This is a genomic window from Rahnella sp. NRRL B-41462, from assembly GCF_003263525.1.
GTDB lineage: Bacteria > Pseudomonadota > Gammaproteobacteria > Enterobacterales > Enterobacteriaceae > Rahnella > Rahnella aceris.
Genome location: NZ_JYDF01000010.1, coordinates 57672 through 115342 on the forward strand (window position 1 = coordinate 57672; position 57671 = coordinate 115342).

The window sequence follows — 57671 nt, forward strand, 5'->3', positions numbered from 1 at the left end:
TTATGACGATATCACCCGTCAGACTGCCCGCTTAGGGATGCGTTACCGCTACGACTGGGATACCGCAAATGCTGGTAAATGGGCGATTACGGCGAATACATTGTTCATTACAGATCTCAGAGACGATGCGTCAGTGGACATCGGAGTCACCTACAGCGACGTCAGCAACAGCTTCCACAGCGGTGCTGCAGGCAGTTCCGGGATGCTAGACCTGGGGATTATCAGCAATCCGATGCCGAATGTGTCACTGAATACCGGTGTACAGTATCAGCACAGGCTGGAAGATGAAGGGGTAGATTATTGGCAGGCTGTGGCAGGGGTGACGTTTAAGTTCTGACACCTGACACAAGGCTGTGTCCCACAAAGCAAAAGGCGCTCTGAAAGAGCGCCTTTTTAATGATGACGTTATTTAAAGCCTTTTTCACGTTTGATCAGGTCATACGCCGCCTGAATCGCCTGTGCTTTTTCCTTCGCCATTTCCATCATTTCAGGCGGTAAACCTTTCGCCACCAGTTTGTCAGGATGATGCTCGCCCATCAGTTTGCGGTAGGCACGTTTAATGGTCGTTGCGTCGTCGGTGGCATTCACGCCCAGCACTTTGCAGGCATCTGCCAGCGTCGGGCCTTGCTGCGTCTGGTGATAACCGCCGCCATACGAGCGTCCCCCCTGCTGGTGACCGCCAAACTGCTGGCCGCCTTCCATCATGCGCAGGAACTGATCGAACTGCATCCGTGAAATCCCAAGCTCTTCAGCAATCACGTACAACACTTCGCGTTCATTGGGATGCAATGAACCGTCGGCGTACGCGGCCTGGATCTGGATTTCCAGAAAAGTCCGTATCAGGTCAAAACGACCAAAACACGCAGTGCGCAGTTCGCGCATTTTCTCACGCAAGGGATAGTCAGCTTCTTTCCCGTCGCGAAAAGCACGTTGTGCGGCTTCGCGCTGCTCGCCGTGCAACTGCATACGTTCCATGTAAAGACTGGCGATCTGAATATCCGCCTCGGTAACTCTGCCTTTTGATTTAGTCAGATTTCCCATCACCTCAAACGTGGTGCGGAAAAAGATGGTTTGACGTGTCTGCTGATCGGCAAAATACCCTCTGCGTTTCGCTGAACGCGCGGTATCAAACATATGCCCTATCAGCAGCCCTGCTACAATTCCCCAGAAGCCTAAACCGGACCATAAGCCCAGGATAAGTCCGAGCAGTTTTCCCCAATACTGCATATACTCCTCAATTCGCCATGCCGTCGCTTAAAAATTGCTTTATCATAACCGGCATTTATCGTTGTGCCTAACGGCAGCAACGTAACAGGTGGGATTTAACACTAGCGCAACCATGATGAGTGAGATAGTCTCTGACCGTTTGCCGGCATGATGCCTCTGATGACGGAACACCATTTTACGTATGAAAAACAGACGTCTGAAAACACGCTTACCGACAATGCTGGCCGCCACAATCTGGTCAGTATTGTACAGTCACGGCGCAATGGCCGATCTCGCAGCACAATGTATGCTCGGCGTTCCGACCTATGACAAACCTTTGGTGCAGGGTGATCCTAATTCACTGCCTGTGACCATCAACGCCGATAAGGCGACCGGCAATTATCCTGACAGTGCGCTGTTTAGCGGCAACGTTAACGTTGTTCAGGGCAACAGCACACTGGATGCTGATCAGGTTCAGCTTAATCAAATCGCCAATCCCAATCAGCCGACCCCGACCCGAACCGCTACTGCGACCGGCAACGTGCGTTATAACGATAACCAAATCAAGCTGAATGGCCCGAAAGGCTTTGCGAACCTGACCACCAAAGATACTGATGTTCAGGATGGCGACTACCAGATGGTCGGCCGTCAGGGACGTGGTCAGGCTGACAAAATGAAGCAGCGTGACAACAACCGTTACACCATCATGGATAACGGTACATTTACCACCTGTCTGCCTGGCGATAACAGCTGGAGCGTCGTCGGTTCCGAAGTGATTCAGGATCGTCAGGAAGAAGTGGCTGAAATCTGGAATGCCCGCTTCCATATCGGTCCGGTGCCGGTGTTCTACAGCCCGTACATGCAGTTGCCGATTGGCAATAAGCGTCGTTCCGGTTTCCTTATCCCTAATGCTAACTACAGCAGCAATAATGGCGTTGGTGTCACCGTTCCTTACTACTGGAACATTGCGCCAAACTACGATGCCACGATTACGCCCAATTACATGAGCAACCGTGGTCTGCAACTGCAAAATGAATTCCGCTACCTGACCGTTGCCGGTGCGGGTCTGATGGAATTCGATTATCTGGGTAACGATAAGAAAATCGATCAGCAGTATGTCGAAGATGAAAACCGTACCAGCGATAAAACCAAGCGCTGGATGTATTACTGGCGTCATGCCGGTGTATACGATCAGGTTTGGCGCTTCAACGTCGACTATACCAAGGTCAGTGACCCTTATTACTTCACCGATTTCGATTCGAAATACGGTTCCAGTACTGACGGCTATTCCACGCAGAAATTCAGCGTAGGTTACGCGAACCAAAACTGGGATGTCACACTGGCCAGTAAGCAGTTCCAGGTGTTCTCAGATTTCGGGAACGCCAACGCTTACCGTGCACAGCCACAGCTGGATATTAACTATTACAAAAATGATGTGGGCCCGTTTGACCTGCATCTGTACGGTCAGGCGGTGAAATTCACCAGCGTGAACCCTGACAACCCGGAAGCCGTGCGTACACACTTCGAACCGACTATCAGCCTGCCACTCAGTAATGGCTGGGGAAGTCTGGATAACGAAGTGAAGCTGATGACAACCCACTATCAGCAGGATATTCCGGACGCGTATTACGATAGCAATCCGAACACCAAACTGCGTTCATCCGTGAACCGTACGATGCCTGAGTTTAAAAGCGACGGCAAAATGGTGTTCGACCGCACGATGGACTGGAACAGTGACTACACCCAGACCCTCGAACCGCGCGTGCAGTACCTGTATATCCCTTACCGCAATCAGAGCTCGATCAATACCTATGACTCGACGCTGTTACAGTCCGACTACACCGGCCTGTTCCGCGATAAAAGCTACAGTGGTCTGGACCGTATTGCCTCTGCAAACCAGGTGGCGAGCGGTTTAACGACCCGTATCTATGACGAAAATCTGGAAGAGCGCTTTAATGCCTCTGCCGGTCAGATTTATTACTTCCAGCCGCCACGTACCGGTGACGTTGATAGCGTCCTGGATAAAAATGATGATACGGGCAGCCTGGTGTGGGCCGGTGACAGCTACTACAAAATCAACAATTTCTGGGGTATCCGTGGCGGCGTGCAGTATGACACCCGTCTGGATGCGCTGGCTTTAGGCGATGCCGTGCTTGAGTACCGCGCAGACTCAGAAAGAATGATTCAGCTGAGTTACCGTTACGCCAGCCCGGAATATATTCAGGCAACGTTACCTAACGTTACCAACCCGGGTTATCAGGACGGTATTTCGCAGGTTGGCGGCATCGCCAGTTGGCCGATTGCTGACCGTTGGGCGATTGTGGGGGCGTACTATTACGACACCAAAGCACAGCAGCCAGCCGATCAGCTTATTGGTTTGCAATACAACACATGCTGCTGGGCTATCAATGTTGGTTATGAACGTAAGATCACCAGCTACGATACGGTTAAGTCAGAAAGTAAATATGACAATAAGATTGGTTTCAATATTGAACTTAGAGGCCTGGGTAACAATCAAACCCTCGGAACGAAAGAAATGTTGGCCAGCGGCATACTGCCTTATCAACGCGCTTTCTAAGCCCGAAACACGATTCATTTCGTGAAGACACGACGAATTCAGTGAACTTGAAACCCGCGCTTGCGGATTAGACAAATGGAAAAAGTATGAAGAACTGGAGAACACTTCTCCTCGGCGTGACGCTTTGTGCCAGCACTGCGTTTGCTGCCCCTCAGGAAGTTGATAAAGTTGCCGCCGTCGTTAACAACGGCGTGGTATTGCAAAGTGACGTTGATAGCTTGTTTAATTCTGTAAAACAGCAGGCACAGCAGGCTAAACAGCAGTTGCCGGATGATGCGACTCTGCGTCACCAGATCCTCGACCGTTTGATCATGGATCAGATCCAGTTACAAATGGCGACCCGAATGGGCATCACGCCAACCGATCAGGACGTGGATAAAGCCATTGCAGGTATTGCACAGCAAAACAACATTTCTGTTGATCAACTGCGCAGCCGTCTGGCTTATGACGGAATGAACTACAGCACTTACCGTACGCAGATTCGCAAGGAAATGATCATCAGCGAAGTACGTAACAGTGAAGTGCGTCGCCGTGTCACCATACTGCCTCAGGAAGTGGATCAGCTTGCCAAACAGGTTGCGGCGCAAAACGGCAGCGGTGCTGAATTCAACCTCAGCCATATTCTGTTGCCACTGCCAGAAAACCCAACTCAGGATCAGGTTGATTCTGCAGAACAGCTGGCGAAGAAAATTGTTGCTGATCTGAACAATGGTGCGGACTTTGGCAAACTGGCTATCACCTACTCGGCTGATTCCCAGGCACTGAAAGGCGGCAACATGGGCTGGGGCAAATTGCAGGAACTGCCTTCCCTGTTTGCTCAGGCGTTAAGCACCGCTCAGAAAGGCCAGGTCATTGGCCCGATTCGTTCTGGTGTTGGTTTCCACATTCTGAAAGTGAACGATATCCGTGGCGACAATAAAACGGTTTCTGTCACCGAGGTTCACGCCCGTCACATCCTGCTGAAACCTTCTGTCGTAATGACGGATGCGCAGGCGCGGGCGAAACTGGAACAGGTTGCGGCTGATATTAAGAGCGGTAAAGCCACATTCGCTGATGAAGCCAAACAGCTTTCTCAGGATCCTGGCTCTGCTAATCAGGGCGGCGATTTAGGTTGGGCGTCACCAGATATGTACGATCCTGCATTCCGTGATGCGTTGATGAACCTGAAAAAAGGCGAAATCAGTGCACCGGTTCACTCTTCGTTTGGCTGGCACTTGATCCAACTTATCGACACCCGTCAGGTCGATAAAACAGATGCGGCACAGAAAGAACGTGCTTACCGCATGCTGTTCAACCGCAAATTTGCGGAAGAAGCCCAGACATGGATGCAGGAACAACGTGCTGAAGCGTATGTGAAAATTATGGATGGGAATGGAAAATAATACTTCCGTGACAAAATCTGTGGTCATTACCCCCGGCGAACCGGCCGGGGTTGGGCCGGATCTGGTACTGGCGCTGGCTCAGCAGGCATGGCCTGTTGAGTTAGTGGTCTGTGCCGATCCGGCCTTACTGCTTGAACGTGCTGAGAAACTCGGCCTGAATATCCGCTTACGCGATTATCAGAGAGCGCGTCCGCCAGAGCCTCAGGCTGCGGGCACATTGACCGTTTTGCCTGTTAAACTCGCCGTCCCGGTGACCGCAGGTAAACTTGATGTGGCTAATGCGCCCTACGTGGTGGAAACGCTGGCACGTGCCTGCGACGGTGCTATCAGCGGTGAATTCGCTGCACTGATCACCGGCCCGGTTCAAAAAAGCATTATCAACGATGCCGGAATTCCCTTCATCGGCCATACCGAATTCTTTGCTGACCGCAGCCATTGCGACCGTGTTGTGATGATGCTGGCAACCGAAGAGTTGCGCGTTGCGCTGGCGACCACGCATTTGCCTTTGCTGGCAGTGCCTGGTGCAATTACCCGCGAATGCCTGCATGAAGTCATCACCATTTTGCATCATGATCTGAAAACCAAATTTGGTATTACCGAGCCGCAAATTTATGTGTGTGGCCTGAATCCACATGCCGGCGAAGGTGGCCACATGGGGCACGAAGAGATCGACATTATCATTCCTGCACTGGACGAACTGCGCCAGCAAGGGATGAATCTCATCGGCCCGCTGCCCGCTGATACGTTATTCCAGCCTAAATATCTGCAACATGCCGATGCTGTTTTATCGATGTATCACGATCAGGGCCTTCCGGTGCTAAAATATCAGGGATTTGGTCGCGCAGTGAATATCACACTCGGCCTGCCTTTTATCCGGACTTCCGTTGATCACGGTACCGCCCTTGAACTCGCCGCCACCGGCACCGCCGATGCGGGCAGTTTCAAGACAGCAATAAATCTCGCCATTCACATGGCAAATAACAGCAACGATAAATAACAACAATGAATAGTAGAGTCCACCAAGGTCACTTTGCCCGTAAACGTTTTGGGCAAAACTTCTTAACCGATCAGTTTGTTATCGATAGCATCGTGTCGGCCATTCACCCTATGCCGGGCGAGGCTGTCGTTGAAATCGGTCCCGGTCTGGCGGCGTTAACTGAGCCTGTTGCTTCGCGCCTGGACAGCATGACGGTCATCGAACTCGACCGCGATCTGGCAACGCGTCTGGAAAATAACCCTAAGTTTCAGGGCAAACTGCGGGTCATCCAGTCTGATGCGATGAAAATCAATTTCGGCGAACTGTCTGAAGAGCTCGGTCAGCCGCTGCGTGTCTTTGGTAACCTGCCGTACAACATTTCTACGCCGCTGATGTTCCATTTGTTCACTTATACCAACGCCATCAAAGACATGCATTTTATGTTGCAGAAGGAAGTGGTAAACCGTCTGGTTGCAGGCCCGAACAGCAAAGCGTATGGTCGTTTAACGGTGATGGCGCAATATTACTGCAATGTGATCCCGGTTCTGGAAGTTCCACCAGAATCCTTCACACCGGCGCCTAAAGTGGAATCCGCTGTGGTACGTTTAGTGCCGCATGAAGTGATCCCGTATCCGGTGCCTGATATTCGCATTCTGAGCCGTCTGACCACGGATGCTTTCAACCAGCGTCGTAAAACAGTGCGTAACAGCCTCGGCCACCTGTTCACTTCTGAACAAATGACCGAACTGGGTTTAGATCTCAGCATGCGTGCTGAAAATATTTCTGTAGAGCAATTCTGTAAACTGGCTAACTGGTTGTCCACACGACCTAAAACCCCGGAACTTCAGGAGTAGCGTTATGCTTAATTCGCCCCGCGTTTGTGTTCAGGTGCAAAGTATCTACGTTGAGTCACAGTCGATACCCGAAGAAGAACGTTTTGTCTTCGCTTACACCATCACCATCCGCAATCTGGGGCGTTTTAATGTGCAACTGCTTCGCCGTTACTGGCTGATAACCAACAGTAACGGTCGCCAGACTGAAGTCCAGGGTGAAGGGGTCATCGGTGAACAACCGCTGATCCTGCCAGGCAATGAATTTTACTATACCAGCGGCGCCATTTTAGAAACGCCACTGGGCACGATGGAAGGCCATTATGAAATGGTCGCACAAGACGGTGAAACCTTCCGTGTGCCTGTTCCGGTCTTCCGCCTCGCCATCCCTACGCTGATAAATTAATCCTCATGTCGACATATCTTATTGGTGATGTTCACGGCTGCATCGATGAACTCAAGGCGCTATTGGCGCAGGTGGATTTTAATCCGCAAAACGATGTCCTGTGGCTGACGGGTGATTTAGTCGCCCGCGGTCCGTCCTCGCTCGAAGTGCTGCGTTTTGTCAGCGGTTTGGGGGATTGTGTCCGGATGGTGCTCGGTAACCACGATCTGCATCTGCTGGCGGTTTACGCGGGGATCAGTTTCAACAAACCGAAAGACCGCATCACGCCCTTGCTTGAAGCCGAAGACGCTGACGAACTGATCAACTGGTTGCGCCGCCAGCCGGTACTGCAGGTTGATGAAGATCTGAAGCTGGTCATGGCCCACGCAGGGATCACGCCGCAATGGGATCTCGACACCGCTCAAATGTGCGCCCGTGAAGTGGAAGCCGTCCTGAGCAGCGATACTTATCCGCTGTTTCTGGATGCGATGTATGGCGATATGCCGAATAACTGGCATCCTGAACTGACGGGTCTGGCGCGTTTGCGTTTCAGCACCAATGCTTTCACCCGCATGCGTTATTGCTTCCCGAACGGACAACTGGATATGATCTGCAAAGATATCCCGGAAAACGCGCCGAAGCCGCTGAAACCCTGGTTTGATATTCCGGGGCCTTTACAGGAAGCAGGCTACAGTATTGCGTTCGGACACTGGGCATCACTGGAAGGGAAAGGCACGCCGGAAGGCATTTATGCGCTGGATACCGGCTGCTGCTGGGGCGGTGACCTGACCATGCTGCGCTGGGAAGACAAAACCTACTTCGCCCAGCCTTCAAACCGCCAGAGCGAAAAACAGCACTCTGAGATCCCGAAAGCCGTTTGATCAAACAGCGGACATTCAGACAGCAAAAAGGCACCTGCAAAAGGTGCCTTTTTATTGTCACACGGCTCGCGCAGCCGTAGGATCAGGCGCGGCGATCAAGGATTTCGAAGCAATAACCATGAGAGTTCTGCTCATCCGCATCGTGGAATTCGCTGAATGTGCTTTCCCAGTCATCCGGCTCATAATCAGGGAAATGTGTATCCCCTTCGACTTCGGCATCAATGTGAGTCAGATATAAACGATTGGCCTTCGGCAGCAGTTGCTCATACACGCGGCCGCCCCCCATCACCATCACTTCTTCCACATCGCCGGCAGCCGCCAGCGCAGCGTCAACAGACGTTACCCAGGTCACACCTTCATGCTCGCCCGGTTTAGAGCTGATGACAATATTCAGCCGGCCAGGCAACGGGCGTCCGATTGACTCAAACGTCTTTCGCCCCATGATGACGGGTTTGTTGAGCGTATTACGCTTAAACCAGGCCAGATCACCAGGTAAATGCCAAGGCATAGCGTTTTCCATGCCAATAACGCGATCGGTCGCCAGTGCGGCGATCAGGCTAATAATCATTGTGAAGCCCTGTGTAGAAAAAGGATTTGTGCGTGACCCCAAAAAAGAGCTGCCACTATACGGAAAGCCCCATCAGCCGTCGATAGGGAGACCCACGCTTTACAAAGATATAAGAGAGCTCTTACCCTGCCGGGATATTCCCCGCCAAAAGTAGCGGTTCCGGCGGTAAAGGACGCTCAAAAGCAGGAAGGTACCGCCGTAATCCAGTCGAAAATGCTGAAGCGCTCACCTGCTTTTTTGCATGGTAGCTCCACGTTGTACAACAACGCTTACACACCGGGGCGTTTACGGTACAGCCACAATCCCGGTAACGATAATCCGATAGATAATGCCCCGACGATAAAACTGGCTTTCAGAAAATTGGTGAGTGCCGTCGATAGCAATGCTTCGCTGTAGCCCAGATGCGAAATCTCCACGACTGAGATCATCGCCGTGTAGGCAGAAATGCCGGGGAACATCGGTATAACAGCGGCAACGGTGAAAACTTTAGGATGCGCCAGTAACCAGCGTGACCATCGAATGCCCATAATGCCAATCAGTATAGCTGCCAGCAGGGAGGCCCATTCGATGTTTATCCCGCCGTGGATCAGCAACATCCGCGTGCCATGGCCAACTGCGCCGAGCAGTGCGCAATAACGTAATGCCCGCGGCGGCACATTAAACACCATCGCAAAGCCCAGTGCGGGCACGGCAGCGAAAAGCATATCCTGAATCAGTGCCCATAAAAGGCTCATGACCACCCCCGTAAACCCCACAATGCCATTGCCATGACCACACCAATGCAGGTCGCCAGTGTCAGCAGGCTGGCCATAGTCCAGCGCGCCAGTCCGGTATTCACATGCCCTTTGAACATATCCGCCACGGCATTAATCAGCGGAAACCCCGGCACCAGCAATAACACGCTGGCAGCCATTGCGACGTTTGATGACTGCTGAAAAATGCCCAGCCGCAACAGCAACCCTGAAATGGAAGTCGCCACGAATGCCGTGCAGCAAAAGTTGATGAGCGGATTCATATGCCGTGCAGTAAGGCTCTGGCGTACGGCCATGGCGACGCCGCTGGCAAAAAAAGTGACAATGAATGCATCCCAGCCGCCACCATTAAGTTTGCTGAAACACCCGCAGGAGAGCGCCACCATCAGGATCATCAGCCAGCGCGGATACCGCAGCGGTTTGATTTTTTGCAGGCGTTTTGCCACCAGTTGACTGTCGAGCAGTTTATGCTCGGCCAGGATCACCGTATGTTGGACTTGTGTCACAACCTGCATGTTGATCCCGCGGTCAACATTTTTACGCGTCGAGGTCAGACAATAACCGCCGCTTAAGGTGCTGAGCACAATGGCATTGGCGGAGATCGAGCTTTCCACCCGGTCCATTCCCAGCGCGACGCCAAGCCTCGCCGACAGCTGTTCGACCAGCATACTTTCGGCACCATGCTGCAACAGCATCAGGGCACATTCGATGCACAAACGGGTAATTTCACGTTGATGATGCGCCTCGGGGCTTTCACGCACCGGGTATTCTATGACCGGATCCTGCATACCATTCACCGCCCGCAAAAAAGCAATAAGAGTGATTTAACTTACTGAGGATTGGCGTATCATGCCGCCTTCTTTTGTTCCGAACATTGACGACGGTTATTTTCATGCTTGAAACCACCCTTTTTGTTGCCAGTATCGCCTTCCTCGGCATGCTTTCTCCCGGTCCCGATTTCTTTCTGGTCATCAAAAATGCGGCCCGCTATCCGCGCATCGCGGCACTCATGACGTCACTGGGTGTTATTTGTGGTGTGATTACGCATATGTCTTACTGCGTGGCCGGTCTGGCAGTGGTGATCACCACCACGCCGTGGTTATTTGATTTACTGAAATACGTCGGTGCGGCTTATCTGATCTGGGTCGGTATTCAGGCGTTGTTTTCCCGCAGCAACAGCAAAATGAACCTCGACGGACTGGAGCCACAGCAGGTAAAACTGCGCACCGCGTTCGTGCAGGGTTATCTGTGTAACCTGCTCAATCCAAAGGCGACACTTTTCTTCCTGGCGATGTTTACGCAAGTCTTGCAGATTAACTCCACCTTCGGTGAAAAGCTGTGGTACGCCTCTATAATCGTCGGTTTGTCGGCCATTTGGTGGCCTTCGCTGGCGTTACTTATCCAGAGCCCGCCGGTGCGTCGTGGTCTGGCGAAAGCGCAGAAACTTATCGATAAACTGCTGGGCGGTGTACTGATCGGTTTGGGCATTAAAGTCGCACTGAGCTGAGTTCAGAAAGAAAAAACCGGTGCATCAGGCACCGGTTTTCTGTTTTAACGGCGGCTTAGCCCTTCGCTTCAATCACCTCTTTCTCAGGCGCTTTTCCGTCAATACTGCCACGCCAGCCCTGTTGCTGACCAGAAGCCAGACGCTCCTGATCCTGCTCGATAGCGGCTGTCAGCATATCTTTCGCACGCTGCATGCTGGCGATACGGAACTCAGTATCTTCGTAATTCTCGATAGTAGCCTCCAGCATTTTCAGGTTATAGCGGCGGAACAGATCTGCCTTCTCGCGGGCTTCGTACGCATCCAGCCCCAGCGCCTCCAGCACATCGCGGCCGACGCGCAAGGAGCCTTCAAACAGTTCACGTTCCGGCGCTTCGACACCCAACTGACGCAACTGATACCAGTGATCGACATCACGGGCGCGGGCAATCACTTTCAGATTCGGGAAATGCTCTTTCGCCAGCGCCGTCAGCTGAAGGTTGGCTTCCACATCGTCGATGGCATTAATCAGAACCTTCGCCTGCGCGGCACCGGCGGACTCCAGCAAATCAACGCGTGTGGCGTCGCCGTAAAACACTTTGGTGCCAAATTTACGCAGCGTTTCGATGTGATCAGGATCGTGATCCAGGACCACCGTGTGGACGTTATTTGCCAGCAGTAAACGACCGGCAATCTGACCAAAGCGCCCGAAACCGGCAATAATTACCTGCGCGTTCTCATCATCAATGGTGTCATGCGGACGGTCATCCTTCGGCGCATTGCGCTCAAGGCGCGCGGACAGTACCAGCAGCAATGGCGTCACCGCCATGGAAAGCGCCACAGCCAGCGTCAGGGCCTTCGACCATTCTACCGGCAACACACCTGCCATTTGAGCGGTGCTGAAAATCACAAACGCGAACTCACTGCCCTGCCCGATTAAGATGGCAAACAGGCCGCGCTGCTTTTTCGGCACACCCAGCCATGGCGCAACCAGCCACAACAAGGCGGCTTTCAGCGCCATAAAACCGACCAGCAATGTGGCAATAAGCAGCGGCTGATGGACCAGCGTGCCGAAGTCGATAGACATGCCGACGCCGATAAAGAACAGCCCGAGAAGCAGCCCCTTGAACGGCTGAATATCACTTTCCAGCGCGTGACGGTATTCAGAACTTGCCAGCAAGACACCCGCCAGAAACGCGCCCATCGCCATTGACATACCGGCCATTTCCAGCAGAATACCGAAGCCGAATACCAGAAACAGCGCAACGGCACTGAACACTTCACGCATGCCGGAGCGCGCCACGAAGTGCAGCAAGGGCCGCGTGACATAGCGCCCGAGCAACACCACCAGCACCAGCGCACCGGCCACTTTTGCCGCTGACAAACCAAAACTCATCAGCGTTGTGGCTTCGCCGGTGCTCGCCAGTAAGGGGATCATCGCCACCAGCGGGATGGCGGCGATATCCTGGAACAGCAACACCGCAAAAGCGCTGCGGCCAATGGGGGAAGCCGTCAGGCTGCGCTCACTCATCGCCTGCATGGCAATGGCCGTTGAAGAAAGCGCCAGCGTCAGGCCGATCAACAGGGCGATTTTCCAGTCCAGTCCGAGGAAATAACAGAATGCGCTGAGCACTGCGCCGCAGCCCACCATCTGAATGCTGCCGCCGCCGAAAACCGAGGCACGCATCGTCCACAACCGTTTGGGATCCAGCTCAAGTCCGATGACAAACAGCATCAGCACCACGCCGATCTCCGCAAAGGTCAGAATTGATTCGGCATCAGAGACCAGTTTCAGCCCCCACGGGCCGATAATGCAGCCCGCAATCAGGTAACCGAGCACAGAACCCAGACCCAGACGTACCGCAATCGGCACAAACAGCGCCGCCGAGCCGAGATAAATCAGGCCTTCAATCATCAGGTTATGGTTATCCAAGGCTCACCTCCGGCGGGCAGCCTTCTTTCAGACTCAGGCAGGCGGTTAAACGACGGCGGTATTCTTCTCCCGCCGCTTTCAGCGCCACTTCATCGCAAATGAAGGTGTTGTGCACGGCGAAATACGGCAGCCAGTGCATGCCGCAATAAATGGCTGTCGCCTGTAACGGCTGCGCCAGCACGTCAAAATCGGGGTGATCACCCAGCTCGAAATGGTGCTCGTTACCGCCGGTCGTTACCGCCCACAAGCAATGTTTGCCATTTAAGGCATTGCCTTCATGGCCGTACGCCCAGCCGTGCTCGAGCACTTTGTCGATCCACAGTTTCATCAGTGGCGGCAAGCTGTACCACTGGAGCGGATGCTGGAAGACCACCAGATCTGCACGTTCAACGGCTTTCTGTTCAGCGGCAATGTCGATATTGAAATCGGGATAGAGGTCGTAGAGCGAACGCACTTCGACGTTGGGCAAATCACTGACTGCCGACAGCAGCCCCTGATTGGCTCTTGAATGGCGCGGATAGGGATGGGCGTAAATTATTAAAATCATCTGTGAACTCATATCGACAAAATATGCATTCATCATAAAGTATTTTTAACATTTATTAACTGCCGTAAATACGATGAAAAACAGGGCCCTCAGGCCCTGTCGATTTACATGAAAGGATTCACGGACAACTGACTGCCCCGAGATCCAGCCAGTTGTCACCTGCAACCGGCGTGACACCCCGAGTCCAGACCTTCGCTTTCCAGTTATGGCCGCCGTAAGTGGCCATTTCCCCCTGAACATAGGTGGCCGCATTGTCGTAAGGCAATGTGATATTGCTGACGAGTTGCCACTGATCGCTGCTGCGCGATGGCGGGTTGTTTTGTGTCCAGTATTTCGCCTTCCATATCAGCTGGGTGTAGCTGACGGCATCGCCGGTATTGTAGATTTTGCTGCTGTCCCAGGCAGGCACTTGCGCCGCCGCAGGATCCGTTGTCACACCACACCCGCCCGTGCTCGCCGGGTTAACCGTCAGTTGTAAGCTGGCAGACGTGGATGATTTTCCATCGCTGACCATCACACTGACCGGATACACTGTGCTGCTGGTGACCGCCGGAGCGGTAACGTTGATGGAGCTGGTGGTCAGCGAGCTGGCGCTCAGACCGGCGGGCAACGTCCACTGATACGTGAGCGGATCGTTATTGGCATCCGTCGCCTGTGCCACCAGCGCGAAGGTATTACCTGCCGTTACAGCCATGGTCGCCGGCAACGTCACCACCGGCGGCTGGTTCGCCTGAACCGCCGAGTTTGTCACCTGAACCTGCGCCGTGGCGCTCAGCCCTTGCGGATCGGTCACTTTCAGCTGGAATACCCACACCTGATCTTGCGCGGTAGTAAGGACGTTAAACTGCGCTTTGGCTTTGTCTGCATTGGTCAGCGTCACCGCAGGCCCGGAGACTTTAGTCCACAAATACGTCAGGGCTGCATTTTCCGGATCACGGGAAGCAGAACCATCGAGCGTCACGGTCAACGGACCGGTCACGTTCTGATTTGTCCCGGCACTGGCCAGCGGCGCAAGGTTCGTCGTGCCGCCGCCGGTGCCATTCCCTAAGCCTTCATGCATGGCATTTAAAATATCGCCATTATCCGCATCAATTTCCCATGCAAACAGGCCACCCAGCTGATTAGCCAAAACATATTTACCTTTCGCGACCACTGAACGGTTGTCGTCGTAAGTGATCAAATCGCCGGTGGAAGGCTTCCACAAATACGGTGCTTCAGCTGCGGCATCATACTTGTACTGCCAGTCACTGTTGGCTTTAAGTTTCGCCACCTGACGGTAATCAAGAATGCCATTTTCCCAGGTACCGGCGGTCGGGCCGGTCGCGGTCCCGGTGAAAGGATCGTTATTCTGGAAATTCTTCACCCCCGTCCAGCCGCGCCCATACATGGCCGCACCCACTACAATTTTGCCTGGCGTCACACCCTGTGAAAGCAACGCCTGCACGCCATGATCGGTGGTGTAATCGGTATCGGGTTTCGAGGCGGAGCCGTACAACGCAGTTTGGTGTCCCAGCGTCGTCAGTGAGAAAGCACCATAGAAGTCATAGCTCATCAGGAAAATATGATCCATATACTGCTGCGCGGCGCTGTAATCCACGTTATCAATTTTGTCCCGGCCTGCACTGATCGCCGAACTCAGTTCATAGGTTTTTCCTGTTTGGGCGGATAATTCATTGAGCATAGTCCGCAGCTCTTTCATCAGCTGCACATAGGTATCTCCATCCGCCGTGCTGCCCAGTGCAGGATTTTCACCGCCACCGCCCGGAAATTCCCAGTCGATATCCACACCGTCGAAGAATTTCCAGGTTTGCAGAAACTCCTTCACCGAGGCCACAAAAACATCCCGCTTCGCTTTGTCTTTCATGAAATAGAACGGGTCGGATAGCGTCCAGCCACCGATGGAAGGGACAATTTTCAGATTCGGGTAGGCTTTCTTCAGCGCCATCAGCTGGCCGAAATTGCCTTTGTAAGGCGCAGAATATTCACTGACACCTTGCTGAGGCATTTGCACTGCAGCCCAGGGATCATGGATCGCGACTTTAAAATCCTGACGCCCTGCACAGGCGCGTTGCAAGGCCTGAAAACTGCCCTCAATGCTTTTTAAGCTGTCGTTAATCCCATCCCCGCCGCAAATCGGCGTAAAGCCGTACAGGATATGAGTCAGGTTCTGCGCAGGGATTTTATCCACCGGGAACCCGCGACCGTACACGCCCCACTCGACAAAATAAGCGCCTACGACCTTGCCGGATTTATTGTTATAAGGCTGGTTGTTTTCCTTCAGCGTGCTGGTCAATGGTAGCAAATGGCTGCCATCGGTATCCGCCACTACAATTTGTTTGGCGTCACTGGTGGTACAGCCTTCGCTGTTACATAACGCAACCTGCAACTGATAGCGCCCGCCTTTATTGACAGCAAACGTGGCGCTGCCCGTTGCGCCGGAAGGGCCGCTCCAGACCTGCGCACCGTTCAGTAACACTTTGGCCGTCTGCCCTGCATCGCCGGTCCACAAATTCCAGGTGACGGTGACATCCGCCGCATTCTTTACAGTGACCAGTTGATTGTAGGCCGAGGCGGACTGATTGATATCAATGATGGCAAAGGTGGTTTCATCCGCACCGAGTGTCGGCTTTCCGGGAAGTGCCGCCTGTGAGACCGGCGCAAGAACCGCGCCGATGAGTAAAGCCAGAAGGGTGACAGGTGTTTTGTACATGTGAAATTCCTCATTTTGACTGAAAGCGCTGCAAGAAGGGTTAATTCTCGATGTGAACTAACCCAAGCTCCGAGTATAAAATCAGGAACAAAAACATAACAATAATTAAACATTAAAACATCATGACACCCATCACATTAACACAAAATATCGATCTAAAATAATAACTTATGATAAATTCACTTTCATATGAAGACTTTCATACATAAAAAATATAACTTTAATGATAAACATACTTAATGATTATATTTAACATTTTAGCCAAACACATATAAAAAAAAAGCCCGCCCCTTGCGGGAGCGGGCGTCTTAACGACCGGATGGAAACAGAAGATACTTATTTGCTGATTTTGGCGTGCATTTCCTGCACTGAAATCACCTGTTCAGTCGGGTCAGAAGATAATGCCATTGCCGTCGCGAAACCACCGTTCAGCGTAGTGTCGTAATGCACTTTGTATTGCAGCGCACTGCGACGGATAAGCTTGGAGTCTTCAATCGCCTGACGACCCGCCGTGGTGTTCACGATATACACATATTCGCCGTTCTTGATACGGTCCTGAATATGCGGACGGCCTTCATGCACCTTGTTGACCAGACGCGGGTTAATCCCGGCTTCGCCCAGCACTACCGCAGTACCGTGAGTCGCATCCAGCTCGAAACCGCGTTTCAGCAGTTTCGCGGCCAGATCCACCACACGGCCTTTGTCGCCTTCACGAACCGACAACAGTGCGCGTCCGGCTTTCTTCATGCCGGAGTTGCTTCCCAGTTGCGCTTTGGCAAAGGCTTCTGCGAAGGTACGGCCAACGCCCATCACTTCACCGGTAGAACGCATTTCCGGCCCAAGAATCGGGTCAACGCCAGGGAATTTGTTGAACGGCAACACCACTTCTTTCACGGAGTAGTAAGGCGGGATGACTTCTTCGGTAATGCCCTGCTCTGCCAGAGTCTGACCTGCCATCACGCGCGCGGCGACTTTTGCCAGCGCCACACCGGTCGCTTTGGACACGAACGGAACGGTACGTGCAGCACGCGGGTTGACTTCAATCAGGTAGACTTCGTTGTTCTTCACGGCGAACTGGACGTTCATCAGGCCGCGAACGCTCAGCTCGAAGGCCAGTTTCTCGACCTGCTGACGCATCACATCCTGAATCTCTTTGCTCAGCGTGTAGCACGGCAGCGAACATGCAGAGTCACCGGAGTGAACGCCCGCCTGTTCGATGTGCTCCATGATACCGCCAATCAGCACGCGCTCACCGTCGCAGATAGCATCAACGTCAACTTCTACGGCGTCGTCAAGGAAACGGTCCAGCAGAACCGGTGCGTCGTTCGACACGCTGACGGCGTTCTGGAAGTAACGGCGCAGGTCGATTTCGTCGTATACGATTTCCATCGCGCGGCCACCCAGAACATAAGACGGACGTACCACCAGCGGATAACCGATACCCGCAGCTTTCTCAACAGCCTGTTCGATAGTCGCGACTGTGGCGTTTGCCGGTTGTTTCAGGCCCAGACGGTTAACCGCCTGCTGGAAACGTTCACGGTCTTCGGCGCGGTCGATGGCATCCGGGCTGGTGCCGATAATTGGCACGCCAGCGGCTTCCAGTTCACGCGCCAGTTTCAGCGGAGTCTGGCCGCCGTACTGAACAATCACGCCTTTCGGCTGTTCGATACGCACGATTTCCAGCACGTCTTCCAGAGTGACGGATTCGAAGTACAGGCGGTCAGAGGTATCATAATCGGTAGACACAGTTTCCGGGTTACAGTTAACCATGATGGTTTCGTAACCGTCCTCACGCAGCGCCAGCGAGGCGTGTACGCAGCAATAATCGAACTCGATACCCTGACCGATACGGTTTGGACCACCGCCCAGCACCATGATTTTTGGCTTATCATTGGTCGGGTTAGATTCACACTCTTCTTCATACGTGGAGTACATGTAGGCGGTATCGGTAGAGAATTCCGCCGCACAGGTATCAACACGTTTGTAGACCGGGTGCAGGTTGTATTTGTGACGCAGTTTGCGCACTTCGCTTTCTGACACGCCGACCAGTTTAGCCAGACGCAGATCCGCAAAGCCTTTACGCTTGAGCATGCGCAGGTAGTCGTGGGTCAGAATGTTGAAGCCGCCCTCGGCCACTTCATTTTCCAGTTTCACCAGCTCTTCAATCTGCACCAGGAACCAGCGGTCCACGTTGGTCAGGTTGAAGATGCCGTCAACAGACATCCCGGCACGGAAGGCATCAGCGATATACCAGATACGCTCGGCACCGGCTTCTTTCAGTTCACGACGAATTTTGGTCAGCGCTTCCGGATCATCCAGACTCACTTTCGGGTCGAAACCGCTCGCGCCGACTTCCAGGCCGCGCAAGGCTTTTTGCAGAGATTCCTGCTGTGTACGACCAATCGCCATCACTTCGCCGACAGATTTCATCTGCGTGGTCAGACGGTCGTTGGCACCGGCAAATTTCTCGAAGTTGAAGCGAGGAATTTTAGTCACAACGTAGTCGATAGACGGTTCAAACGACGCTGGCGTTTTGCCGCCGGTGATATCGTTCATCAACTCATCGAGGGTGTAACCCACCGCCAGTTTCGCCGCCACTTTAGCAATCGGGAAACCGGTCGCTTTGGAGGCCAGGGCTGAGGAACGGGAGACACGCGGGTTCATTTCGATAACAATCAGACGACCATTTTTCGGGTTCACCGAGAACTGAACGTTGGAGCCACCGGTTTCTACGCCGATTTCACGCAGCACCGCCATCGAGGCGTTACGCATGATTTGGTATTCTTTGTCGGTCAGGGTCTGCGCTGGCGCCACGGTAATGGAGTCACCGGTGTGGATGCCCATCGCATCGAAGTTTTCAATGGAGCAGACGATGATGCAGTTGTCGTTTTTATCACGCACCACTTCCATCTCGTACTCTTTCCAGCCAATCAGCGACTCATCAATCAGCAGCTCTTTGGTCGGGGAAAGATCCAGCCCGCGTTCGCAAATCTCTTCGAACTCTTCACGGTTGTACGCAATACCGCCACCGGTGCCGCCCATAGTGAATGACGGACGGATGATGCACGGAAAGCCAACGTCAGCGGCAACCGCCAGCGCTTCTTCCATCGTGTGTGCAATACCGGAACGTGCGGTGTCGAGGCCGATTTTTTTCATCGCCACGTCGAAACGGCGACGATCTTCAGCTTTATCAATGGCGTCTGCGGTCGCGCCAATCATGGTCACACCGAATTCTTCCAGCACGCCCTGACGTTCCAGTTCCAGTGCACAATTCAGTGCGGTCTGGCCGCCCATCGTTGGCAGCACGGCATCGGGACGTTCTTTTTCGATAATTTTGCGCACAACTTCCCAGTGGATCGGCTCGATGTAAGTCGCATCCGCCATTTCAGGGTCAGTCATGATCGTTGCCGGGTTGGAGTTCACCAGAATGACGCGGTAACCCTCTTCACGCAGCGCTTTACACGCCTGTGCGCCGGAGTAGTCAAATTCACAAGCCTGGCCGATAACAATCGGGCCGGCGCCCAGAATCAGGATGCTTTTTATGTCTGTACGTTTTGGCATTTTTTATTCGCTCCTGTTATCTGGCGTTGTTTGTGCGAAAAGCTTCAATCAGTTCGATAAAGTGGTCAAACAGCGGTGCCGCATCGTGCGGGCCCGGGCTCGCTTCAGGGTGGCCCTGGAAGCTGAACGCCGCTTTATCGGTACGGTGGATACCCTGCACCGTATGGTCAAACAATGATTTGTGCGTCACGCGCAGATTGGCTGGCAGGCCGGATTCATCAACCGCAAAGCCGTGGTTCTGTGCGGTGATCATCACGATATTTTTATCGAGATCTTTTACCGGATGGTTACCGCCGTGGTGGCCGAGTTTCATTTTCACGGTCTTCGCGCCGCTGGCGAGTGCCAGTAACTGATGGCCGAGGCAGATACCGAAGACCGGTATGTCGGTTTCCAGGAAGGTTTTGATGGCGGCGATGGCGTAATCACAAGGCTCCGGATCGCCCGGGCCGTTGGACAGGAAGATGCCGTCCGGATTCATTTTCAGGACGTCTTCTGCCGGAGTCTGTGCAGGAACGACCGTCAGGCGGCATCCGCGATCCACCAGCATGCGCAGGATATTGCGTTTCGCGCCGTAGTCATAAGCCACCACGTGGAATGGCAAGTCTTCGGCTTTTTTTGCTTCAGGCAGTTCGCCTTCCAGAGTCCAGCTACCTTGTTGCCAGCGGTAAGATTCCGTCGTGGTCACTTCTTTCGCCAGATCCATGCCTTTCAGGCCCGGGAATGCTTTGGCTTTTTGCAGCGCCAGTTCAGCATCCGGTGAATCGCCCGCGATAATACAGCCGTTCTGTGCGCCTTTTTCGCGTAACAGACGGGTCAGTTTGCGGGTATCAATATCGGCGATGGCAACGATATTGTTGCGCTTGAGGTAATCAGAAAGATTTTCTTCACTGCGGTAGTTGCTGGCTATCAGGGGTAAATCACGGATGACCAAGCCTTGAGCATGTACTGCGGAGGATTCTTCATCAGCGGCATTGGTGCCGACATTACCGATATGGGGATAAGTGAGAGTGACAATCTGGCGGGAATAGGAAGGATCAGTGAGGATTTCTTGATAACCGGTCATCGACGTATTGAAGACCACTTCCCCCACTGCCGACCCTTCTGCCCCGATGGCCCGACCGTGGAATTGGGTTCCGTCTTCCAGAACCAATAGCGCTGACTTTATCAAAGCATCCTCCAAGAATAATAAATCACAATATCTGCATATTAATTCAGATAACCCGATCTAAATCAATGCAAAAATCGCTCCCGAAGCCAATTTTTGGCAAATTGCGCGCATTCTAATGATGGCAGTTCGGTTTGTCTACCAAAAGCGCCAATATTTCTCTGTTTTTCGCACAACTCAGTGAAAACGGACTCTCACTGCCATAAAAACACAGCCTAAGTCAGTATAGTAACCGTTTGCGGAAGAGGATGTCTGAAAAATGACGAAGAAAGGAGTTTTGTTACAGCTCAGGGAAACAAGGAAGTACAAAAAACAAACAATACAGCAAGAGAAATCGGGGTAAAGTCAGTAAAACACAGGATTCAAAATTAAAACAAACCCAAATAGCCATTTTAAATAAAAAAGAGAAGGGCAATCAAGGAACTGCCCTTTTATCAAAAGATTATGACCAAAACAACCACATCACATCTAAAACGTTGACTACAAATCTTCTAAACCAAGGACATCCCGCATGTCATAAAGACCACTTTTATGCGAGAAAAGCCATTTTCCTGCACGAACTGCGCCATTTGCGAAGGTCATACGGCTGGAAGCCTTATGGGTAATCTCAACACGCTCCCCGATATCGGCAAACATCGCGGTATGTTCACCGACGATATCGCCGGCACGAATGGTGGCAAAACCAATACTTTTTGGATCACGTTCACCGGTATGACCTTCACGGGCATACACCGCACAATCTTTCAGATCACGCCCTAACGCATCAGCAATCGCTTCACCCATTGCCAGTGCTGTGCCTGATGGTGCATCAACTTTATGACGGTGGTGCGCTTCCACGATTTCAATATCCGTGTAATCGCCCATGACTTTGGCCGCTTTTTCCAGCAGCTTGAGGACAACATTCACGCCCACGCTGAAGTTGGCCGCAAAAACCACCGGAATGACCTCAGAAGCCTGCTTAATTGCAGCCTTACCGGCATCGTCAAAGCCCGTAGTGCCGATAATCATACCTTTATGGTGTTTCTGGCAAAATTCCAGATGAGCCAGGGTGCCTTCCGGACGGGTGAAGTCGATCAAAATATCGAAGTCATTCTTCACGGCATCCAGATTGTCATGCACTTTAATGCCAGCAGTACCCACGCCAGCCAGTTCACCCGCATCGGTGCCCACTAAGGAAGAACCGGTACGTTCCAGCGCTGCGCCCAACACCACGCCTTCGGCGTCAGAGATGGCCTGAATCAGCTGCCGGCCCATACGGCCACCCGCGCCAACAACAGCCATGCGAATATCAGCGTTACTCATAATTACTCTCTTCTTTTTGTGGTTCTGCCGTGAAACAGAATCAGGTTATCGACCCCGCGATCTGGGAGCCAGCAAAATTGCCTCATAATTAGAAAATTATGATACAGCCCCGTTAATATCAGTAAAAGCCATCTGGTTTCAGGTTACGCAATCTGTGATTTTGTGTTAAACGACTGGCAAAACTGGAACTAACGGACAAAAAAACACCAAAAAGCCCGCCTTAATGCGGCTCGCATAACCATGCAATGTAGTGCATAAGTTTCAGCTTTCGTCCGCCCTTCTCCCTGCATCTTTCGCGACACTGATTTTATCACTCTCCCCCAGGGCACCGTCTGACAATATGTATTAAAGGAGAAAGAAGAATATGACGGTGATTTCTGAAAACGCGTATTCACATCCTTGCGTGAGACAGATAAGCAGCAAACAAAACATTTCTTAGATCTGAAACATTAAATTTTTATTATATATGGCGAAATAATATTGATAAAATCAATGATTATGATAATAAATAGCAACCTAATTTTAACTGCCGAAATTTGATTTAAACGGCAGTCAAAATAAGTAGCCTGGCTTCATAAGGCGCGTCTTCACCCTTACCAGACAGTCATCAGTAAGGGGAATATAAAAAATACACACTGCCAATTTTGTTGCTGATTTTTCAGATCAGTATATTGGCACAGGGACTTAACATGAAATTCAAACTGAACAAAGTCACACAAGTGGCGACTGCAGGTCTTTTATTTGGTTTAGCTTCTTTTGCTGCACACGCAGAAATCACCCTGATTAAACAAGACCCGCAGCCGAACGATCCGCTGAGCCGCCTGAACTTCCAGGTTGGCGGCAGTATTCGTCCGCAGTTCCAGTTCCAGAACGGGGTGAAAAACTACAAGACCAATGGTTTTGATGGCGGTACACGTTTCCGTTTTTCTGCTGATTATTATCTGTTTGATGACATCAGCTGGATTAACTACTACGAGCTGGGTGTGAATATTCCTGCCCTGACTGGCTGGGATAATCACCACGCAGATGGCGCGCATAACACCAGCCGTCGCATGCTCTACACCGGTCTGAAAAGCAAAACTTACGGCCAGTTGACCTTCGGTCAGCAAAACAGCGTTTATTACGATGTGGTCGGTGCGAAAACCGATATCTGGGATTACGACATGCTCGCCCAGGCACCGGGTAATGGTGTGAACGGCGATTACGATGGTTCTTACCGTTCCCGTAAGATGCTGAAATACAAAAACACCTTCGGCGATGCAGATGTGTATGCCTCTTACCTGTTCGAAGACAATGAGTTGCTCACCGGCAAAAACGGGCTGCGTTACAAACGTAACGGCGGCGGTTCTGTCGGTGTGGATTACCACATCACCAAAGATCTGACCTGGGGTACGGCGTACAACTACACCGACGCAGAAATGAGAAACCCGGGCGACAACACCTCTAAAGATTACAACCAGAGCATTGTTGGTACTGCGCTGAGCTGGAAACCCGGCAACTGGACAGCGTCCTTCGGTGGCGGTTACTACCATGACTTCCTGACGACTGGTGTGAAAACTGAAGATCGCTTCTTCGCGGGCGATGCTTATGGTCTGGAATACTTCCTGGGGTATGCTTTCCCAATCAATCAGCTGGCGGTCAAAACCATTCAGCCGTACTTCATGGGTGACCGTCTGACCTATGTAACCGGCCGTAATTACCAGCGTATTGATAACGGGTTGGGTGTGTCCTTCCAGCTCGATTACGGCTTCCGTGTTGATTACGAGCACGTGTTCACGTCCTCTACCGATAATCTCGGTGATATGAATCTGATCCGTCTGCGTTACGATTTCTAAATCTTAACGACTGAACTTTTGGGGCCAGCTTTACGTCTTATTGACGGGCTGGCCCTTTCTTTTTACACCATTTCATCTATCCCACGTACGCAAAGCCAGACTAAACTCATAGAGACAGCTGTCGCTATATCCACTATGTAACCTGCAGGAGAGCTTTGCGATGTCAGCATTTTTCCGGTCCGACGTGACTGCCATTGGCGACTACCGAGCCGAATTGGGTGAAACTCCCGTCTGGTGCCAGCGTACACAATCTTTGCTTTGGGTCGATATTCTGGCTCAGTGTGTTTTGCGCTACTGGCCCGACAACGGGCAAACTGAAATTCATGAACTCCCCTCGCTGACCAGCGCCGTGTTGCTGACCGAAAAAAGAAATCAATTTTTGCTGGTTTCCGTCGACGGGATCCATCTTTACGAGTACGAACAGAAAACCCGCCAGAAGCTTTGTGATTATCCCGGCGCGGAAGGCACCCGTCCGAATGAAGCAGCCATCGCGCCCGATGGTTCTCTGTGGTTTGGTACGCTGGATATAAAGGAAGAAAAAGATAACGGCGAATGGTTCCGCTATGAAGCGGGCGCAGAAAAGCCGGAAATGATGCTCGATGGCGTCGGTTGTACCAACACACTGGTCTGGTATGAAGGCAAAGTCTGGTTTGCAGACAGTAAGAAAAAACGCTTTTTCTCCGCCAACGCCCGCCGCATCAATCCACTGAAAATATCCTGTTTTTCTTCGGGCGATAAGATCCCCGATGGCTCTGCGCTGGCACAGAATGGCTGGCTGATCACTGCCTGCTGGGGTTCAAAATGCCTGCTGCGCCAGCAGATCAATCAGGGCGAATTACTGACACTGGATACCCAGCCAGTGCCGGTCACACAACCGAGTTGTTGCACGTTTGGCGGGCCGGATATGACTGAGCTGTTTATCACCTCGGCGCGAAAAAACCTCGATGCGCCACATGCGCTGGAGGGTGCGTTGCTGCACGTTGAAACCACCACCGTGGGTGCACCGCAGAATTTGTTTAAACTCCCGCCTCATTGATGCCGCAGGAGTGCAGACATAAAAAAACCGGCCACTTTGAGCCGGTTTTCATTTAGGGTCTGAGATCAGTCGATCTGACGCACATCAACACGCAGCTCTTTTGGCACTTCGAACACGATATTTTCCTCGCGCCCTTCGATGTTGATCACATCAAGCCCGCCAAAGGTTTTCAGCTTGCTGATCACGTCCTGCACCAGAATATCCGGTGCGGATGCGCCTGCCGTAACGCCAATGCTTTTCGCATCTTTCAGCCAGTTTTCCTGAATATCTGCCGCAGAGTCGATCAGATAAGAAGGTACACCGACACGTTGCGCCAGTTCGGCCAGACGGTTGGAGTTCGACGAGTTCTTTGAACCCACCACCAGCACAACATCTGCTCCGTCAGCCAGCGTACGCACGGCTTCCTGACGGTTCGTTGTGGCATAGCAAATATCATCTTTACGCGGCCCGATGATTTTCGGGAAGCGATCGCGAAGCGCATCAATCACCGCAGAAGTGTCGTCAACCGACAGCGTGGTTTGCGTCATAAAGCACAGGTTGTTTTCGTCTTTCACCTGCAATTTATAAACATCTTCCGGCGCCTCGACCAGATACATTCCCCCGTTCGGATTGCTGTACTGCCCCATGGTGCCTTCCACTTCCGGATGCCCGGCGTGACCAATCAAAATGGCTTCAGTGCCTTTACGGCTGGCGCGCGCAACTTCCATATGAACTTTGGTCACCAGCGGACAAGTCGCGTCAAACAGCATCGTCAGATCACGCGCTTTCGCTTCTGCACGTACCGCCTGAGAAACACCGTGGGCAGAGAAAATCAGAATAGACCCATCAGGTACTTCGCTGATTTGCTCGATAAAAACAGCACCGCGCTGACGCAGGCTGTCGACCACGTAGCGGTTATGCACCACTTCATGGCGGACATAGATAGGTGCGCCATAAATTTCCAGCGCACGTTCTACAATACTGATTGCGCGGTCAACACCCGCACAAAATCCTCGCGGATTAGCCAGCAATATCTGCATGTTTCCCCTCAAGCTCCGGGTCAATTTCCAGCACTTCAATATCGAAATCGATATGTTGCCCTGCCAGCGGATGGTTGAAATCTACAGTGATTGAATCTTCTGTCACTTCACGGACAACGCCCGGCATTTCGCTGCCATCACGACCACTGAACAACATGATGGTGCCGACATCCGGCACCCCAGTTTCCTGAAAGTCACGGCGGGAGAAGAACTGAACCAGATCCGGACTTTTGCTACCGAATGCCGATTCAGGGGCTAACGTGAACGCCCGTTTATCCCCTACGTTCAACCCTAACAGCTGATTTTCCAGCGCGTCAGACAAGCTGCTGTCGCCAAGGCGAAACAGTGCAGGTTTGCCATTGGCGCGGGTTGATTCCGCCGTAGAGCCATCTTCCAGCTTCAACGTAAAATGCACCAGTACAGCGCTGTCATGTTTCACCTGTTGAGACATAGACCTTATCCTTTACTCTTTGTAGCTTCTGATGGCTTTGCCAGAAAACCTTCCAGCACCACCATGGCTGCGCCGACACAGATAAAGCTGTCAGCCAGATTGAACGTAGCAAAATGCCAGTTACCGACGTAAAAATCGATAAAATCGACCACAAAGCCGTGATAGAGGCGATCAAACAAGTTGCCCAGCGCCCCGCCGATAATCATCGCAAAAGCGATATTGTTCAGCTTTTGCTTCGCGGTGCCGCGGTACATCAGCACGACCAGCGCCACAACAATCACCAGCGCGATTAACGCAAAGAACCAGCGCTGCCAGCCGCCTTTATCAGCCAGGAAGCTGAACGCAGCGCCATGATTTTGCGCGTAGAACAGATTTAAATACGGGATCAACGGCATGGATTCACCGAGCTGGAAGTTTCCCATAATGAGAAACTTACTGCCCAGATCCACGATGATGACCACGACCGCCAGCCAGAGCCAGCGGAGTCCGGTGGAACAAATCGATTTACTCATTATGCAAACTTACGCTCTTCGCCGTCACCGGCGATGTTAGTGACACAACGGCCACAGATGTCGCTGTGTTCCGCGTTCTGACCAACGTCAGTTGTGTAATGCCAGCAACGCGGACATTTGTCACCTTCCGCTTTCGCCAGACCGATTTTCAGGCCTTTGAGCAATTCACTCGGCACAGCGGCATCGTCAGCTTCAGACAAAGCGGCGACTTTCGCGCCTGACGTCAGCAGGACAAAGCGCAATTCGTTGCCCAGAGAACGCAGGTCCGTTGCCAGCGCATCATCAGCAAACAGCGTGACCGCCGCTTCCAGAGAACCGCCCAGACGTTTATCAGCACGCGCCTGTTCGATCACTTTGTTCACTTCGCCACGGACTTTCAGCAGTTCATCCCAGAACGCATCGTTCATGGATTCGTTGCCCGCCAGACCGAACAAACCGTCATACCATTCTTCTGTAAAGACGAATTTCTCACGACTTCCCGGCAGTTCTGCCCAAATTTCATCGGCAGTGAACGACATGATCGGTGCCATCCAGCGAACCAGTGCTTCGCTGATGTGATACAGCGCGGTCTGACAGCTGCGACGTGCAACGCTATCGCTTTTCGCGGTGTACTGGCGATCTTTGATAATATCCAGGTAGAAGGATCCCATTTCGATCGAGCAGAACTGCATCAGGCGTTGAACGACGCCATGGAAATCATAGGCTTCGTACGCGGCAATGATTTCGTCCTGTGCGGCTTTCGCACGGCCAACAGCCCAGCGATCCAGAACAACCATGTCTTCCGGTGCCACGCTGTGCAGCGCCGGATCGAAACCGTTAAGGTTCGCCAGCAGGAAGCGCGCGGTGTTACGGATACGGCGGTAAGAATCCGCAGCACGTTTAAGGATTTCGTCGGACACGGCGATTTCGCCGGTGTAATCCGTAGATGCCACCCACAGACGCAGAATGTCGCCACCCAGCTTGTTCATCACGTCTTGCGGCGCGATAGTGTTGCCGATGGATTTAGACATTTTGCGGCCCTGACCATCCACAGTGAAACCGTGCGTCAGCACTTGCTTGTAAGGCGCTTTGCCTTTCATGGCCGTCGAAATCATCAGGGAAGACATAAACCAGCCGCGATGCTGGTCAGACCCTTCCAGATACAGATCCGGTGAATGACCGTTAAACTCAGGACGCACATCCACCACGGAAGAATGGGTTGAACCGGAGTCAAACCACACGTCCAGCGTATCCGGCACTTTGACGTAATCGGCAGCGTCCGCACCCAGAATGTCTTCCGGATTCAGATCCCACCACGCCTGAATGCCATCCACTTCAACACGTTTCGCCACTTCTTCCATCAGCTCAAGGCTGCGCGGATGCAGTTGCTCAGTGTCTTTGTGAACGAACAGAGACATCGGCACGCCCCAGGTACGCTGACGGGAGATACACCAGTCAGGACGGTTAGCGACCATGTTTTCGATGCGCGCCTGGCCCCAGTCCGGGATCCACTGCACGCCTTTGATCTCTTCCAGAGACTGCTGACGCAGACCTTTCTGATCCATGCTGATGAACCATTGTGGCGTCGCGCGGAAGATGATTGGCGTTTTATGACGCCAGCAGCACGGATAGCTGTGCGTTATTTTCTCAACGTGCAGCAATGCGCCTTTTTCGCGCAGCAACTCAACGATCAGATCGTTGGCTTTAAAGACGAATTTACCGTCCAGCGTCGGGTAAGTGCCTGGCAGATAGCAGCCGTTCGGCCCTACCGGGTTCGCCACTTCCAGACCGTATTTCTGGCCGATAACAAAGTCGTCCGGGCCATGACCCGGTGCGGTATGCACGGCACCAGTACCGGCATCGAGCGTTACGTGGTCGCCCATGATCGCCGGAACGTCGAAACCAAGGAACGGGTGTTTGAAGCGCAGCAGTTCGAGGTCCGCGCCTTTACATTCGCCCAGTACAGTCCATTCTGCGATACCGGCGCGTTTCATGACGCTTTCAACCAGATCGGTTGCCAGGATCAGACACTGACCTTCTGCCTGAATCAGCTGATAAGAAAACTCAGGGTTCAGTGAAATAGCGCGGTTTGCTGGCATGGTCCACGGCGTGGTGGTCCAGATCACCAGAGAAATCGGGCCGTTAAAGGAAGACACGCCAAATTTCGCGGCAACGGCGGCAGCGTCAGTCGCGTTGAACGCCACATCAATAGAAGGAGACGCTTTGTCGTAATACTCAACTTCGGCTTCTGCCAGGGATGAACCGCAATCTGTACACCAGTGAACCGGCTTAGCCCCTTTGTGCAGATGGCCGTTACCGATGATTTTACCCAGCGCACGAATGATGTTGGCTTCAGTTTTGAAGTCCATGGTCAGGTACGGATGATCCCAGTCGCCCAACACGCCCAGACGGATGAAGTCTTTCTTCTGGCCTTCAACCTGCTCTGCTGCGTATTTACGGCAGGCTTCACGGAATTCTGCTGCCGTGACTTTCTCGCCCGGCTTGCCGATCAGTTGTTCGACTTTAAGCTCGATTGGCAGACCATGACAGTCCCAGCCCGGCACATACGGCGCATCAAAGCCCGCCAGTCCTTTGGACTTAACGATCATGTCTTTAAGAATTTTGTTTACTGAGTGACCAATATGAATGCTGCCGTTCGCATACGGAGGGCCGTCATGCAAAATAAAGGTTTTCTTGCCTTTCTTGGCAGCACGAATAATCCCGTACAGATCCTGTTCATACCAATTTTTCAGCATGTCAGGTTCACGCTTGGCCAGATCGCCACGCATCGGGAACCCTGTTTCCGGCAAATTCAGGGTGTTCTTGTAGTCACTCATAGATTCTCGGTTCCGTTTTCGGCTGGATTCCAGGCTTTGTTACACGCCTGTCAGTACATGTTTAGCGCAGTGTCTTTAACCCAAAGAATTCACGGGCCGTCACTTCATCGTTCGCAATTTGTTGCTTTAAAGCATCAAGCGAGGAGAAACGCTGTTCGTTGCGCAATTTCGCGCGGAGCACCACATCAATGTGGCGCCCGTATAAATCTAATGTGGTGTCGAGAAGGTGCACTTCCAACTGCTTGCGCACGCCTCCGACTGTAGGACGTATTCCAATGTTCGCCACACCCGGCAGAGGTTCAGGCCCGAGGCCTAAGACTTCAACCGCATACACGCCGCGCACCGGAGACACGACCCGCTTCAACGGCACGTTTGCCGTCGGGAAGCCAATGGTGCGTCCCAGTTTATCGCCGTGTACGACCCGGCCCGAGATACTGAACGGATGGCCCAGTAAATTCTCGGCCAGCGCCAAGTCATCGTCGCGCAACGCATTACGGATCGCCGTGCTGCTGATGCGGTTCTCGCCTTCACGGAACGTTTGCGTGCTGATCACTTCAAAACCGTATTCTTCACCGGCTTTCTGCAATAGCTCAAAATCCCCCAGACGGCTGGCACCAAAGCGGAAATCATCCCCGACAGTCAGGAATTTAACACCCAGCTTCTCTACCAGCAGTTGTGAGATAAAGGCCTGCGCCATATGCGCTGCAAACCGGGGTTCGAAACGCACACATAAAAGGTAATCAACCCCGCACTCCGCCAGATACTTGGCTTTGTCACGCAAACTGGTCAGGCGTGCAGGTGCTTTATCACCGGCAAACAATTCCAGAGGCTGTGGCTCGAAAATCATTACCATCACCGGCAGCCCCAGACGTTGACCTTCCAGCTTAAGCTGTTCAATCAGGGCCTGATGACCACGATGTACACCATCAAAATTGCCAATAGTCAGCACACATCCATGATGACGTGCTCGAATATTGTGTATTCCGCGAATTAGCTCCATAGCTGGCTCAAATCCAATGCTGACTCATAACGATGGAAATCGGCGGATTATACCTTGTACAGCCTCCAAGGTTAACCAGCGATTAGCAGGATCACACCATTCTCTCTTGCATACGGCAGATATTGCGGTTCAAATGGCGGCGTGGCGATGAAAATCTTTCGTTGCATACAGGGAATGCGTGACTTTTCGCATAAACAAAGCGTTAATGGCCGTAGTGGGCAGTTTGTACACTCTCCTGTCGATTTTTCTCGCGAAAGACTGTATTCCGATGCCGGAAGCTGTTAAAATCCTGCGCCATCACAACGTAACAAGCGACGAGTAAAGTTCACTCTTTAAAACGCCGCTTATTTGCACAAATCCGTTGACAAAAGAAGACCGAAAAGGCATATTCCTCGGCCTTTGAATTGTTCATCAATAGAAAAATATTTGGGAGTTGGCCTTGGCTAATATCAAATCAGCTAAGAAACGCGCCGTACAGTCAGAAAAACGCCGTAAGCACAACGCGAGCCGTCGTTCTATGATGCGTACCTTTATCAAGAAGGTATACGCGGCTATTGCAGCAGGCGACAAAGCTGCTGCACAAAACGCATTTAACGAAATGCAACCAATCGTGGACCGTCAGTCTTGCAAAGGCCTGATCCACAAAAACAAAGCAGCGCGTCATAAGTCAAACCTGACTGCGCAAATCAACGCAATGCAATAATCGCATTACGCTGAAATGCTTGATAAAAAAACCGGCTCACGCCGGTTTTTTTATATCTGAAATTTGAGTTCAACACTAAAAGCTATTCAAACAACGCTGAAAAGTCCGTATGGCAAATCCGCTGTACCGAAGGATGCTGAATCATTCTTTCGGCAAATATTACGTAGTACTCTTCCATAATCCCTTCCACCCGTCCGACTTCCTCTATTTTTTCATCCTGAAATTCAGTTGATGAATAAATAGCCGGGGCGACAAATATCGCGTCGTTGTTCATTCCAAACGCTTTCATCAGCGCGGCATCATCAAACTCACCGAGAATATTGACCTTCAGCCCTTGCGTATTAAACCAGTTCAGCAGTTTGCGCCCCAGCATTGAACGCCTGCCGGGGATGAGTAATGAACGACGCTCCAGACAAGCCGGGAAATTCATGTCTGCCGGTGGATTACAACAGAAGAAGCTGATCGGGCTTTCACCCAGTTTGACCGAGAACAGCCCTGCCTGCTGCGTGGAATCCACCGGGCAATCAGACAAAATCATGTCCAGTTTATGCTGGCTCAGTTGTTCGAGCAGCATTTCGTGAGTCGATTCAAAACAGCGCAGGTGAATTTGCGCGTTGTCCGGCACGGCAGCTTCCAATACGCGGCTGACCAGTCGTTTGGATAACGCATCCGCCACACCCACATCAAACAACAGGCTCGCCTCTTTGCGGTAATTCACGATATCCAGCATTTCCTGACTAAGGGTGAACATTTTATCCGCATAGCGGTAAACCAGTTGCCCTAACTCAGAAGGCACCAGCCCACGCCCCTGCCGTTTGAAGAGTTTCCCATCCAATCTTTCTTCCAGGGATTTAATCTGCCCGGTGATCGTTTGCGGAGTAAGGTGCAACACTTCCGCAGCTCCCACAACAGAACCTGATTTACACACGTGCCAAAAATAATACAAGTGGTTGTAATTGATATGAGGCATGGTTTCACCCTTTCCGGAAGTATGAAGTCAGCATCATTATTAGTTTGCACGTTTCTTAGGCAAGGCCCGGCTCAGGAGCAGGTATCCCAGAACCGCTGATGCGACTGATCCCATCAGGATGCCCATTTTGGCGTACGTCAGCAACGCAGGCTCCAGCGTCGCAAAGGCCAGAGAACCAATGAAAATCGACATCGTAAAACCGATACCGCACAGCACGGAGACTGCCGAAATTTGGCTAAAAGTTATGCCGGATGACAGCCGTGTAATCCCTGATTTCAAGGCGATCCCGCCGAACAGAATGATACCCAGCGGCTTACCGAGAAGAAGCCCGGCAGCAATACCCATGGGTAATGTCGAGAATGAACCCGCAACTGTCACGCCCTGCAAAGAGATACCCGCATTGGCGAACGCAAACAGCGGCAAAATAAACCAGGAAACATAGGGGTGGATCCCATGCTCCAGGCGGCGAGCAGGTGACCTTTTATTCTCTTTGGTTCTCAGCGGAATTAAGAAGCCAAGAATGACACCCGCCAGCGTCGCGTGGATACCTGATTTCAGCACACACACCCAGAACACAGCACCAATCAGCAGGTACGGCGTCAGCTTCGTTACCCCCCGCCAGTTCAGTAGAGCCAGTACAGCGATGCACACCGCCGATAACCCCAGTGCCATCATCGACACATCGTGACTATAAAACAGTGCGATGATCACGATGGCACCCAAGTCATCAATAATGGCCAGTGCCAGCAGGAACACTTTTAACCCGGTCGGCACTCGTGACCCCAGCAGTGCCATCACCCCCAGCGCAAACGCAATGTCCGTTGCCGCCGGAATAGCCCAACCCTGACGGGCTATTTCATCGCTGCCGTTAAACAGTAAATAGATTAATGCCGGAACAACCATACCCCCGAGCGCGGCAATAGCAGGAAACATCGCCTGCTCGCGGTTGGCCAGCGCGCCTTCGCACATCTCACGCTTGACTTCCAGACCAATCATCAGGAAAAACACTGCCATCAGGCCATCGTTAATCCACAGCAAAAGTGGCTTGTCGATCAACAGCTCGGAAAAACGCAGGGTGACGGGAATATCCAGAAATGCCTGATAAATCCCCTGCAACGGACTATTCGCCATGATTAATGCCACAATGGCTGCGATGATTAATATCACACCACCGGCGGCTTCCATCCGTAAAAACTGACGAATGATATTTGACATTCTGACTCTCCTGTAGAAAAACGTGGCAAGAAAAAGCTCACCACAAGGGTATGTCTGAATTGTACGCAAACTATCACTTCGTAAAAAGTCGATTATTTCTGGATTATACTTCGCTTTTTACGAATCATTGGTTTTCACATTGTTGAATAAAAATCCATAAAAAATCCCCGGCGCGTCAACCGCTGCCGGGGATGTTATCTGGCTTTCCGTCGCTCGATTTAGCGAAAGCTTAGCGGGTCAGATCATCAAAGAACTTTTTCACGCCGTCCAGGAAGCTTTTAGAGCGCGGGCTGTTTTTCTCACCCGAAACGCCACCAAAGCTTTCTTCCAGATCACGCAGCAACTGCTTCTGCTTCTCGTTCAGGCTGACCGGAGTTTCCACTACCACCCGGCACATCAGGTCGCCCTGAACGCCACCACGGACAGATTTCACACCGCGCCCGCGCATACGGAACATTTTGCCCGTTTGCGTTTCAGCAGGAATTTTCAGGCTCACGCGGCCATCAAGCGTTGGCACTTCAATTTCGCCACCCAGTGCTGCCATGGCAAAATTGATTGGCACTTCGCAGTACAGGTTATTACCTTCGCGCTCAAAGATTTTATGCGCTTTAACCTGAACCTGAACGTACAGATCACCTGACGGAGCACCATGCTCACCGGCTTCGCCTTCACCCTCCAGACGAATACGGTCTCCGGTATCCACACCCGCAGGAATCTTCACTGACAGCGTTTTTGAACGTTCTACGCGACCATGACCATGACATTTGGTGCACGGATCTTTAATCACTTTACCGCGACCCTGACAGGTCGGACACGCCTGCTGGACTGTGAAGAAGCCCTGACGCATCTGAACCTGACCTGCACCATGACAGGTCGGACAGGTGGTCGGAGAGCTACCCGCTTTCGCGCCGCTGCCGTGGCAAACGTCACATTCATCCAGTGTCGGGATGCGGATTTCTTTGGTGACACCACGAACGGCCTCTTCCAGAGTCAGATCCATGTTGTAACGCAGGTCTGAGCCCCGGCTGGCACGCTGACGGCGACCGCCGCCAAAGATGTCGCCAAAGACGTCACCAAAGATGTCGCTGAAATCTGCACCGCCGCCGCCGTAGCCACCACCACCGCCCATGCCACCTTGTTCAAAGGCTGCATGACCATACTGGTCGTAGGCCGCACGCTTTTGCGCATCGGTCAGAATTTCATAAGCTTCTTTAATTTCTTTGAATTTGCTTTCAGATTCTTTATCGCCCTGATTTCGGTCAGGGTGATGTTTCATCGCCAGACGCTTATAAGCCTTTTTGATTTCACGCTCATCCGCTGTTTTGGATACGCCTAAAATCTCATAATAATCTTGCTTCGCCATGCTTTAACCTACCCTCAACATGCGTGCACGGGCGTAGAGTTTCCTCGACGCCCGTGCTGGTTATCAGTAAAGCTTCTTACTGTGCCCGCTTAAGGGCGATTATTTTTTGTCTTTAACTTCTTCGAATTCAGCGTCAACAACGTCGTCATCTTTCTGCGCGCTGGTATCGCCGCCTTCAGCCTGACCTTGTTGCTGAGCCATTTCCATCAGTTTGCCGGAAACCTGTACCAGCGCCTGGATTTTCGCTTCGATATCAGCCTTATCTTCACCTTTAGCAGACACTTCCAGTGCTTTCAGGGCTTCTTCTACTGCGGTTTTGTCTTCAGCTGGCAGTTTGTCGCCGGCTTCTTCCAGTTGCTTACGGGTACCGTGGATCAGATGGTCCGCCTGATTGCGGGTCTGAACCAGTTCTTCAAACTTACGGTCAGATTCAGCATTGGCTTCAGCATCGTTAACCATTTTCTGGATTTCTTCTTCGCTCAGACCAGAAGATGCCTTGATGGTGATCTTCTGCTCACGGCCGGTATTTTTGTCTTTCGCAGACACGTGCAGGATACCATCGGCATCAAGGTCGAAGGTGACTTCGATCTGAGCCTGACCGCGTGGTGCTGCCTGAATACCGTCCAGGTTGAACTGACCCAGAGATTTGTTATCACTTGAACGCTTACGTTCACCCTGCAACACATGGATGGTGACTGCAGACTGGTTGTCTTCCGCAGTAGAGAACACCTGACTGTGTTTGGTCGGGATGGTGGTGTTTTTAGTGATAAGCGGAGTCATCACGCTGCCCATGGTTTCGATACCCAGAGACAACGGAGTCACATCCAGCAGCAGAACGTCTTTCACGTCACCTGCCAGGACACCACCCTGAACTGCTGCACCGATTGCCACAGCTTCATCCGGGTTCACGTCTTTACGTGGTTCTTTACCGAAGAAATCAGCAACTTTCTTCTGAACCATTGGCATACGGGTCTGACCACCCACCAGGATAACGTCCTGAATGTCAGAAACTGACAGGCCTGCGTCTTTCAGCGCCACTTTCAGTGGTTCGATAGAACGGTTAACCAGGTCTTCAACCAAAGATTCCAGTTTTGCACGGGTCACTTTGATGTTCATGTGTTTTGGACCTGACGCATCAGCAGTGATGTACGGCAGGTTCACGTCAGTTTGCTGAGCAGAAGACAATTCGATCTTCGCTTTTTCAGCGGCTTCTTTCAGACGTTGCATCGCCAGTGGATCGTTACGCAGATCCATGCCTTGCTCTTTCTTAAATTCTTCAACCAGATAGTTGATCATACGGCTGTCGAAGTCTTCACCACCAAGGTGAGTGTCACCGTTGGTCGCCAGTACTTCAAAGGTTTTTTCGCCGTCAACTTCATCAATTTCGATAATAGAGATATCGAAAGTACCACCACCGAGGTCGTATACCGCGATAGTACGGTTGCCGATTTCACGATCCAGACCATAAGCCAGTGCCGCAGCAGTCGGTTCGTTGATGATACGTTTGACTTCCAGACCTGCGATACGGCCAGCGTCTTTCGTTGCCTGACGCTGAGCATCGTTGAAGTAAGCAGGTACGGTGATAACAGCTTCAGTTACAGGTTCACCCAGATAATCTTCAGCGGTTTTCTTCATTTTCTTCAACACTTCTGCAGAGATCTGCGGAGGTGCGATTTTCTGACCTTTAACGTCGATCCAAGCGTCGCCATTGTCAGCGCTTACGATCTGGTAAGGCATGATGCCTTTATCACGTTGTACTTCTTCATCCTGGAAGCGACGGCCAATCAGGCGCTTGATCGCGAACAGGGTGTTCTGCGGGTTAGTCACAGCCTGACGTTTAGCCGGAGAACCTACCAGAGTCTCGCCATCTGCCGCATAAGCGATGATGGAAGGAGTGGTGCGGTCGCCTTCAGCATTCTCCAGTACACGAGCAGTCGTGCCATCCATGATAGCTACACAAGAGTTGGTGGTGCCCAGGTCGATCCCAATAATTTTACCCATCTAAAACGTCTCCACTTAAATTCATATTCGTTCAGGTTGCTACTGTATATGTGGCCGATCTTTTCGATTTCAACAGCCCCATTTAACGGATTTCCCGACGGTAACAACTGCGGTTGGGAATAAGATGGGGCCATGCAGCTCAGCATCAAGGGGCAAAGTGAAAAAAAATCTTCAATTGCTGTTACGCCAGATCAATGTTTGCTGACGCAACCCTCCTTATGATGCCGCGCGCTTCTAAAGATATGTGGGTTTTTTACTCATTTCCCAAGCGTTTCTTCCCCCGATTATCAATTAATAATAATTCCGATACAGAGGATCTATGCACAGCAAAACGTTGGCAAATCCAGGCCCGCTCGGGTTGATGGGATTTGGTATGACCACTATCTTATTGAATTTACACAATGCAGGCTTTTTTCCCCTGACAGCAGTGATTGTCAGTATGGGGATTTTTTATGGTGGTTTGATTCAGATTCTTGCCGGGATGATGGAATTTAAAAAAGGGAATACGTTCGGCACGACCGCATTCACTTCTTATGGCGCATTCTGGTTAAGCCTGGTTGGCATCCTGATGCTGCCGCGCATGGGCATGGCTGAAGCCAGCAGCGAAAGCTTCCTTGGCGCTTACCTCGGCATCTGGGGCGTGTTCACCTTATTCATGTTCTTTGGCACCCTGAAAGCAAACCGTGGTTTACAGATCGTTTTCGGCAGTCTGGTTATTCTGTTCGCGCTGTTGTGCTTCGGTAATATGACCGGAAACACGGCGGTACTGCATTTTGCCGGTTTCGAAGGGATCTTCTGTGGCGCCAGCGCGATTTATCTGGCGATGGCCGAAGTGCTGAACGAGCAATATGGCCGTACCGTTTTGCCGGTCGGTGAGCCGAAAAACCACGCTCCCCAGGTTGACGCGGTTGTGGCATAAGCCCCCTCAGCCAGACGCAAAAAGCCCTGCGATGCAGGGTTTTTTTATGCATAAAAGAAATCACTGGCCGGAAGTTGCGCCTTCGGCAAATTTCTCTGTACGGATCGTTTCGCTGTTCAAATCGCGGCTAAGGTAAATACCGGTCAGCAAGCCAATCACCGACAAGGCCAGCACATAATAAGCCGGAGCCATCGGCGTCAGACGCATAATCAGCGTGACGAAGACCGGAGTCAGGCCGCCGAAAATCGCGTAGGCCATGTTGTATGAGAAAGAGATGCCGGTAAAACGCACTTCCGCCGGGAAGGCCCGCACCATCACATAAGGTACTGCGCCGACCACACCTACGCTCAACCCCGCCAGCGCATACATGCCCATCAGCACCGAGGCATCAGCCGCGACCATATGATAGAAAGACCAGCTGCAAATCCCGAGGAAGAGGCTGCCGAAAATAAAGGTTTTGCTGGCACCGAGGCGATCAACAATGCTTCCCGAGATAATGCAGCCAAACATCAGCGCTACTGTAGCCAGACAGTTGGCTTGTAATGCGGCTGCCGCCGGAATGCCGAATTGCTTCTGCAACCAGGTTGGCGTCATCAGGATCACCACCACGATACCGGCGGATAACAGCCAGGTCATCAGCATCGATACCACGATTTCTTTTCTATGATTGGCCACCACGGCTTTCAGCGGTAACTCTTCCGCCAGCGCTTTGTGCGCTTTCATCTCCATAAAGACAGGCGTTTCCTGTAACCAGCGGCGCAGATACATCGCGATCAGACCAAAAATGCCGCCGATGAAAAACGGAATACGCCAGCCGTACTGACTGATGGTCGCTGGCGTCAAGCTGGTGTTCAGTAAAGTTGCCACCAGAGAACCCAGCAGAATCCCCAACGTTAAACCGGCGGTGAGGGTGCCGCAGGCGAAACCAATGCGGTTACGTGGCACATGTTCAGCGACAAACACCCACGCGCCCGGCACTTCGCCGCCGATCGCCGCGCCCTGTAACAGACGCATCAGCAGCAGCAACAGCGGTGCTGCCATGCCAATCGAGGCGTAGGTTGGCAACAGCCCCATTGCCAGTGTCGGTAAAGCCATTAATAAAATACTCAGGCTGAACATGCGCTTACGGCCAACCAAATCACCGAAGTGCGCCATGATGATACCGCCCAACGGGCGCGCCAGATAACCGGCAGCGAAAATACCAAAAGTCTGAACCTGACGCAGCCAGTCGGGCATATTGGCCGGGAAGAAGAGATCGCCAATTACCGCAGCGAAAAAGACGAAAATGATGAAATCGTAGAATTCGAGGGCGCCACCCAGTGCCGCCAGGGAAAGCGTTTTGAAGTCCTGCCGGTTCAACCGGCGCGATTGTGTGTGTTGCATAGGATACCGTCAGACACCAGAGTAAAAAATGGAAAAAGGTTTTGCCACCTTATGTAAAGTAATCCTTACTATAGCGGCAAATATTTTTCACACCAGTGGTGTCTGACGCTTAACGTCGCTAAATTTCAAAAAGGAACTGTATTCAGTTTTTTATCTCGCGGCGGGCACTTTTCGGACGGAAAGCTGCTACCACCTCATCATGCGTTTCAACGTAAGGTCCGTCGAGCAACTGGATGCAATAGGGCACACTGGCAAAAATGCCGGAAACAATCACTTTACCGTCGGCATCTTTCAGTCCTTCCAGCGTTTCCTGAATAGATTTCGGCTGACCAGGTAAATTCAGGATTAAAGCCTGTTTGCGGATCACCCCAACCTGACGCGACAAAATTGCCGTCGGTACAAAGTGCAGGCTGATCTGACGCATCTGTTCGCCGAAACCGGGCATTTCACGATCGGCAACAGCCAGCGTGGCATCCGGTGTGACATCCCGGCGCGCAGGCCCGGTACCCCCGGTGGTTAACACCAGATGGCAGCCGCTTTCATCAACCAGTTCACTGATAGCCTGTTCAATCAAAGGCTGCTCGTCCGGGATCAGCTTTTTCTCCAGCTTAAAAGGCGTAATAAGCGCTCTTTCCAGCCATTCTTCCAGTGCCGGAATACCTTTGTCCTGATAAACACCGCTTGAGGCGCGGTCCGACACTGATACCAGACCAATCCGTAATGTATCCATGCTATTTCTCCACAGCATTTTTCTTCGTAGTCACAGCACTCAGTATATCGGTAACCGGCCGGTGGTTTTATCGCAGGCACAAAAAAAGCGGCTGATTAGCCGCTTTATGCTGGAACTGAATGCTGATTACAGCAGGTCAGAAATCATTTTTTCCAGTTTACCCTGGTCGATTGCAAACTTACGGATGCCATCAGCCAGTTTATCGATCGCCATTGGATCCTGGTTGTGCTCCCAGTAGAACTGAGATTCAGTCAGTGGCGCAGGACGTGGCTTGGTTTCGCCGGAGAAGGACAGTTTACGTTCCAGCGGGCCTTCGCTTTCTGCCAGTTCTTTCAGCAGTGCAGGGGCGATGGTCAGACGGTCACAGCCAGCCAGTTCGATGATTTCACCGATGTTACGGAAGCTTGCGCCCATCACGACAGTTTCGTAGCCGTGTTGTTTGTAGTATTCGTAGATTTCGGTTACGGACACAACGCCCGGATCTTCATGCGGTGCGAACTCTTTTTTGTCACCATTGGCTTTGTACCAGTCAAGGATACGACCAACGAACGGAGAAATCAGGAACACGCCCGCTTCAGCACAAGCACGCGCCTGAGCGAAGGAGAACAGAAGGGTCAGGTTACAGTTGATGCCTTCTTTTTCCAGTTTCTCTGCAGCGCGGATGCCCTGCCAGGTAGAAGCCAGTTTGATCAGGATACGGTCGTTGGTGATGCCCGCATCGTTATACAGTTTGATCAGGCGTTTGGCTTTGGCCACGCTCGCGTCAGTGTCGTAAGACAGACGGGCATCAACTTCTGTTGAAATGCGGCCCGGAACCAGTTTCAGAATTTCCAGACCGATGTTTACTGCCAGTTTGTCAGCGGCATCAGTAATCTGCTGGTCGTGATCGCTGCTCTGGTCACGTGCCCAGGCGATTGCTTCGTCGATCAGTTTACGGTATTCAGGAATTTGCGCAGCGCTGAGGATCAGTGACGGGTTCGTGGTCGCATCCTGCGGCTGGTACAACTTCATTGCCGCGATATCTCCGGTGTCAGCAACAACCTGAGTCATTTGGCGTAGGGAAGTCAGTTTATCGGTCATTTTGGCATATCTCATCGTTTGGACGTTTTCGTATAGGCATTTTCATGCCTTGCCTTTGGCTGATGATAACATGCAAAAAGCCAGGCGCAAGGCGCATATCACGGCATGCTCGGCTACGAACATCTATGGATTTCTCACCTTCCAAAACACACAAAATTAGCCAAAATGCACATGTTACCCGTTCGATAAAACAGGTATGTTAGCCACCCAAAGTGGTCATTGCCCGCAAGCAAACAAATAAAAATGATGAAGGGCAAATCAACCAAGGACAATTTATGAACGACCTGCTGGATTTTTTCGATACTATTCTCTGGAGTTCAATCCTGATTTACCTGCTATGCGGCACCGGCATTTACCTTACGTTCCGTCTTGGTTTCATTCAGTTTCGTCACTTTGGCCACCTTTTCTCCCCCACTCTTTATAAGCGAAAACACATCACACGAGGTATTTCCCCGTGGCGGACGCTGTGTCTCAGCCTTGCATCGCGTATTGGTACCGGTAATCTCACCGGTGTCGCCATCGCCATTACGCTCGGCGGCCCTGGCGCTATTTTCTGGATGTGGATTATTGCAGTTTTCAACATGGCGACGGCAATGATAGAAAACACGCTGGCGCAGATTTACAAAGGCAATGTAGCCCATGAAAAATTTCGCGGCGGGCCGGCTGATTACATGGAAAAAGGGCTTGGAATGCGCTGGATGGGTATCTTGTTTTCCTTGCTGATGGTGATTTCCTGCGGCTTTATTTTCAGCGCCTTACAGGCCAATTCCATTGCTCAGGCTTCTTTCCATCTTCTGCATGTACCGGCGCTGTCCACCGCCTGCATTTTATCCGTGCTGGTCGCGATACTGATTTTTGGCGGTATACGCGCAATCACCTGGCTTTCGAAATGGCTTGTACCGCTGATGGCCTTCGCCTACTTGTTGCTGGCCATCTGGGTTATTGGTCATCACATTGAAAAGTTGCCACAGGTGCTGGCGCTGGTATTCAAAAGCGCCTTCGGCTTACAGCAGGCCGCTTCCGGCGCACTGGCGTATGGCGTGACACAGGCCATTACGCAGGGCATGCAACGCGGCGCCTTTGCCAGCGAAGCCGGTGTCGGCTCTTCACCCAATGCAGCGGCGATGGCGGGCGTAAGCCACCCGGCCATGGTGGGGTTCAGTCAGATGTTTGCCGTCTTCATCGATACCATGGTGATTTGTACCGCAACCGCGCTGATCATCCTGACGTCAGGAGCCCTTGATCAACCTGACGCCCCGGTTGGCATCCGGCTGATACAGCAATCGATTATGCCGGTAACCGCAGGCTGGAGCCATGTGGTTCTGGCCATTCTGGTCTTCTCTTTTGCGTTCACGTCGATTGCCGGAAACTATGCCTATGCCGAAAACAATCTGAATTTCTTTCACGGTTCTTCGCCCGTTAAATTACTGATTTTCCGGTTGATGGTCATCAGCATGGTGTTCTGCGGATGCCTGATGGAATTACAAGTCCTGTGGAAACTGGCCGATATCGTCATGGCGCTGATGGCAATACTCAATCTCACCGCACTGTTGCTGCTTTCGGGCATCGCGGTCAGCGTGGTGAAAGATTATGAACGCCAGCGACGGATGGGGAAAACGCCGGTGTTTAATCCTGATCACTACCCTGAATTACGCGGTCAGCTCCAGCCCGGCGTCTGGGATAAAAAAATGCCTCCGCGCTGATTTCCTGCGCTTTTACCTATCGATATCATGCCTCCATCGCAGTGACTTTTTTGCTACAGTAAGGCAACAAAAATCCTGAATGTGAACCGTCACTGACCAACGGACGAGACTATGCTGACCATTATTTCACCTGCTAAAACGCTCGATTACGAAAGCCCGCTTGCGACAACGCGCTATACCCAACCGGAGCTGCTGGATAAATCCAGCCAGCTGATCACCGTGGCGCGTAAAATGTCTCCTGCGCAGATTTCTTCACTGATGGGGATCAGCGACAAACTGGCCCATCTGAACGCCGAACGTTTTAATGACTGGCAGCCAGATTTCACGCCGGATAACGCCCGTCAGGCCTTGCTGGCCTTTAAAGGCGATGTGTATACCGGTCTGCAGGCAGAAGATTTCAGTGAGAAGGATTTTGATTTTGCACAGAAACATCTGCGGATGTTGTCAGGTTTATACGGCCTGCTGCGTCCGCTGGATCTGATGATGCCTTACCGTCTGGAAATGGGTATCCGTCTGGAAAATCCCCAGGGCGCGAATCTGTATGCCTTCTGGGGAGATTTGCTGACCGAAAAACTCAACCAACTGCTCAGTGAACAAAAAAGCAAAGTGCTGGTGAATCTGGCGTCTGATGAATACTTCAAAGCGGTGAAACCCAAACTGCTGGATGGCGAAATCATCAAGCCGGTATTCCTCGACGAGAAGAACGGCAAATACAAAGTCATCAGCTTCTACGCCAAAAAAGCGCGTGGCCTGATGAGCCGCTTTATTATTAAAGAGCGTCTGGATAAGCCGAAACAGCTTCAGGATTTCAATCTGGAAGGTTATGAATTTGATGAATCACGTTCGCAGGGCAATGAACTGGTGTTTACCCGTCCTGAGCGCTGATTGACCTGATCTGCGGATACAAAAAAGCCCTCACGAAGAGGGCTTTTGCCTGTCTGAAACACAATCTTTATTCAGGCAGCGCCATCAGGAATGCACGCATCTCGCTGAAATCAGCCGGAAGATTATGCGACAACAATGGCAGGTCAGCGCGATCCGCCAGTTCTTTCGGTAAACCGATGTCCTGATCCAGAATCGCTTCCACGCTTTCCTTGAATTTTGCCGGATGTGCAGTACCGATGAACAGGCCGAACTCGCCCGGTTGCAGCTGGTCACGCAGTACACGGTAAGCAATTGCCGCGTGAGGTTCAGAGATATAACCGATATTGGCCAGCTCGCGCATCGCGTCTTCGGTGGTGTCATCGCTGACCGCACCGAAGCCCAGATCTTTCAGCTGCCAGGTTTTACGACGATACAACTCTTCCACACGCGGCCAGTTGTTTGGCTGGCTGACATCCATAGCGTTCGACAGAGTGGCAACGGTTTTCTTCGGTTCCCACTCGCCGTTAGACAGGAAACGCGGCACCGTATCATTGGCGTTGGTCGCCGCAATAAAGCGTTTCACCGGCAGGCCGAGGGATTTCGCCAGCAGACCGGCTGTCAGATCACCGAAGTTACCGCTTGGTACGGAAACCACCAGCTGATTGCGCGCTTCCTGAGGCAGTTGGGCAACCGCTTCAAAGTAGTAGCAAATCTGCGCCAGCAGTCGGCTGATATTGATGGAGTTAGCTGAGTTCAGTTTCAGCGCGTGTTTCAGTTCTTCATCATCAAACGCCTGTTTCACCAGCGCCTGACAGGCATCAAAGTCGCCGTCGATAGCGACGGTATGAATATTTCCGCCAAGCGTACAGAACAGTTTTTCCTGCAACGGGCTGATTTTGCCGCGCGGATACAGAATCACCACACGAACATTTTTCAGACCGTGGAACGCATGTGCCACTGCCGCACCGGTATCACCGGAGGTCGCGGTCAGAATAGTCACCGGCTGATCGCCAGATACCTGAGTCAGGATCTGCGCCATGAAGCGGCCACCGAAATCTTTAAAGGCCAGGGTCGGGCCGTGGAACAGTTCCAGACAGGCAATGTCTTCTTCCACTTTGGCAACGGGTGCCGGGAAGGCAAACGCATTTTTTACACGCTGATATAATTCATCTTCCGGGATTTCATCGCCGATGAAAGCAGAAAGAATTCGGCTGCTGCGGGTGACGAAATCCAGTTCCAGCAAGCGATCAATTTCGGTCAGTTCAAACTCAGGCAATTCCAGCGGGAAGAATAATCCCTGCTGTTTTCCAAGACCTTGTTTGACGGCCTGAGCAAAGCTGACCTGCTCGTTGTGATCCTTCAGGTTGTACAGTTTCATTAGTTATCCCAATAAATTATCGAGTTATCCCAATACCCGCGCGCCCGCGGTATCAAGACGACAAATATGAACAAAGCCTTCGTCATTTTGCAGATAATGCGTCTGCAACCAGTCAGCCATACGTTTCGCTGTCGCACTGTCGTTGCACACCGCGAACAACGTCGGGCCGGAACCGGAAATCCCGCAAGCCAGCGCACCAATTTCTTCTGCGGCGCTGCGGGCTTCGGCAAAGCCCGGCAGCAGACGGGTGCGGTAAGGTTCAGCAATCACATCTTTCATCAGTTTTGCGGCCAGCGCAGGTTGCTGAGTGTGGCAGGCATGAATAAAGCCCGCCAGATAACGTCCGTGGCTGATGCAATCCTGACGGCGATACTGCGCAGGTAAAATGGCACGCGCCTCGGCCGTCGAGACTTTAATCCCCGGATACGCCATCACCCACAGCCAGTCGTCAAAGCCTGGCACGTCCTGGCTGATGATATCGAGTTCTTCCAGCATCAGCTGAATGCCGCCTAAATAGCATGGCGCCACATTATCGAAATGTACGCTACCGGAAATCCGCCCTTCCAGCTCGCCCATCAGCAACAGCATCTGGTTTTCATTCAGCGGCTTACCGCAAAACTCATTCATCGCCATCAGACCGGCGACCACCGAACAGGCGCTGGAGCCCAGACCTGAGCCGATCGGCATGTTTTTTTCCAGCGTCATCGCCACCGGCACTTCTTTGCCGATTTCCTGACAGAAACGCTGCCAGCACTGATAAACGATATTGTCTTCCATGCGATCCGGCAGTTTAGACACAAACTTGCCTTCGTTTTTCAGACTGAACACTGTGGCCGCCTCAACGGAAACACAGTCGCCCAGCAGCGTGCCATCCACCGGAGACACGGCCGCGCCCAGAACATCGAAGCCTACGCTGACGTTCCCGATTGAAGCCGGGGCATACACCTTAACCATATTAAACTCCTAACTTCCATGACAGCGTTCTCAAAAGATCGGCAAACACACCTGCCGCCGTCACATCATTACCGGCACCGTAGCCACGCAGAACCAACGGCAACGGCTGATAATAGCGGCTGTAAAACGCCAGCGCATTCTCCCCATTTTTTACTTTATAAAGCGGGTCATTACCATCGACGGCATCGATTTTTACTTTGCATTGTCCGTCTTCGATAGCACCGACATAACGCAATACTTTACCTGCGGCGGTGGCATCCGCAACACGCCTGGCAAATTCGGCATCCAGTTCCGGCAGACGCGCCACAAATTCATTCACAGTGCCTTCGCTATTGAAGGACGGCGGCAGAACGGATTCCACGTCAATATCCGTCAGCTCCAGTTTGTAACCGGCTTCACGCGCCAGGATCAGCAATTTACGGGCAACGTCCATACCGGACAGATCATCACGCGGATCCGGTTCGGTATAGCCCATCTCTTTCGCCTGCAATGTTGCAGCAGATAACGACATACCTTCATCCAGCTTACCGAAGATGAAGGACAGCGAGCCGGAGAGGATGCCGGAGAAACGCATCAGCTCATCACCGGCATTCAGCAGGTTTTGCAGGTTCTCGATGACCGGTAAACCCGCACCGACGTTGGTGTCGTAGAGGAATTTACGGCGTGAACCATCCGCCGCTTTACGCAACTGATGGTAGTAATTCATGGAAGAAGTATTGGCCTTTTTGTTCGGCGTTACGACGTGGAAACCGTCAGCAAGGAAATCGGCGTATTGATCAGCCACTTCCTGACTGGAAGTACAGTCAACAATCACCGGATTCAGCAGGTGGTATTCTTTCACCAGACGGATCAGACGTCCCAGATTCAGCGGCTCTTTCGCGGCACCCAGTTCATCACGCCAGGTTTCCAGCGCAATGCCGTGAACGTTAGTCAGCAATGCGCGGGAGTTGGCGATGCCGCAAACGCGCAGATCAATATGTTTGGTTTTCAGCCACGCTTGTTGACGGCGGATCTGTTCAATCAACGCCCCGCCCACGCCGCCTACGCCGATCAGGAAGACTTCGATAACCTGATCAGTGTTGAACAGCATCTGGTGGCTTACGCGCACACCGGTGGTCGCATCGTCGTTATTGACGACCACGAGATAGAACGTTCAGACGACCCCTGCGCAATCGCCACGATATTGATATTGGCGCGCGCCAGTGCCGAGAAGAATTTCGCCGAGATACCGCGCAGGGTACGCATGCCGTCGCCGACGACAGAAATAACCGCCAGCTTCTCCATCACATCCAGCGGCTCAAGCAGACCGTCTTTCAGCTCCAGATAGAACTCGTCTTCCAGCGCTTTACGGGCGCGTTCCAGTTCGCTTTGCGGCACACAGAAACTGATGCTGTATTCAGAAGAAGACTGGGTGATCAGCACCACCGAAATGCCTGAACGGGACATCACCGCAAACACGCGCGCGGCCATGCCGATCATCCCTTTCATTCCCGGACCGGAAACGTTGATCATCGCCATGTTGTTCAGATTAGTGATGCCTTTCACCGGCGTATTATCGCCGAGGCTTTCGCTGCCTATCAGCGTGCCCGGTGCCTGTGGATTGGTGGTGTTTTTTATCAGGCAAGGGATCTGGAACTGGGCAATCGGCAGGATGGTACGCGGATGAAGCACTTTCGCACCAAAGTACGACAGCTCCATCGCTTCCTGATATGACATGGATTTCAGTAAGCGGGCGTCCGGCACGATGCGCGGATCGCAAGTATACACACCGTCGACGTCAGTCCAGATTTCACAACAGTCGGCACGTAAACAGGCAGCCAGCACGGCGGCTGAATAATCGGAACCATTACGTCCGAGCACCACCAGTTCGCCCTGCTCGTTACCGGCAGTGAAACCGGCCATCAGCACGATGTGATCGGCTGGAATAGCGCTGGCGGCGATACGCCGGGTGGATTCGTTGATGTCCACAGTCGATTCAAGGTAATGCCCCTGCGCGAGCAGTTTTTCGACCGGGTTAATGACGGTGACGCCAAAACCTTTGGCCAGGAACACCGCTTCCATAATAGCGATAGACAGCTTTTCACCACGACAGATGATGGAGGCATTTACACTGTCCGGGCATTGTCCCAGCAGGGCAATACCGTGCATCAGTTGTTTAAGCTGAGCGAATTCGTGATCGACAAACGCTTTCACTTTCGGCAAATCAAAACCCGGTTGCGCGGCCGCCAGGCCGGTTATCAGCTGACCAAAAATGTTTTCCGCATCACTCATGATGGTCTGAATGTCCTGCCCTGCGACAGTTCGTTCAATCATAGCAACCAGATAGTTGGTGATTTTGGCAGGCGCGGATAATACCGTCGCGACCTGTCCCTGACGTGCATTGCTTTCCATAATGTCCGCAACCCGCAAGAAGCGTTCTGCGTTTGCTACCGAGGTCCCGCCAAATTTCAACACTCGCATTTCTGGTTCTCTCCTGAAGCTCTCGTTTAAATGTAAAAAAAAAGCCCGCACTGGTTAGGTGCGGGCTTTTTTTCTTTTTCCTGTACGCGTCAGCCCGCCCCGTTACCTGTGGTATCGGTGGTGGTAATAATTGTTGTGTTCAGGCTGATGATTCGCATTTTTATTTTCTGTCTGTCTTTAGGTTTGTACTCTGTCTGCCTCTATTAGCTAAAGCATAAGGCACAATAAGTCAATTTTTTTCTATTTTCGGCAGGTTAATCACGGACAGAATGAAATGGATAATTATCTGCCTTTAAAAGCATTTCCAGTACGATCGATAACTCTGCTATCACCGCACCGGATATCGAACTGTAGCGGTAAGGATTCCCCTCACATCATTGGGTCAGTTTTTTTTCGATGTCATGTAGCAAAGTATGCAGCATTGCCGCATCGCGCTGCTGCAAAAGACCGAGACGCTGATGCAGCCAGTCGGACAATTTCTGGTCATCTTCTGCCCCGACATTTTCCAGTAATCGCCCGACCCGTGCACGCAATGCCGACAACTGTCCCGCTTCGGCATTTTCAGGTTTCACTGAGGTCACCTGATTGAGAGACGATAACTGATAACAGAATACCATCACGGCCTGCCCCAGATTCAGCGACGGGTAATCCGCCACCATCGGAACGCCGGTCAGCACATCAGCCAGTTCCAGCTCTTCATTGGTCAGCCCGGAATCCTCACGGCCAAATACCAGCGCAGCGTGATTCACCCACTGGCTTTTCTCTTCAAGCTGCACCTGCAACTCCTGAGGCGTGCAGTAATAGTGAAATTTAGCCCGGCTGCGGGCCGTCGTCGCGACAGTAAAATCAATATCAGCCAGGGCTTCTGCCAGTGTGCTGAAATGCAGAGCATTTTGCAGGATGTCCTGCGAACCATGTGCCACCCAACCGGCTTCCGGCTTGAGATGTGCCTCGCTGTCCACAATACGCAAGGAAGCAAAGCCCATGGTTTTCATTGCGCGGGCTGCCGCACCGACATTTTCCGGGCGAGCCGGTGACACTAAAATAATATGAAGTTGCATATGACGCCTTTGCAGGAAGGAAAAAGAATTTGCCGCCTGTATTTCAGCGATGAAATTTTATCCTGTTTCAGACCTATTCATCGTTTATATTCTTCACAAGAACTTAACAGTCGACTTGATATATTCCTTTATTTTATCGGAAAAGCTTAACCGGGAGGTAAAAAAGCTGCTGGCAGGGTTAAGCACATTCCCTTAAAAAATTAGTCATTATTTTTCATATGGATATATAATAATGATACATACAGATTTTGCATTTATCTTGGGTTTCCTGAGGATTAGCTGAATCGTGTACAATAAAGGCCGAAATGTGACTCAAACGTGCATTCTTGTAAGTGTTTTTCACTGTTCTGTTACCGTGCTACAATTGAACTTGATATATGTCAACAAACCGTAATTTTGTTGGGTGGTAATTTCGACACTCGCTGTTATATTGCTGTTAATAGGGTTAGGATATGCGCCGCTTTAGGACCCCGTGGAACTGCAGAAAGTGGAATCCCTGACCGAGCTTGCGATGTTGTTGCCGTTGATGGAAATTGCATCGAGAACGCATTTACGTACTTTAGTCATGTAACGAGTGAGATGGCCAATAAGGCATCGAAATTCATTGGGATATCAAGGACTTCTGTACTCCTATTTTCTATTTGTTGGCAATCTTAGGTAGCAATCATGCAGACCCCTCACATTCTGATCGTCGAAGACGAGTTAGTGACACGTAATACGTTAAAGAGCATTTTTGAAGCAGAAGGCTACATGGTGCATGAAGCCAATGATGGCGCTGAAATGCACCACATTCTGTCCGAAAATGATATCAATCTGGTTATCATGGACATCAACCTGCCAGGCAAAAATGGCCTGCTGCTGGCACGCGAACTGCGTGAACAAGCCAGCGTTGCTTTGATGTTCCTGACCGGCCGCGACAACGAAGTTGATAAAATTTTGGGTCTGGAAATCGGCGCTGATGACTATATCACCAAGCCATTCAACCCGCGCGAACTGACCATCCGCGCACGCAATCTGCTGTCCCGCACGATGAACCTGGGTACTACCGGTGAAGAACGTCGTCTGGTTGAAAGCTACAAATTCAATGGCTGGGAACTCGATATCAACAGCCGTTCGCTGATAAGCCCGCAGGGCGAACAGTACAAGTTACCGCGCAGTGAATTCCGCGCCATGCTGCATTTTTGTGAAAACCCGGGCAAAATCCAAACCCGTGGCGATTTGCTGAAGAAAATGACCGGCCGTGAGCTGAAACCTCATGACCGTACTGTTGACGTGACTATCCGTCGCATCCGTAAGCATTTCGAAGCGACTCCGGATACGCCGGAAATCATCGCCACTATCCATGGTGAAGGTTACCGTTTCTGCGGTGATCTGGAAGACTGATACAGAAGGTTGCCAACCGCTCTGCAGTCGATGTGATAAAACGTAAAGGCCAGCGAAAGCTGGCCTTTTGATTTGGATCCCTTGGTGAAACTCAAGGCTCAGCATGTCCCCATGGAATGATCGGCACCGCGCTGAGGGCATTTTTAGGTGAACCGTCCACGACTTTATCGGAATAACTCAGGTAGATAAACGCATTACGTTTTTCATCATAAAAACGCACCACCTGCAGCTTTTTAAACACCAGAGAAGTACGTTTCTGGAAAACTACAGTGCCTTTATCTTTCCCCTGCTTAATCTTATCGCTGAGCTCGATAGGCCCTACCTGCTGACAGGAAATCGCCGCATCCGATGTATCTTCGGCCAGACCTAATCCGCCCTTGATGCCGCCGGTTTTTGCACGACTGATATAACAAGTTACATTTTTAATATCAGGATCATCAAAGGCCTCGACCACAATTTTATGGTCCGGACCGAATAATTTGAAGACGGTATCCACTGATCCCACTTGCTCTGCACGCGCTGCTCCAGAACAAAAAATAAACATCCCAAATACAAAAATCCAACATTTATTCATTAAGTTACTCCACGTCATCAGCATGACGTTGTTTTCTAAAGAAACCACAATCAGAAAGCGTGCATTCACACTTTCGGAATGAAATACTCTGTAACACCTGTAAATAGCACAGATAGCCAAAAAAATCTTAAGCAGTCTTATCGGGAAAAAGTTGCTATTATGCCGCCCATCATTCTGTGCATTTATCTTAGTTCAACGAGGACGATCTATGGATCAAGCAGGAATCATTCGTGACCTTCTTAGCTGGTTAGAAACCCATTTAGACCAGCCCTTGTCACTCGACAATGTCGCAGCCAAGGCCGGCTATTCCAAGTGGCACCTGCAGCGCATGTTTAAAGACGTCACGAATAATGCCATTGGTGCTTATATTCGTGCCCGCCGCCTGTCGAAAGCGGCTGTCGCTTTGCGTCTCACCAGTCGCCCGATATTAGATATCGCCCTTCAGTACCGTTTTGACTCCCAACAAACGTTTACCCGGGCTTTCAAAAAACAATTCGCACAAACGCCGGCATTGTATCGTCGTGCTGAAGACTGGCATTCGTTTGGTATTTGCCCGCCTATCCGACTGGGTGCATTCATTCTGCCGCAACCCGAGTATGTCTCATTACCAGAACAGCATCTGATCGGCATGACGCAAAGCTACTCATGTACGCTGGAGCAAATCACCACGTACCGCAACGAGATGCGTCGTCACTTCTGGCGTCAATATATTGGGGAAGCGAAAACGCTGCCGCCCATTCTTTATGGCCTGCACCATTCACGTCCAAGCCAGGAGAAAGATGACGAGCAGGAAGTATTGTACACGACAGCGCTGGAAGCTCAGCACCTGCCGGAAAACGTTGAAGGTCAGCCTATTGTGTTGCAGCACGGTGAATATGCCATGTTCCACTACAATGGCACGCCGGAACGTTTGCAGGAATTTATTCTGACGTTGTACAGCACCTGTCTGCCAACATTGAAACTGACCCGCAGAAAGGGACAGGATATCGAACGCTTTTACACGAATGGCCATGCCCCCGGCACTGCGCCAACCGAAATACAGTGTGATTACCTGATCCCAATCCGCCGCTAACGCCTTCTGGCGTTAGCGTTGCAACTCGTCTAACGCGGGCAGATCAAGATGTGAGACATCGCCCGCCGTTTCCACAATCCATCCATTTGCCAGCCAGGCGCTTTGCTGGTGATCAACACGCGACAGCGAACAGTTACGCAGACGCAGACGGCGTTCCGCATAGGCAGGCAAGCCAAGGATCGTACTGATCAGACAGCCCAGCGCAATACCGTGGCTGACCAGCAGCGGCTTGCTTCCCGCCGGTAAATCCAGACAGCTGTCGAGCGCGGCACGCATACGCACGGCCAGTTCAGTCATCGTTTCACCTTCGGGGATGCGCCCTTTGGGTGAACCATCAACCATCTGCTTACGCCATATTTCTTCCTGCTCCGTCAGACCATCCAGAATACGTTCTTCCAGCACGCCCATGTGCAGTTCGCGCAAACGTGGCTCATTGATCACTTCACACCCGCAGGCATCAGCGATAATCTGCGCCGTGTGGCGGGTACGTCCTAAATCACTGGTGATAACGTGAGTGATCCCTTCTTTACGCACGCGCTCAGCAACCTGACGGGCCTGGTAAAGACCTTTAGCCGTCAGCGGGCTGTCTGACTGCCCCTGAATACGGCGGGCGGCGTTCCATTCTGTTTCGCCATGACGGACGAGATATACCTGTAACATGAGTGTTTTCCGTTATACTGCGTGAAATTTGCTAAAGGATGCTAAAACTCTATGTATCATGTTGTCGCTGCAACCACTAACCCGGCAAAAATCAAAGCTATCGCCATGGCTTTTGAAGACATTTTCGGCGCTGAGGCATTTCGCATTGAAGGCGTTGATGTCGACAGTGGTGTTCCAAATCAACCTATTGGCAGTAATGAAACCCGTACCGGGGCACGCCATCGTGTAATCGGTGCGCGTCAGGTTCGTCCCGAAGCAGACTTCTGGGTCGGCGTGGAAGCGGGTATCGAAGACAATATGACATTCGCCTGGATGGTGATTGAGAATATGCACCAGCGCGGCGAATCACGTTCAGCCAGTTTAATGTTACCTGAAATCATTTTACAGGGGATCAACCAGGGCAGTGAATTGGGGGATGAGATGGAAAAACTGACGGGTATCGCAGAGGTGAAGCGTAAAGGCGGCGCCATCGGCATTTTTACCGCCGGGAAACTGAACCGCACCAGCGTTTATCATCAGGCACTGGTGCTGGCTTTAGCGCCTTTTCATAACCCGGTTTATCAAACCCGCGCCCAGACCCATTAAAATTTCAGACTGAAACGGGCACTTCATTCGCCCGTTTTGTCTGCCAGCAGTTGCCCGCTCAACCAATCCTTTAGCGCTGCCGGAGCCGTTTTCAGGCCATTCGATCCCCGGGTTATCGTAGCGATACCGGCACCCAGCTGGCTTTTCAGTTCGCGCTGACTCATCTCTCCCCGCATCAGCTCCTGAATAATGCGTACCCGCGTTCCCAGCGCCGCACGTTCGTCGGGCGTCAGAAGCAGTTGCAGCAGATCCTGATGCAGATTTTCAGCAAAAGATTGCTGTAGCAGTGCCAGAAAGCACTGCCAGTCCTCATTGCCTTGTTGGGAAAGAGCAGGGTCAGTGATGGGTCGTTGATTCATGATTGGGCTGCCATACTATTAAACTAGTACAACAGCTTATCATAAACGATACGGGATCAGTAACGCCTCTGCCATTCGGCATCCGTCAAAATCTTGGCCGGTTGATGTAAAAAATAGCGATAAAATGCATCATATGCCAACACATTTTTAACATATCGGCGAGTTTCGGAGAAAGGGATACTCTCAATGAACGCGACCGAATCCACCCTGCCCGCGCTGTTGCCCAGCCAGGTATTCACACGGGAAGGCCCGGCGTTGTAAGCAGCGCTGGATAAAATACGGTTGCGGCCAAACATCTGATAGACATATTCCAGATAGCTGGTACCGATGGTGATGTTCATTTGCGGATCCAGCAGCTGAGCCGGATTGCTGTAACCCTGCAAACCAAACATATCCACGGTATGCTGCGCTGTCGCAGGCATCACCTGCATCAGACCAGAGGCTCCTACCGGCGAACGGGCTTTCGGGTTCCACGCGCTTTCCTGACGGGCAATCGCCATCGCGTAGCTTTGCGTGATGCCTTTGTCATTGGTCGCACGGCGGAATTCATCCGGCCACGCCAGCGGGAAACGTTCTTCAAGATAATCCCAAAGCTTGCCGGTAATGGTCGCCTGCACGCTGAGATCGGGCCATTTCTGCTCGAAAGCGTAACGCGCCAGTGCCGACTGCTGAGATTCAGAACGACTGCTGACCAGATAGCTCCATTCAGTGCGTGCAAGATTGTCCATCTGCCAGTACATCAGTTCACGAACGCGGGCGACTTCCGGCAATTTCGCAATGCTGGCATCAGGCTTCGCAGCCACAGAAATTTGCATCGGATAAGCAACATTCAGCTTTTGCGCGGCGGCCATCGGATAGAATCCACGCCCTTTCATTAATGTGCGCAGCATCGCTTCACCTTGTGAGCGCTGACCGTTGTCGATCATCACTGACGCACGCCAGTACTGCCATTCATCTTCCTGCAGGGCATCCGAAGGTAAACGATCCAGCCACTGTCTCAGTCCCTGACGATCACCGGCGGCCAGCGCCATACGAATCCGACGCTCCACCAGCGTGGTGGAATGGCTGCGCAGAATAACGTTATCGCGCCATGCCGCCTGTTCCGGTGTGGCGTCGCTGCCCATATAGCGCCAGGCGACAGCTTCTTCCAGATCCAGACGTTCGCTGTCGCTCATCTTCTGCAGACGCACGAGAACGGGGATCATCGAACGGGCATTTTCCGCATCATCACGGGCGATACGCGCAAACGTAATGCTGGTGGCATTGCGGGTAAAATCAGTCGGCCCGACACTGCGCGCAAAGCTTTCAATGGTATTCGGGTTATTTTGTAAATCCAGCAGCGCATCGCGCATGGTCTGGTAATCCGGCGGTAACTGCTTCGCCAGGAAGTTCACCAGATTCGTATTGCCGGTTTTCATCGCCAGGCCGATGCGTTGCAGCGTAGTCAATGCAGTCTGATTGCCTGCGCCCTGCCAGACGGAGAACAGCTTGTCGCAGGTATTCGGCAGTGACGTGCCGGTCAGCCAGATATCTTTCGCGCCATCAAACGCGGTTTTCTGATCGCCGGTCGCCCATTTGGCGTAATAGTAGTTGCAACGCGCAGCGACCGGTTTCGGCGGCTGCGGGCTGAAAGAGAGCAAACTGTTCCAGTCCTGACGACGCGCCAGCTCATTCACAAAGCGGGCCGGGAGGGAACGCGCAGGCGGCAATGTCGGGTTGGCTTTAACAAAGGCATTCACCTGCGCGGGCGTGGCATCGCCCAGTTCCTGCGTCAGTTGCCGGTATTCCAGATAAGGGTAAAGCGGATAATCTTCCAGCGTGGGCATCAGCTGACTGACGACGTCCAACTGATTGTTATCCCACGCCTGTTTAATCTGCATATAGTGCTGGCGTTGCGAGTCCAGCGAGTCAGCTTTCGCCACGCCCGATACTGTTACCAGCAACACGCTCATTGCCAGAGAGTGCCATTTGTCCACCTTGACCATACTTACCTTTATCCTCACGGGTTGTGCCGAAACTGTTTTGCATTCTGTAGACAGCCACTACGCTAATCGATTCATTTTTAAAATTGAAGCGATGTGCGGACAGCATCACAAACTTTACACAGTGTGGTGCAAGCGACGGACAGTTACCAGATAGCGGCAGATCTATTTTCTGTCACAGAACGTGGCGGCGGGAATAATTTCTCAGGATTCAATATCCGCAATTAATTAGCGGGTATTACCCGGTAAAACGCCAATAGATAGCACCCTTACCATTTCAACCAAAATAACCACACTGACAAAACTGAGATTTACTTACTTCAATTTACTTAGATATTTAATTCCTAAACAAACCCTAAATGAAGTGTAATTAATACCGAAATTCCTAAAGGACTTATCCATCTGTTTTTAAAGAAATTTATCCATTAACGTTGATACAAAAAAAAGTATTTATTGGCTCAGATCAAATTTATTCCCAGATAATTAATTATGATCACACCCTATTGTAAAATTGATTTTTTGATATTCACTATTTCGCCGTCAGGATTGAAATATTAATAGCAGCGCAGTTCATGGCTTATGGAAAAGTATATGACTCACTCAACTTCATCTGTAAAAACGAATGCCAGCCCCTCTTCTTCTGTCGCGACAGAAAACAAAAACTGGTATCAGATTAGTGGTAACGACGCCATGCAGCGTCTGGGAACTGGCGAGAATGGCCTGACCCGGCACGATGCCAGCGAGCGTCTGAAAGAATATGGCCCGAACGCCTTACCGGAAAAAGCCGCCAAAAGCGCCCTGATGCGTTTTCTGGCGCACTTCAATGATGTCCTGATTTATATCCTGCTCGCGGCTGCCATCGTCACCGGTGCCATGGGACACTGGGTGGACACGCTGGTGATTTTGGGCGTGGCCGTCATCAATGCGCTGATCGGTTTTTTGCAGGAAAACAGCGCTGAGAAATCGCTGAAAAGCATTCAGAATATGCTGTCAAGTCAGGCAGTTGTCATGCGTGACGGACAGATACAAACCATCAATGCCGACCAGCTGGTGCCCGGTGATATCGTGCAGTTGCGCCCGGGAGATAAAATCCCGGCGGACTTGCGCATTGTCAGCGCGCATAACCTGCAGGTCGAAGAAGCCATTCTGACCGGTGAATCCACCGTGGTGGTGAAAAACGCACAGGTCATTGACGATGAAGTCATGATCGGCGACCGCCACAACCTGCTGTTCTCCGGCACCATGATCAGTGGCGGCACCGCAACCGGTGTGGTTTATGCCACAGGTAAAGACACCGAACTGGGTCACATCAACCAGATGATGTCGTCGATTACGCCGCAGCGC

At 51.8% G+C, this 57671-nt stretch carries 48 protein-coding genes, 1 pseudogene and 1 other annotated feature (2 of these 50 cut by a window edge); of the genes and pseudogenes, 18 read left to right on the forward strand and 31 right to left on the reverse strand.

Annotated elements, in window-relative coordinates:
- Nucleotides 1–337: the 3' portion of a S6 family peptidase gene (locus tag UC14_RS03770; protein ID WP_112150999.1), read on the forward strand. Its footprint begins 3440 nt before the window's first position; 337 of the gene's 3777 nt are visible here — the last part of the coding sequence; the start codon falls outside the window, past its left edge; it ends in the stop codon at nt 335–337.
- Nucleotides 338–405: 68 nt separating this feature from the next.
- Here the strand turns inward: UC14_RS03770 and djlA are convergent, their stop codons facing one another.
- Nucleotides 406–1227: a co-chaperone DjlA gene (gene djlA, locus UC14_RS03775; RefSeq protein WP_013577040.1), complete on the reverse strand. Its 822-nt coding sequence runs from the start codon at nt 1225–1227 to the stop codon at nt 406–408.
- A gap of 181 nt (nt 1228–1408) precedes the next feature.
- Here djlA and lptD point away from each other — a divergent pair, with 181 nt between their 5' ends.
- From lptD to apaH, 6 genes are all read left to right on the forward strand, one after another.
- Nucleotides 1409–3784, forward strand: a complete 2376-nt coding sequence (gene lptD / locus UC14_RS03780; protein WP_013577041.1) for an LPS assembly protein LptD — start codon at nt 1409–1411, stop codon at nt 3782–3784.
- 86 nt (nt 3785–3870) lie between these two features.
- The gene (gene surA / locus UC14_RS03785) at nt 3871–5166 is read left to right on the forward strand and encodes a peptidylprolyl isomerase SurA (protein ID WP_013577042.1); all 1296 of its coding nucleotides are present in this window, start codon (nt 3871–3873) and stop codon (nt 5164–5166) included.
- The gene (pdxA, locus tag UC14_RS03790) at nt 5156–6163 is read left to right on the forward strand and encodes a 4-hydroxythreonine-4-phosphate dehydrogenase PdxA (RefSeq protein WP_112197263.1); all 1008 of its coding nucleotides are present in this window, start codon (nt 5156–5158) and stop codon (nt 6161–6163) included. The genes surA and pdxA overlap by 11 nt, the downstream gene beginning before the upstream one ends.
- Before the next feature lie 5 nt (nt 6164–6168).
- Nucleotides 6169–6996, forward strand: a complete 828-nt coding sequence (gene rsmA / locus UC14_RS03795) for a 16S rRNA (adenine(1518)-N(6)/adenine(1519)-N(6))-dimethyltransferase RsmA (protein WP_112197249.1) — start codon at nt 6169–6171, stop codon at nt 6994–6996.
- Between the two features lie 4 nt (nt 6997–7000).
- Nucleotides 7001–7378 carry a Co2+/Mg2+ efflux protein ApaG gene (gene apaG, locus UC14_RS03800; protein ID WP_013577045.1) on the forward strand — a complete coding sequence of 126 codons (378 nt, stop codon included), beginning with the start codon at nt 7001–7003 and terminating at the stop codon, nt 7376–7378.
- A 5-nt stretch (nt 7379–7383) separates the two neighbouring features.
- Entirely contained in the window at nt 7384–8238 is an 855-nt protein-coding gene (gene apaH / locus UC14_RS03805) for a bis(5'-nucleosyl)-tetraphosphatase (symmetrical) ApaH (RefSeq protein ID WP_013577046.1), read from the forward strand.
- 82 nt (nt 8239–8320) lie between these two features.
- Here the strand turns inward: apaH and folA are convergent, their stop codons facing one another.
- The 3 genes from folA to UC14_RS03820 form a co-directional block, all read right to left on the reverse strand.
- Nucleotides 8321–8806 (reverse strand): type 3 dihydrofolate reductase, encoded by a 486-nt coding sequence (gene folA / locus UC14_RS03810; RefSeq protein WP_013577047.1) that lies wholly within the window; start codon nt 8804–8806, stop codon nt 8321–8323.
- Between the two features lie 269 nt (nt 8807–9075).
- Nucleotides 9076–9540, reverse strand: a complete 465-nt coding sequence (locus UC14_RS03815) for a threonine/serine exporter (protein WP_037033453.1) — start codon at nt 9538–9540, stop codon at nt 9076–9078.
- Entirely contained in the window at nt 9537–10346 is an 810-nt protein-coding gene (locus UC14_RS03820) for a threonine/serine exporter ThrE family protein (protein WP_037033454.1), read from the reverse strand. The genes UC14_RS03815 and UC14_RS03820 overlap by 4 nt, the downstream gene beginning before the upstream one ends.
- A 104-nt stretch (nt 10347–10450) precedes the next feature.
- On the opposite strand from UC14_RS03820, the gene UC14_RS03825 reads away from it, so the two are divergent.
- Nucleotides 10451–11065 (forward strand): LysE family translocator, encoded by a 615-nt coding sequence (locus UC14_RS03825; protein ID WP_013577050.1) that lies wholly within the window; start codon nt 10451–10453, stop codon nt 11063–11065.
- A 55-nt stretch (nt 11066–11120) separates the two neighbouring features.
- Here UC14_RS03825 and kefC read toward each other — a convergent pair whose 3' ends face one another.
- From kefC to dapB, 6 genes are all read right to left on the reverse strand, one after another.
- Entirely contained in the window at nt 11121–12974 is a 1854-nt protein-coding gene (kefC, locus tag UC14_RS03830) for a glutathione-regulated potassium-efflux system protein KefC (RefSeq protein ID WP_037033455.1), read from the reverse strand.
- Entirely contained in the window at nt 12967–13521 is a 555-nt protein-coding gene (gene kefF, locus UC14_RS03835) for a glutathione-regulated potassium-efflux system oxidoreductase KefF (RefSeq protein ID WP_013577052.1), read from the reverse strand. Before kefF ends, kefC begins: the two co-directional genes overlap by 8 nt.
- A gap of 118 nt (nt 13522–13639) precedes the next feature.
- Nucleotides 13640–16231, reverse strand: coding sequence for a glycosyl hydrolase family 18 protein (locus UC14_RS03840; RefSeq protein ID WP_112197250.1), 2592 nt, complete (start codon nt 16229–16231; stop codon nt 13640–13642).
- A gap of 336 nt (nt 16232–16567) precedes the next feature.
- Nucleotides 16568–19792 (reverse strand): carbamoyl-phosphate synthase large subunit, encoded by a 3225-nt coding sequence (carB, locus tag UC14_RS03845; protein WP_013577054.1) that lies wholly within the window; start codon nt 19790–19792, stop codon nt 16568–16570.
- Between the two features lie 16 nt (nt 19793–19808).
- Nucleotides 19809–20960, reverse strand: a complete 1152-nt coding sequence (carA, locus tag UC14_RS03850; RefSeq protein WP_013577055.1) for a glutamine-hydrolyzing carbamoyl-phosphate synthase small subunit — start codon at nt 20958–20960, stop codon at nt 19809–19811.
- Nucleotides 20961–21437: 477 nt separating this feature from the next.
- Nucleotides 21438–22259, reverse strand: coding sequence for a 4-hydroxy-tetrahydrodipicolinate reductase (gene dapB, locus UC14_RS03855; protein WP_013577056.1), 822 nt, complete (start codon nt 22257–22259; stop codon nt 21438–21440).
- A 689-nt stretch (nt 22260–22948) separates the two neighbouring features.
- Between dapB and UC14_RS03860 the strand changes: the two genes are divergently transcribed.
- On the forward strand, nt 22949–24094 hold the full coding sequence (locus tag UC14_RS03860; RefSeq protein WP_112151004.1) for a porin: 1146 nt from the start codon (nt 22949–22951) through the stop codon (nt 24092–24094).
- Between the two features lie 160 nt (nt 24095–24254).
- Nucleotides 24255–25130 (forward strand): SMP-30/gluconolactonase/LRE family protein, encoded by an 876-nt coding sequence (locus tag UC14_RS03865; protein ID WP_013577058.1) that lies wholly within the window; start codon nt 24255–24257, stop codon nt 25128–25130.
- Between the two features lie 65 nt (nt 25131–25195).
- Here the strand turns inward: UC14_RS03865 and ispH are convergent, their stop codons facing one another.
- From ispH to ribF, 5 genes are all read right to left on the reverse strand, one after another.
- Nucleotides 25196–26149, reverse strand: coding sequence for a 4-hydroxy-3-methylbut-2-enyl diphosphate reductase (gene ispH / locus UC14_RS03870; protein ID WP_013577059.1), 954 nt, complete (start codon nt 26147–26149; stop codon nt 25196–25198).
- Entirely contained in the window at nt 26130–26600 is a 471-nt protein-coding gene (gene fkpB / locus UC14_RS03875) for an FKBP-type peptidyl-prolyl cis-trans isomerase (protein WP_013577060.1), read from the reverse strand. The genes ispH and fkpB overlap by 20 nt, the downstream gene beginning before the upstream one ends.
- A gap of 5 nt (nt 26601–26605) precedes the next feature.
- Nucleotides 26606–27112, reverse strand: a complete 507-nt coding sequence (gene lspA / locus UC14_RS03880; protein ID WP_013577061.1) for a signal peptidase II — start codon at nt 27110–27112, stop codon at nt 26606–26608.
- Nucleotides 27112–29928: an isoleucine--tRNA ligase gene (gene ileS / locus UC14_RS03885; protein ID WP_112197251.1), complete on the reverse strand. Its 2817-nt coding sequence runs from the start codon at nt 29926–29928 to the stop codon at nt 27112–27114. Before ileS ends, lspA begins: the two co-directional genes overlap by 1 nt.
- A gap of 61 nt (nt 29929–29989) precedes the next feature.
- Nucleotides 29990–30928, reverse strand: coding sequence for a bifunctional riboflavin kinase/FAD synthetase (ribF, locus tag UC14_RS03890; protein ID WP_013577063.1), 939 nt, complete (start codon nt 30926–30928; stop codon nt 29990–29992).
- 439 nt (nt 30929–31367) lie between these two features.
- Here ribF and rpsT point away from each other — a divergent pair, with 439 nt between their 5' ends.
- Nucleotides 31368–31631, forward strand: coding sequence for a 30S ribosomal protein S20 (gene rpsT / locus UC14_RS03900; RefSeq protein WP_013577064.1), 264 nt, complete (start codon nt 31368–31370; stop codon nt 31629–31631).
- 82 nt (nt 31632–31713) lie between these two features.
- Here rpsT and nhaR read toward each other — a convergent pair whose 3' ends face one another.
- The 4 genes from nhaR to dnaK form a co-directional block, all read right to left on the reverse strand.
- Nucleotides 31714–32601: a transcriptional activator NhaR gene (gene nhaR, locus UC14_RS03905; protein WP_013577065.1), complete on the reverse strand. Its 888-nt coding sequence runs from the start codon at nt 32599–32601 to the stop codon at nt 31714–31716.
- 39 nt (nt 32602–32640) lie between these two features.
- A complete protein-coding gene (gene nhaA / locus UC14_RS03910) occupies nt 32641–33816 on the reverse strand; it encodes a Na+/H+ antiporter NhaA (protein WP_013577066.1) in 1176 nt (391 codons plus the stop codon).
- Nucleotides 33817–34045: 229 nt separating this feature from the next.
- Nucleotides 34046–35179 carry a molecular chaperone DnaJ gene (gene dnaJ / locus UC14_RS03915; protein WP_013577067.1) on the reverse strand — a complete coding sequence of 378 codons (1134 nt, stop codon included), beginning with the start codon at nt 35177–35179 and terminating at the stop codon, nt 34046–34048.
- A 99-nt stretch (nt 35180–35278) separates the two neighbouring features.
- On the reverse strand, nt 35279–37180 hold the full coding sequence (gene dnaK / locus UC14_RS03920; protein ID WP_013577068.1) for a molecular chaperone DnaK: 1902 nt from the start codon (nt 37178–37180) through the stop codon (nt 35279–35281).
- A gap of 319 nt (nt 37181–37499) precedes the next feature.
- On the opposite strand from dnaK, the gene satP reads away from it, so the two are divergent.
- Nucleotides 37500–38099, forward strand: coding sequence for an acetate uptake transporter (gene satP, locus UC14_RS03925; protein ID WP_013577069.1), 600 nt, complete (start codon nt 37500–37502; stop codon nt 38097–38099).
- Between the two features lie 60 nt (nt 38100–38159).
- Here satP and UC14_RS03930 read toward each other — a convergent pair whose 3' ends face one another.
- From UC14_RS03930 to tal, 3 genes are all read right to left on the reverse strand, one after another.
- Nucleotides 38160–39482 carry an MFS transporter gene (locus tag UC14_RS03930; protein ID WP_112197252.1) on the reverse strand — a complete coding sequence of 441 codons (1323 nt, stop codon included), beginning with the start codon at nt 39480–39482 and terminating at the stop codon, nt 38160–38162.
- 142 nt (nt 39483–39624) lie between these two features.
- A complete protein-coding gene (gene mog, locus UC14_RS03935; RefSeq protein WP_112197253.1) occupies nt 39625–40212 on the reverse strand; it encodes a molybdopterin adenylyltransferase in 588 nt (195 codons plus the stop codon).
- A 126-nt stretch (nt 40213–40338) separates the two neighbouring features.
- Nucleotides 40339–41292, reverse strand: a complete 954-nt coding sequence (gene tal, locus UC14_RS03940; RefSeq protein WP_013577072.1) for a transaldolase — start codon at nt 41290–41292, stop codon at nt 40339–40341.
- 275 nt (nt 41293–41567) lie between these two features.
- Here tal and UC14_RS03945 point away from each other — a divergent pair, with 275 nt between their 5' ends.
- Nucleotides 41568–42995 carry a sodium:alanine symporter family protein gene (locus tag UC14_RS03945; protein WP_013577073.1) on the forward strand — a complete coding sequence of 476 codons (1428 nt, stop codon included), beginning with the start codon at nt 41568–41570 and terminating at the stop codon, nt 42993–42995.
- Nucleotides 42996–43106: 111 nt separating this feature from the next.
- Nucleotides 43107–43880, forward strand: coding sequence for a peroxide stress protein YaaA (yaaA, locus tag UC14_RS03950; protein WP_112197254.1), 774 nt, complete (start codon nt 43107–43109; stop codon nt 43878–43880).
- Between the two features lie 67 nt (nt 43881–43947).
- Here yaaA and thrC read toward each other — a convergent pair whose 3' ends face one another.
- From thrC to UC14_RS03975, 5 genes and pseudogenes are all read right to left on the reverse strand, one after another.
- On the reverse strand, nt 43948–45237 hold the full coding sequence (gene thrC, locus UC14_RS03955; RefSeq protein ID WP_112197255.1) for a threonine synthase: 1290 nt from the start codon (nt 45235–45237) through the stop codon (nt 43948–43950).
- A gap of 24 nt (nt 45238–45261) precedes the next feature.
- Nucleotides 45262–46191: a homoserine kinase gene (thrB, locus tag UC14_RS03960; RefSeq protein ID WP_037033471.1), complete on the reverse strand. Its 930-nt coding sequence runs from the start codon at nt 46189–46191 to the stop codon at nt 45262–45264.
- Between the two features lies 1 nt (nt 46192).
- Nucleotides 46193–48651, reverse strand: a pseudogene (gene thrA / locus UC14_RS03965) (bifunctional aspartate kinase/homoserine dehydrogenase I).
- A gap of 34 nt (nt 48652–48685) precedes the next feature.
- Nucleotides 48686–48802, reverse strand: a sequence feature (Thr leader region).
- Entirely contained in the window at nt 48741–48809 is a 69-nt protein-coding gene (thrL, locus tag UC14_RS03970; protein WP_071823645.1) for a thr operon leader peptide, read from the reverse strand. Its footprint overlaps the feature before it by 62 nt.
- A 216-nt stretch (nt 48810–49025) precedes the next feature.
- Nucleotides 49026–49712 carry a tRNA/rRNA methyltransferase gene (locus UC14_RS03975; RefSeq protein ID WP_013577078.1) on the reverse strand — a complete coding sequence of 229 codons (687 nt, stop codon included), beginning with the start codon at nt 49710–49712 and terminating at the stop codon, nt 49026–49028.
- A 666-nt stretch (nt 49713–50378) separates the two neighbouring features.
- On the opposite strand from UC14_RS03975, the gene arcA reads away from it, so the two are divergent.
- Nucleotides 50379–51095, forward strand: coding sequence for a two-component system response regulator ArcA (gene arcA / locus UC14_RS03980; protein WP_013577079.1), 717 nt, complete (start codon nt 50379–50381; stop codon nt 51093–51095).
- 91 nt (nt 51096–51186) lie between these two features.
- On the opposite strand, the gene creA is transcribed toward arcA, so the two are convergent.
- Entirely contained in the window at nt 51187–51669 is a 483-nt protein-coding gene (gene creA / locus UC14_RS03985) for a protein CreA (protein WP_112197264.1), read from the reverse strand.
- Between the two features lie 208 nt (nt 51670–51877).
- Between creA and robA the strand changes: the two genes are divergently transcribed.
- The gene (gene robA / locus UC14_RS03990) at nt 51878–52741 is read left to right on the forward strand and encodes an MDR efflux pump AcrAB transcriptional activator RobA (protein WP_013577081.1); all 864 of its coding nucleotides are present in this window, start codon (nt 51878–51880) and stop codon (nt 52739–52741) included.
- A gap of 12 nt (nt 52742–52753) precedes the next feature.
- On the opposite strand, the gene gpmB is transcribed toward robA, so the two are convergent.
- The gene (gpmB, locus tag UC14_RS03995; RefSeq protein WP_013577082.1) at nt 52754–53401 is read right to left on the reverse strand and encodes a 2,3-diphosphoglycerate-dependent phosphoglycerate mutase GpmB; all 648 of its coding nucleotides are present in this window, start codon (nt 53399–53401) and stop codon (nt 52754–52756) included.
- A gap of 51 nt (nt 53402–53452) precedes the next feature.
- Here gpmB and yjjX point away from each other — a divergent pair, with 51 nt between their 5' ends.
- Nucleotides 53453–53986 carry an inosine/xanthosine triphosphatase gene (gene yjjX, locus UC14_RS04000; protein ID WP_013577083.1) on the forward strand — a complete coding sequence of 178 codons (534 nt, stop codon included), beginning with the start codon at nt 53453–53455 and terminating at the stop codon, nt 53984–53986.
- A 23-nt stretch (nt 53987–54009) separates the two neighbouring features.
- Here yjjX and trpR read toward each other — a convergent pair whose 3' ends face one another.
- Both trpR and sltY read right to left on the reverse strand, forming a co-directional pair.
- Nucleotides 54010–54345 (reverse strand): trp operon repressor, encoded by a 336-nt coding sequence (gene trpR / locus UC14_RS04005; RefSeq protein WP_013577084.1) that lies wholly within the window; start codon nt 54343–54345, stop codon nt 54010–54012.
- A 56-nt stretch (nt 54346–54401) separates the two neighbouring features.
- A complete protein-coding gene (gene sltY / locus UC14_RS04010) occupies nt 54402–56321 on the reverse strand; it encodes a murein transglycosylase (protein WP_173362118.1) in 1920 nt (639 codons plus the stop codon).
- A gap of 597 nt (nt 56322–56918) precedes the next feature.
- Between sltY and UC14_RS04015 the strand changes: the two genes are divergently transcribed.
- Nucleotides 56919–57671: the beginning of a cation-transporting P-type ATPase gene (locus UC14_RS04015; RefSeq protein WP_112197265.1), read on the forward strand. It continues 1986 nt past the right edge of the window; only the first 753 of its 2739 coding nucleotides appear in the window; its start codon is at nt 56919–56921; the stop codon falls past the right edge of the window.

What these genes read in the sequence shown, in the direction of transcription:
- djlA (WP_013577040.1), bottom strand. Translation starts at nt 1,227, where the DNA reads ATGCAGTATTGGGGAAAACTGCTCGGACTTATCCTGGGCTTATGGTCC.
- lptD (WP_013577041.1), top strand. Translation starts at nt 1,409, where the DNA reads ATGAAAAACAGACGTCTGAAAACACGCTTACCGACAATGCTGGCCGCC.
- surA (WP_013577042.1), top strand. Translation starts at nt 3,871, where the DNA reads ATGAAGAACTGGAGAACACTTCTCCTCGGCGTGACGCTTTGTGCCAGC.
- pdxA (WP_112197263.1), top strand. Translation starts at nt 5,156, where the DNA reads ATGGAAAATAATACTTCCGTGACAAAATCTGTGGTCATTACCCCCGGC.
- rsmA (WP_112197249.1), top strand. Translation starts at nt 6,169, where the DNA reads ATGAATAGTAGAGTCCACCAAGGTCACTTTGCCCGTAAACGTTTTGGG.
- apaG (WP_013577045.1), top strand. Translation starts at nt 7,001, where the DNA reads ATGCTTAATTCGCCCCGCGTTTGTGTTCAGGTGCAAAGTATCTACGTT.
- apaH (WP_013577046.1), top strand. Translation starts at nt 7,384, where the DNA reads ATGTCGACATATCTTATTGGTGATGTTCACGGCTGCATCGATGAACTC.
- folA (WP_013577047.1), bottom strand. Translation starts at nt 8,806, where the DNA reads ATGATTATTAGCCTGATCGCCGCACTGGCGACCGATCGCGTTATTGGC.
- UC14_RS03815 (WP_037033453.1), bottom strand. Translation starts at nt 9,540, where the DNA reads ATGAGCCTTTTATGGGCACTGATTCAGGATATGCTTTTCGCTGCCGTG.
- UC14_RS03820 (WP_037033454.1), bottom strand. Translation starts at nt 10,346, where the DNA reads ATGCAGGATCCGGTCATAGAATACCCGGTGCGTGAAAGCCCCGAGGCG.
- UC14_RS03825 (WP_013577050.1), top strand. Translation starts at nt 10,451, where the DNA reads ATGCTTGAAACCACCCTTTTTGTTGCCAGTATCGCCTTCCTCGGCATG.
- kefF (WP_013577052.1), bottom strand. Translation starts at nt 13,521, where the DNA reads ATGATTTTAATAATTTACGCCCATCCCTATCCGCGCCATTCAAGAGCC.
- UC14_RS03840 (WP_112197250.1), bottom strand. Translation starts at nt 16,231, where the DNA reads ATGTACAAAACACCTGTCACCCTTCTGGCTTTACTCATCGGCGCGGTT.
- carB (WP_013577054.1), bottom strand. Translation starts at nt 19,792, where the DNA reads ATGCCAAAACGTACAGACATAAAAAGCATCCTGATTCTGGGCGCCGGC.
- dapB (WP_013577056.1), bottom strand. Translation starts at nt 22,259, where the DNA reads ATGAGTAACGCTGATATTCGCATGGCTGTTGTTGGCGCGGGTGGCCGT.
- UC14_RS03860 (WP_112151004.1), top strand. Translation starts at nt 22,949, where the DNA reads ATGAAATTCAAACTGAACAAAGTCACACAAGTGGCGACTGCAGGTCTT.
- UC14_RS03865 (WP_013577058.1), top strand. Translation starts at nt 24,255, where the DNA reads ATGTCAGCATTTTTCCGGTCCGACGTGACTGCCATTGGCGACTACCGA.
- ispH (WP_013577059.1), bottom strand. Translation starts at nt 26,149, where the DNA reads ATGCAGATATTGCTGGCTAATCCGCGAGGATTTTGTGCGGGTGTTGAC.
- fkpB (WP_013577060.1), bottom strand. Translation starts at nt 26,600, where the DNA reads ATGTCTCAACAGGTGAAACATGACAGCGCTGTACTGGTGCATTTTACG.
- lspA (WP_013577061.1), bottom strand. Translation starts at nt 27,112, where the DNA reads ATGAGTAAATCGATTTGTTCCACCGGACTCCGCTGGCTCTGGCTGGCG.
- ileS (WP_112197251.1), bottom strand. Translation starts at nt 29,928, where the DNA reads ATGAGTGACTACAAGAACACCCTGAATTTGCCGGAAACAGGGTTCCCG.
- ribF (WP_013577063.1), bottom strand. Translation starts at nt 30,928, where the DNA reads ATGGAGCTAATTCGCGGAATACACAATATTCGAGCACGTCATCATGGA.
- nhaR (WP_013577065.1), bottom strand. Translation starts at nt 32,601, where the DNA reads ATGCCTCATATCAATTACAACCACTTGTATTATTTTTGGCACGTGTGT.
- nhaA (WP_013577066.1), bottom strand. Translation starts at nt 33,816, where the DNA reads ATGTCAAATATCATTCGTCAGTTTTTACGGATGGAAGCCGCCGGTGGT.
- dnaJ (WP_013577067.1), bottom strand. Translation starts at nt 35,179, where the DNA reads ATGGCGAAGCAAGATTATTATGAGATTTTAGGCGTATCCAAAACAGCG.
- dnaK (WP_013577068.1), bottom strand. Translation starts at nt 37,180, where the DNA reads ATGGGTAAAATTATTGGGATCGACCTGGGCACCACCAACTCTTGTGTA.
- satP (WP_013577069.1), top strand. Translation starts at nt 37,500, where the DNA reads ATGCACAGCAAAACGTTGGCAAATCCAGGCCCGCTCGGGTTGATGGGA.
- UC14_RS03930 (WP_112197252.1), bottom strand. Translation starts at nt 39,482, where the DNA reads ATGCAACACACACAATCGCGCCGGTTGAACCGGCAGGACTTCAAAACG.
- mog (WP_112197253.1), bottom strand. Translation starts at nt 40,212, where the DNA reads ATGGATACATTACGGATTGGTCTGGTATCAGTGTCGGACCGCGCCTCA.
- tal (WP_013577072.1), bottom strand. Translation starts at nt 41,292, where the DNA reads ATGACCGATAAACTGACTTCCCTACGCCAAATGACTCAGGTTGTTGCT.
- UC14_RS03945 (WP_013577073.1), top strand. Translation starts at nt 41,568, where the DNA reads ATGAACGACCTGCTGGATTTTTTCGATACTATTCTCTGGAGTTCAATC.
- yaaA (WP_112197254.1), top strand. Translation starts at nt 43,107, where the DNA reads ATGCTGACCATTATTTCACCTGCTAAAACGCTCGATTACGAAAGCCCG.
- thrC (WP_112197255.1), bottom strand. Translation starts at nt 45,237, where the DNA reads ATGAAACTGTACAACCTGAAGGATCACAACGAGCAGGTCAGCTTTGCT.
- thrB (WP_037033471.1), bottom strand. Translation starts at nt 46,191, where the DNA reads ATGGTTAAGGTGTATGCCCCGGCTTCAATCGGGAACGTCAGCGTAGGC.
- UC14_RS03975 (WP_013577078.1), bottom strand. Translation starts at nt 49,712, where the DNA reads ATGCAACTTCATATTATTTTAGTGTCACCGGCTCGCCCGGAAAATGTC.
- arcA (WP_013577079.1), top strand. Translation starts at nt 50,379, where the DNA reads ATGCAGACCCCTCACATTCTGATCGTCGAAGACGAGTTAGTGACACGT.
- creA (WP_112197264.1), bottom strand. Translation starts at nt 51,669, where the DNA reads ATGAATAAATGTTGGATTTTTGTATTTGGGATGTTTATTTTTTGTTCT.
- robA (WP_013577081.1), top strand. Translation starts at nt 51,878, where the DNA reads ATGGATCAAGCAGGAATCATTCGTGACCTTCTTAGCTGGTTAGAAACC.
- gpmB (WP_013577082.1), bottom strand. Translation starts at nt 53,401, where the DNA reads ATGTTACAGGTATATCTCGTCCGTCATGGCGAAACAGAATGGAACGCC.
- yjjX (WP_013577083.1), top strand. Translation starts at nt 53,453, where the DNA reads ATGTATCATGTTGTCGCTGCAACCACTAACCCGGCAAAAATCAAAGCT.
- trpR (WP_013577084.1), bottom strand. Translation starts at nt 54,345, where the DNA reads ATGAATCAACGACCCATCACTGACCCTGCTCTTTCCCAACAAGGCAAT.